Source organism: Rhodobacter sp. NTK016B (genome assembly GCF_017303295.1).
Classification (GTDB): Bacteria; Pseudomonadota; Alphaproteobacteria; order Rhodobacterales; family Rhodobacteraceae; genus Pararhodobacter.
In genome coordinates this window covers 54140-108483 of record NZ_JAFKOK010000008.1, presented here as the reverse complement: position 1 = coordinate 108483, position 54344 = coordinate 54140, and the positions used below count along the sequence as shown (strand labels likewise).

The 54344-nt window shown below is 66.1% G+C and carries 62 protein-coding genes (2 of these 62 running past the window's edge); 43 read left to right on the top strand and 19 right to left on the bottom strand.

Features of this window, described 5'->3' with window-relative positions:
• A protein-coding gene (locus JI664_RS11975; RefSeq protein WP_207013949.1) for a hypothetical protein crosses the window boundary here: on the bottom strand, nt 1–1369 show its 5' portion. It extends 2318 nt beyond the left edge of the window; only the first 1369 of its 3687 coding nucleotides appear in the window; it begins with the start codon at nt 1367–1369; its stop codon lies beyond the left edge, outside the window.
• 252 nt (nt 1370–1621) lie between these two features.
• On the opposite strand from JI664_RS11975, the gene JI664_RS11970 reads away from it, so the two are divergent.
• From JI664_RS11970 to JI664_RS11955, 4 genes are all read left to right on the top strand, one after another.
• Nucleotides 1622–2257, top strand: a complete 636-nt coding sequence (locus tag JI664_RS11970) for a queuosine precursor transporter (protein WP_207013948.1) — start codon at nt 1622–1624, stop codon at nt 2255–2257.
• A gap of 322 nt (nt 2258–2579) precedes the next feature.
• On the top strand, nt 2580–3002 hold the full coding sequence (gene arfB / locus JI664_RS11965) for an alternative ribosome rescue aminoacyl-tRNA hydrolase ArfB (protein ID WP_349768718.1): 423 nt from the start codon (nt 2580–2582) through the stop codon (nt 3000–3002).
• 99 nt (nt 3003–3101) lie between these two features.
• Nucleotides 3102–3572, top strand: a complete 471-nt coding sequence (locus tag JI664_RS11960) for an NUDIX hydrolase (RefSeq protein ID WP_207013947.1) — start codon at nt 3102–3104, stop codon at nt 3570–3572.
• A 59-nt stretch (nt 3573–3631) separates the two neighbouring features.
• The gene (locus tag JI664_RS11955; protein ID WP_207013946.1) at nt 3632–5125 is read left to right on the top strand and encodes an inorganic phosphate transporter; all 1494 of its coding nucleotides are present in this window, start codon (nt 3632–3634) and stop codon (nt 5123–5125) included.
• 88 nt (nt 5126–5213) lie between these two features.
• Here JI664_RS11955 and JI664_RS11950 read toward each other — a convergent pair whose 3' ends face one another.
• Together JI664_RS11950 and JI664_RS11945 are read right to left on the bottom strand one after the other, a co-directional pair.
• Complete coding sequence (locus JI664_RS11950; RefSeq protein WP_207014094.1) at nt 5214–6119, bottom strand: rhodanese-related sulfurtransferase; 906 nt, start codon at nt 6117–6119, stop codon at nt 5214–5216.
• 28 nt (nt 6120–6147) lie between these two features.
• Nucleotides 6148–6957, bottom strand: coding sequence for a rhomboid family intramembrane serine protease (locus JI664_RS11945; RefSeq protein WP_207013945.1), 810 nt, complete (start codon nt 6955–6957; stop codon nt 6148–6150).
• A gap of 310 nt (nt 6958–7267) precedes the next feature.
• Here JI664_RS11945 and ffh point away from each other — a divergent pair, with 310 nt between their 5' ends.
• The 9 genes from ffh (at nt 7268) to trmD (ending at nt 13408) form a co-directional block, all read left to right on the top strand.
• Nucleotides 7268–8779 carry a signal recognition particle protein gene (gene ffh / locus JI664_RS11940; protein ID WP_207013944.1) on the top strand — a complete coding sequence of 504 codons (1512 nt, stop codon included), beginning with the start codon at nt 7268–7270 and terminating at the stop codon, nt 8777–8779.
• 4 nt (nt 8780–8783) lie between these two features.
• Nucleotides 8784–9323 (top strand): GNAT family N-acetyltransferase, encoded by a 540-nt coding sequence (locus JI664_RS11935; RefSeq protein ID WP_207013943.1) that lies wholly within the window; start codon nt 8784–8786, stop codon nt 9321–9323.
• Nucleotides 9320–9856 (top strand): GNAT family N-acetyltransferase, encoded by a 537-nt coding sequence (locus JI664_RS11930; RefSeq protein ID WP_207013942.1) that lies wholly within the window; start codon nt 9320–9322, stop codon nt 9854–9856. Before JI664_RS11935 ends, JI664_RS11930 begins: the two co-directional genes overlap by 4 nt.
• Complete coding sequence (locus JI664_RS11925; RefSeq protein ID WP_207013941.1) at nt 9853–10428, top strand: GNAT family N-acetyltransferase; 576 nt, start codon at nt 9853–9855, stop codon at nt 10426–10428. Before JI664_RS11930 ends, JI664_RS11925 begins: the two co-directional genes overlap by 4 nt.
• A complete protein-coding gene (locus tag JI664_RS11920) occupies nt 10425–11060 on the top strand; it encodes a GNAT family N-acetyltransferase (RefSeq protein WP_207013940.1) in 636 nt (211 codons plus the stop codon). The genes JI664_RS11925 and JI664_RS11920 overlap by 4 nt, the downstream gene beginning before the upstream one ends.
• 44 nt (nt 11061–11104) lie before the next feature.
• Nucleotides 11105–11401: a chorismate mutase gene (locus tag JI664_RS11915; RefSeq protein WP_207014093.1), complete on the top strand. Its 297-nt coding sequence runs from the start codon at nt 11105–11107 to the stop codon at nt 11399–11401.
• A gap of 70 nt (nt 11402–11471) precedes the next feature.
• Nucleotides 11472–11834 carry a 30S ribosomal protein S16 gene (gene rpsP, locus JI664_RS11910; protein WP_207013939.1) on the top strand — a complete coding sequence of 121 codons (363 nt, stop codon included), beginning with the start codon at nt 11472–11474 and terminating at the stop codon, nt 11832–11834.
• Nucleotides 11835–12054: 220 nt separating this feature from the next.
• A complete protein-coding gene (gene rimM / locus JI664_RS11905; protein ID WP_207013938.1) occupies nt 12055–12558 on the top strand; it encodes a ribosome maturation factor RimM in 504 nt (167 codons plus the stop codon).
• Between the two features lie 28 nt (nt 12559–12586).
• Nucleotides 12587–13408, top strand: coding sequence for a tRNA (guanosine(37)-N1)-methyltransferase TrmD (gene trmD, locus JI664_RS11900; protein ID WP_207013937.1), 822 nt, complete (start codon nt 12587–12589; stop codon nt 13406–13408).
• A gap of 6 nt (nt 13409–13414) precedes the next feature.
• Here trmD and JI664_RS11895 read toward each other — a convergent pair whose 3' ends face one another.
• On the bottom strand, nt 13415–13951 hold the full coding sequence (locus tag JI664_RS11895; protein ID WP_207013936.1) for a hypothetical protein: 537 nt from the start codon (nt 13949–13951) through the stop codon (nt 13415–13417).
• A gap of 203 nt (nt 13952–14154) precedes the next feature.
• On the opposite strand from JI664_RS11895, the gene JI664_RS11890 reads away from it, so the two are divergent.
• From JI664_RS11890 to JI664_RS11870, 5 genes are all read left to right on the top strand, one after another.
• Nucleotides 14155–14895, top strand: coding sequence for an SDR family NAD(P)-dependent oxidoreductase (locus JI664_RS11890; RefSeq protein WP_207013935.1), 741 nt, complete (start codon nt 14155–14157; stop codon nt 14893–14895).
• Nucleotides 14896–15216: 321 nt separating this feature from the next.
• Nucleotides 15217–15594, top strand: coding sequence for a 50S ribosomal protein L19 (rplS, locus tag JI664_RS11885; protein ID WP_109534569.1), 378 nt, complete (start codon nt 15217–15219; stop codon nt 15592–15594).
• A gap of 11 nt (nt 15595–15605) precedes the next feature.
• A complete protein-coding gene (gene rpmE / locus JI664_RS11880; protein ID WP_207013934.1) occupies nt 15606–15827 on the top strand; it encodes a 50S ribosomal protein L31 in 222 nt (73 codons plus the stop codon).
• Nucleotides 15828–15906: 79 nt separating this feature from the next.
• Complete coding sequence (locus JI664_RS11875) at nt 15907–17091, top strand: hypothetical protein (RefSeq protein ID WP_207013933.1); 1185 nt, start codon at nt 15907–15909, stop codon at nt 17089–17091.
• Between the two features lie 147 nt (nt 17092–17238).
• Nucleotides 17239–18048, top strand: coding sequence for a division plane positioning ATPase MipZ (locus JI664_RS11870; RefSeq protein ID WP_207014092.1), 810 nt, complete (start codon nt 17239–17241; stop codon nt 18046–18048).
• Here the strand turns inward: JI664_RS11870 and JI664_RS11865 are convergent.
• Entirely contained in the window at nt 18038–18208 is a 171-nt protein-coding gene (locus JI664_RS11865; RefSeq protein WP_207013932.1) for a hypothetical protein, read from the bottom strand. The genes JI664_RS11870 and JI664_RS11865 overlap by 11 nt on opposite strands.
• Before the next feature lie 202 nt (nt 18209–18410).
• Between JI664_RS11865 and JI664_RS11860 the strand changes: the two genes are divergently transcribed.
• Nucleotides 18411–19757, top strand: coding sequence for an FAD-binding domain-containing protein (locus tag JI664_RS11860; protein WP_207013931.1), 1347 nt, complete (start codon nt 18411–18413; stop codon nt 19755–19757).
• 8 nt (nt 19758–19765) lie between these two features.
• Nucleotides 19766–19918 (top strand): DUF2256 domain-containing protein, encoded by a 153-nt coding sequence (locus JI664_RS11855; protein ID WP_207013930.1) that lies wholly within the window; start codon nt 19766–19768, stop codon nt 19916–19918.
• 13 nt (nt 19919–19931) lie between these two features.
• On the opposite strand, the gene JI664_RS11850 is transcribed toward JI664_RS11855, so the two are convergent.
• Genes JI664_RS11850 through JI664_RS11840 form a run of 3 tightly spaced genes read right to left on the bottom strand, consistent with a single transcriptional unit; the run spans nt 19932 to nt 21629 of the window.
• On the bottom strand, nt 19932–20804 hold the full coding sequence (locus JI664_RS11850; RefSeq protein ID WP_211201677.1) for an SRPBCC domain-containing protein: 873 nt from the start codon (nt 20802–20804) through the stop codon (nt 19932–19934).
• Entirely contained in the window at nt 20801–21274 is a 474-nt protein-coding gene (locus JI664_RS11845) for an SRPBCC family protein (protein ID WP_207014090.1), read from the bottom strand. Before JI664_RS11845 ends, JI664_RS11850 begins: the two co-directional genes overlap by 4 nt.
• A 13-nt stretch (nt 21275–21287) precedes the next feature.
• Nucleotides 21288–21629 carry an ArsR/SmtB family transcription factor gene (locus JI664_RS11840; RefSeq protein WP_207013929.1) on the bottom strand — a complete coding sequence of 114 codons (342 nt, stop codon included), beginning with the start codon at nt 21627–21629 and terminating at the stop codon, nt 21288–21290.
• Between the two features lie 245 nt (nt 21630–21874).
• On the opposite strand from JI664_RS11840, the gene JI664_RS11835 reads away from it, so the two are divergent.
• The 6 genes from JI664_RS11835 (at nt 21875) to JI664_RS11810 (ending at nt 29130) form a co-directional block, all read left to right on the top strand.
• A complete protein-coding gene (locus JI664_RS11835) occupies nt 21875–24034 on the top strand; it encodes a malate synthase G (RefSeq protein WP_207013928.1) in 2160 nt (719 codons plus the stop codon).
• The gene (locus JI664_RS11830; protein ID WP_207013927.1) at nt 24031–24483 is read left to right on the top strand and encodes a methyltransferase family protein; all 453 of its coding nucleotides are present in this window, start codon (nt 24031–24033) and stop codon (nt 24481–24483) included. The genes JI664_RS11835 and JI664_RS11830 overlap by 4 nt, the downstream gene beginning before the upstream one ends.
• Nucleotides 24484–24687: 204 nt before the next feature.
• Entirely contained in the window at nt 24688–25734 is a 1047-nt protein-coding gene (locus tag JI664_RS11825) for an alpha/beta hydrolase family protein (RefSeq protein WP_207013926.1), read from the top strand.
• 22 nt (nt 25735–25756) lie between these two features.
• Nucleotides 25757–26182, top strand: coding sequence for a GlcG/HbpS family heme-binding protein (locus tag JI664_RS11820; RefSeq protein ID WP_207013925.1), 426 nt, complete (start codon nt 25757–25759; stop codon nt 26180–26182).
• A 70-nt stretch (nt 26183–26252) separates the two neighbouring features.
• Complete coding sequence (locus JI664_RS11815) at nt 26253–28295, top strand: bifunctional DedA family/phosphatase PAP2 family protein (protein WP_207013924.1); 2043 nt, start codon at nt 26253–26255, stop codon at nt 28293–28295.
• 73 nt (nt 28296–28368) lie between these two features.
• On the top strand, nt 28369–29130 hold the full coding sequence (locus tag JI664_RS11810) for a gamma-glutamyl-gamma-aminobutyrate hydrolase family protein (protein ID WP_207013923.1): 762 nt from the start codon (nt 28369–28371) through the stop codon (nt 29128–29130).
• A 58-nt stretch (nt 29131–29188) separates the two neighbouring features.
• Here the strand turns inward: JI664_RS11810 and hemN are convergent, their stop codons facing one another.
• Entirely contained in the window at nt 29189–30544 is a 1356-nt protein-coding gene (gene hemN, locus JI664_RS11805) for an oxygen-independent coproporphyrinogen III oxidase (RefSeq protein ID WP_207013922.1), read from the bottom strand.
• A 51-nt stretch (nt 30545–30595) separates the two neighbouring features.
• Between hemN and fnrL the strand changes: the two genes are divergently transcribed.
• The 3 genes from fnrL (at nt 30596) to JI664_RS11790 (ending at nt 32302) form a co-directional block, all read left to right on the top strand.
• The gene (gene fnrL, locus JI664_RS11800; protein ID WP_207013921.1) at nt 30596–31351 is read left to right on the top strand and encodes a transcriptional regulator FnrL; all 756 of its coding nucleotides are present in this window, start codon (nt 30596–30598) and stop codon (nt 31349–31351) included.
• 135 nt (nt 31352–31486) lie between these two features.
• Complete coding sequence (locus tag JI664_RS11795) at nt 31487–32044, top strand: hypothetical protein (RefSeq protein WP_207013920.1); 558 nt, start codon at nt 31487–31489, stop codon at nt 32042–32044.
• A 120-nt stretch (nt 32045–32164) separates the two neighbouring features.
• Nucleotides 32165–32302 (top strand): hypothetical protein, encoded by a 138-nt coding sequence (locus JI664_RS11790; protein ID WP_207013919.1) that lies wholly within the window; start codon nt 32165–32167, stop codon nt 32300–32302.
• A 3-nt stretch (nt 32303–32305) separates the two neighbouring features.
• On the opposite strand, the gene JI664_RS11785 is transcribed toward JI664_RS11790, so the two are convergent.
• The 3 genes from JI664_RS11785 to JI664_RS11775 form a co-directional block, all read right to left on the bottom strand.
• Entirely contained in the window at nt 32306–32641 is a 336-nt protein-coding gene (locus tag JI664_RS11785; RefSeq protein WP_207013918.1) for a TfoX/Sxy family protein, read from the bottom strand.
• A gap of 50 nt (nt 32642–32691) precedes the next feature.
• Nucleotides 32692–34656: a bifunctional 2',3'-cyclic-nucleotide 2'-phosphodiesterase/3'-nucleotidase gene (locus tag JI664_RS11780; RefSeq protein WP_207013917.1), complete on the bottom strand. Its 1965-nt coding sequence runs from the start codon at nt 34654–34656 to the stop codon at nt 32692–32694.
• Nucleotides 34657–34858: 202 nt separating this feature from the next.
• On the bottom strand, nt 34859–35398 hold the full coding sequence (locus tag JI664_RS11775; protein WP_207013916.1) for a DUF2087 domain-containing protein: 540 nt from the start codon (nt 35396–35398) through the stop codon (nt 34859–34861).
• Between the two features lie 296 nt (nt 35399–35694).
• On the opposite strand from JI664_RS11775, the gene JI664_RS11770 reads away from it, so the two are divergent.
• Complete coding sequence (locus tag JI664_RS11770; RefSeq protein ID WP_207013915.1) at nt 35695–36306, top strand: hypothetical protein; 612 nt, start codon at nt 35695–35697, stop codon at nt 36304–36306.
• A 57-nt stretch (nt 36307–36363) separates the two neighbouring features.
• On the opposite strand, the gene JI664_RS11765 is transcribed toward JI664_RS11770, so the two are convergent.
• Nucleotides 36364–37203 (bottom strand): universal stress protein, encoded by an 840-nt coding sequence (locus JI664_RS11765; protein WP_207013914.1) that lies wholly within the window; start codon nt 37201–37203, stop codon nt 36364–36366.
• Nucleotides 37204–37431: 228 nt separating this feature from the next.
• Here JI664_RS11765 and ccoN point away from each other — a divergent pair, with 228 nt between their 5' ends.
• The 11 genes from ccoN (at nt 37432) to JI664_RS11710 (ending at nt 46989) form a co-directional block, all read left to right on the top strand.
• Nucleotides 37432–39030 (top strand): cytochrome-c oxidase, cbb3-type subunit I, encoded by a 1599-nt coding sequence (gene ccoN, locus JI664_RS11760; protein ID WP_207013913.1) that lies wholly within the window; start codon nt 37432–37434, stop codon nt 39028–39030.
• 15 nt (nt 39031–39045) lie between these two features.
• Entirely contained in the window at nt 39046–39771 is a 726-nt protein-coding gene (ccoO, locus tag JI664_RS11755) for a cytochrome-c oxidase, cbb3-type subunit II (protein ID WP_207013912.1), read from the top strand.
• Between the two features lie 11 nt (nt 39772–39782).
• Entirely contained in the window at nt 39783–39995 is a 213-nt protein-coding gene (locus JI664_RS11750; protein ID WP_207013911.1) for a cbb3-type cytochrome oxidase subunit 3, read from the top strand.
• Nucleotides 39995–40867 carry a cytochrome-c oxidase, cbb3-type subunit III gene (gene ccoP, locus JI664_RS11745; RefSeq protein ID WP_207013910.1) on the top strand — a complete coding sequence of 291 codons (873 nt, stop codon included), beginning with the start codon at nt 39995–39997 and terminating at the stop codon, nt 40865–40867. The genes JI664_RS11750 and ccoP overlap by 1 nt, the downstream gene beginning before the upstream one ends.
• Nucleotides 40868–41116: 249 nt before the next feature.
• Nucleotides 41117–42544 carry a cytochrome c oxidase accessory protein CcoG gene (ccoG, locus tag JI664_RS11740; RefSeq protein ID WP_349768717.1) on the top strand — a complete coding sequence of 476 codons (1428 nt, stop codon included), beginning with the start codon at nt 41117–41119 and terminating at the stop codon, nt 42542–42544.
• Complete coding sequence (locus tag JI664_RS11735; RefSeq protein ID WP_207013908.1) at nt 42541–43011, top strand: FixH family protein; 471 nt, start codon at nt 42541–42543, stop codon at nt 43009–43011. The genes ccoG and JI664_RS11735 overlap by 4 nt, the downstream gene beginning before the upstream one ends.
• Before the next feature lie 42 nt (nt 43012–43053).
• Nucleotides 43054–45285: a heavy metal translocating P-type ATPase gene (locus tag JI664_RS11730; protein WP_207013907.1), complete on the top strand. Its 2232-nt coding sequence runs from the start codon at nt 43054–43056 to the stop codon at nt 45283–45285.
• A gap of 9 nt (nt 45286–45294) precedes the next feature.
• Nucleotides 45295–45453, top strand: coding sequence for a cbb3-type cytochrome oxidase assembly protein CcoS (gene ccoS, locus JI664_RS11725; protein WP_207013906.1), 159 nt, complete (start codon nt 45295–45297; stop codon nt 45451–45453).
• A gap of 99 nt (nt 45454–45552) precedes the next feature.
• Nucleotides 45553–46152, top strand: coding sequence for a superoxide dismutase (locus tag JI664_RS11720; protein ID WP_207013905.1), 600 nt, complete (start codon nt 45553–45555; stop codon nt 46150–46152).
• Nucleotides 46153–46309: 157 nt separating this feature from the next.
• Nucleotides 46310–46534: a hypothetical protein gene (locus JI664_RS11715; protein WP_207013904.1), complete on the top strand. Its 225-nt coding sequence runs from the start codon at nt 46310–46312 to the stop codon at nt 46532–46534.
• Nucleotides 46534–46989, top strand: a complete 456-nt coding sequence (locus JI664_RS11710) for a host attachment family protein (RefSeq protein WP_207013903.1) — start codon at nt 46534–46536, stop codon at nt 46987–46989. Before JI664_RS11715 ends, JI664_RS11710 begins: the two co-directional genes overlap by 1 nt.
• Nucleotides 46990–47138: 149 nt before the next feature.
• Here the strand turns inward: JI664_RS11710 and JI664_RS11705 are convergent, their stop codons facing one another.
• The 6 genes from JI664_RS11705 to JI664_RS11680 all read right to left on the bottom strand — a co-directional run bounded on the left by JI664_RS11705 (nt 47139) and on the right by JI664_RS11680 (nt 52587).
• Nucleotides 47139–48179: an endonuclease/exonuclease/phosphatase family protein gene (locus JI664_RS11705; protein ID WP_349768716.1), complete on the bottom strand. Its 1041-nt coding sequence runs from the start codon at nt 48177–48179 to the stop codon at nt 47139–47141.
• A 77-nt stretch (nt 48180–48256) separates the two neighbouring features.
• A complete protein-coding gene (locus JI664_RS11700; RefSeq protein WP_207013902.1) occupies nt 48257–49108 on the bottom strand; it encodes a hypothetical protein in 852 nt (283 codons plus the stop codon).
• 243 nt (nt 49109–49351) lie between these two features.
• Complete coding sequence (leuD, locus tag JI664_RS11695; protein ID WP_207013901.1) at nt 49352–49957, bottom strand: 3-isopropylmalate dehydratase small subunit; 606 nt, start codon at nt 49955–49957, stop codon at nt 49352–49354.
• Nucleotides 49958–50032: 75 nt separating this feature from the next.
• Nucleotides 50033–50545 (bottom strand): HdeD family acid-resistance protein, encoded by a 513-nt coding sequence (locus JI664_RS11690; RefSeq protein ID WP_207013900.1) that lies wholly within the window; start codon nt 50543–50545, stop codon nt 50033–50035.
• Nucleotides 50545–51966 (bottom strand): 3-isopropylmalate dehydratase large subunit, encoded by a 1422-nt coding sequence (gene leuC / locus JI664_RS11685; RefSeq protein ID WP_207013899.1) that lies wholly within the window; start codon nt 51964–51966, stop codon nt 50545–50547. Before leuC ends, JI664_RS11690 begins: the two co-directional genes overlap by 1 nt.
• Before the next feature lie 240 nt (nt 51967–52206).
• Nucleotides 52207–52587, bottom strand: a complete 381-nt coding sequence (locus JI664_RS11680; protein ID WP_207013898.1) for a VOC family protein — start codon at nt 52585–52587, stop codon at nt 52207–52209.
• Between the two features lie 160 nt (nt 52588–52747).
• Between JI664_RS11680 and JI664_RS11675 the strand changes: the two genes are divergently transcribed.
• A complete protein-coding gene (locus tag JI664_RS11675; protein ID WP_207013897.1) occupies nt 52748–54142 on the top strand; it encodes a mechanosensitive ion channel family protein in 1395 nt (464 codons plus the stop codon).
• Between the two features lie 143 nt (nt 54143–54285).
• Nucleotides 54286–54344 carry the start of a ribosome silencing factor gene (rsfS, locus tag JI664_RS11670; RefSeq protein ID WP_286174069.1) on the top strand. Its footprint extends 313 nt past the window's final position, so only the first 59 of its 372 coding nucleotides appear in the window; it begins with the start codon at nt 54286–54288; its stop codon lies beyond the right edge, outside the window.

The following is a 54344-nucleotide window of genomic DNA, read 5'->3' as shown; positions in this document are numbered from 1 at the left end:
CGGCCTCGGGCGTGGCGGCGTCGCCTGCCCCGGCGGGCGCCAGCGATGCCAGCGCGTCGGCGGTAAAGGTCTGCGCCATCGCGGGATCGGTATTCGTGGTCTGGATGTCGATGAACAACAGGTTGCCATCCGCATCCGGTTCCGGATCGATCAGCGTCAGAACCGTGCGCGATTCCGAGGCGCCGACGATCACCATCATCTCGTGCCCGTCCAGCATCACCCGGCGCGGGCTTTCGACGGCGGTGATGTTGTCCTGCTCGGCCATCGCTTCCACGAAACCGTCATCGCCGGGCGCGACGGGGAAAAGCGATTGCGGCAACAGGCCGACGGCGATCTGCCCCTCGCTGCGCGGCGGGTCCAGCGCGATGCGGAAACCGGCGGTGAGGCCTTCGAGTTCCGGGGGCGTTGGCAGGACTTCGGCACCCTCGGGGACCGCAAAGCCGAGCCCGGCGATCTCCTGGGGCGCCCAGCCTTCGGGGATGCGGCCAGACGGCTCGGCCATCCCGGCAAAAGCCGCCAGCATCGCGTCGAGAGCGGGGTTTTCCGGCGCGGCCTCGGTCGTTTCGGGGGCGTCGCTTGCCGTTTGCGCGGGGGTATTGGCCGGGGCACTGGTGGCAGGCGCGCTGGCCGAATCGGTGGCCTCTTCGGCGAGCGTCACACCGTCGGATTGCGGCTCGGCCATCGTCACATCCGGCGCGGCAGGCTCGGCCATGGCGATCACGTCCGGCTCGGATTCGGGCGCCAGCGCGCCGTCTTCCTGCGTGTCAGGGGTGTCGGTCGCTTCCTCGCTGCCCTCCAGCGCGCGGATGAACTCGGCCTGCAGCGCGCCCGAGGCCTCGCCGCCCAGCCCGACACCGACCACGCCGATAATCAGCGCGCGGCCGTCGATATCCTGCTCCATCGATACGAGGAACATGACCTGATGCTCGACAAGCTCGCCCGAGGGCCGCTCAAGCATCCCCGTGCCACGAAACACCGCGAAATCATGCCCCTGCGCGCGGATCGTCTCGTCCTGAGGGGTCACTTCCACAAGGTGGTGCGCGTTCAGGATCATCGTCAGCGCTTCGGGGCCGGTGTCCTGAACGAATTCCCATTGCTCTTCATCAAATTGCTGAATGTCGATCAGGATCCCGCTTTCGCGGTCTTCGTCGAGATCGGAATAGGCGACCATTTCCGGCAGATCGCGGATCTGCGTCAGGCCCGGCGGCAGCCCGAAGCTGAAACCGAACTGCGTGACCTGCTGCCAGTCCTCGCTCTGGATCTGCACCGTGGGGCTGTCCTGCGCGGGGGCCATGACCGGCAGACCCACCGACAGAGAAACGGACAGCGCGACAAGCGCGGTCGAGCCGCGCAGCGAAAACAACGTCATCAAATGATCCTCGTGCCATAGGCTAAACACGGTAACGATAGCATTGATCGGCTCTGCGCAAAGACCTGAGTCCCGCCCGCCGTTCACATCGGCATCATGTCGCGCGCGCCTGCAAACGACCCGCGTCGCGCGCGCAAACCGCTTGCCAGACAGGGCCTGAGGGCGTAGAGGGGCGCGTCGCCCGTGCCGAGGTTTCGCCTCGGGGACAGGGTGGCCAAGTCCCCGACCACCTTGTCAAAACGGTTTCAGAAAATGACCCGAACCTATCTTCCCGGCATTCTTGCCATGGCCGCCATTGTCGTGGCCTCGAATATTCTCGTGCAATTCCTGCTGGGCAACTGGCTTACCTGGGGTGCACTGACCTATCCCTTCGCCTTCCTCATCACCGACGTGATGAACCGCGTCTACGGCCCGCAGGCCGCGCGCCGCGTCGTCTGGGCGGGCTTTGCCGTGGGCGTCATCTGCTCGCTGATCGGCACGCAAATCATGATCCAGGGCGACGGCTACGAATTCCCGGCGGTGACGCTGCGCATTGCGCTTGGATCGGGGCTGGCTTTCCTTGTCGCGCAGATGGTCGATATCGGCGTCTTCTCGGCCGTGCGCGGTGGCGCGTGGTGGAAAGCGCCGCTGATTTCGACGCTTGTCGGCAGCTCGCTCGATACCGCGCTGTTCTTTTCGATCGGCTTCTCGGCGGCGTTCGGCTGGATCGACCCGGCGGCGGATGTTAGCTGGGCGCAGGAAAGTTTGCCAGCGCTCGGTGTCGGTCCGGTGACACCTTTGTGGGTTTCTCTGGCGATTGCCGATTGGATGGTCAAATTGTCACTGGCGATGATCGCTCTGTTGCCGTTCCGACTCATCACACGCAAATTGACCCAAAATCCGGTCTGAAAGTTTTTGACAAACACCAGATCTGTGCCACCATCGCCTTACGGTTAAACCCTAGCGAAAGGAGGTGGTCCAGTGTCGAGAGTGATGTTGGAGAGAGGTGTCGGGACAGTCGGGAGGGACGAGAGCTGACAGCAGCCTGTCAGTGGTAAGCCCACGATTGGGCCTGGTTCTAACCGGCTCCATCTCCTTAATGCTCGTGAGGGCCGCTCGAATAGCCGGGCGGCCCTTTCGATTGTCCGCAAACTGGCATCCGCTGCGTCGGGCGCTACATGACTTCCGGCGGGGCATTGCCCGCCTTTCTTTTTTCGAAACAGGTCCGCCGGTGCGTATTTCCGACGACATATCGCTTCAGGAATGGGAGTTGACCGAGCAGTTCACCCGCAGTTCCGGCCCCGGTGGGCAGAACGTGAACAAGGTCTCGTCCGCCGTCGAGCTTCGGTTCGAGGCCGAGCGCTCGCCGTCACTGCCGCAGCCGGTCAAGAACCGCCTGAAACGCCTTGCCGGGCGCCGCTGGACGGGGGACGGCGCCATCGTGCTACGGGTAGAAGACACCCGCAGTCAGGCGCGCAACCGGGAAATCGCCCGCGAAAGGCTGGCCGAGCTGATCCGGCAGGCTCTGGTCGCGCCGCGTCGCAGGATTGCCACGAAACCCACCTATGGTAGCCGACAGCGTCGCATGGACGCGAAAACGCGCCGCGGGTCGATAAAATCTATGCGTGGCCGCGTTGACGACCCGGAAATCTGAGCGCAGATTGTGGATAACTTCGACAGCGACCCCAAATCCCAATTTGATAACAAGCGCCCGCCCGCGAAGGCGGGCCGTCACGAGTCCGGGCAGTCCGACATGAAACAAAGCGCCGTCTCTTCGTTCCTGAATTATGTCGGGCCCGTTTTCAAACGGCCCGAATTCCTGCAGGCGGCGGCTTTGTGCACGCGCGACGGCGCGAAGGGGCCCGAAGTGCTGATGATCACCAGCCTGACAACCAAGCGCTGGATCGTGCCCAAGGGCTGGCCGATGGAAGGCCGTTCGCTGGCCGAGGCCGCGCAGCAGGAAGCGTGGGAAGAGGCAGGCGTCGAGGGCCACATCGACGACGAGCCGCTGGGCAGCTACACCTACCGCAAGACGGTGCGCGGCGGCATTCCCGTCACCTGCCGCTGCTATGTCTATCGCCTGCGCGTGGATGCGCTGACCAAGACCTTCCCCGAGAAAGGCCGCCGCGAGCGCATCTGGATGTCGCCCGCCGCCGCCGCCTCGGCCGTGGACGAGCCGGAATTGAAGGCGCTTTTGCGCGGTCTGGGCAAGAATGACGGTTGAGAAACGCCGGGCGCTTCTTTAGGGCCTTCGTGACACTTTTGTGACAGCCGGAGCCCGCGATGCCTTCGCCCGCCGACCTGAAAGCCGACCCGACCGCCAAGGGGATCAAAACCCTCGACAAGGACCTCGGCCGCATCGGCCTGTTGGAACAGGCGACGCTGTTCACCTCGCGACCGCTGGTCGCGCCGGGCATCGCCATGCTCTTCATCGTCCTTGCCGGACTTGCCGCCGCCACCATCATGGGCGCGGGCACCGGGACATGGGTGGTGGTGATCGCCGCCGCGATCGGGGCCTATATGGCGCTCAATATCGGCGCCAACGATGTGGCGAACAATATGGGCCCGGCGGTCGGCGCCAAGGCGGTGACACTGGGCGGTGCGCTGCTGATCGCGGCGATCTGCGAAACGGCGGGCGCGCTTCTGGCGGGCGGCGACGTGGTCTCGACCGTCTCGCGCGGCATCGTGGCGCCGGAATCGGTGGCGGAACCCGCGATTTTCGTCTGGGCGATGATGGCGGCCTTGCTGGCCGGAGCGCTGTGGATCCACCTCGCCACTGCCATGGGCGCGCCGGTGTCGACCACGCATTCCATCGTCGGCGGGGTCATGGGCGCGGGCATCGCGGCGGCGGGTTTCTCGGCGGTGAACTGGAGCGTGATGGGCGCCATCGCCGCAAGCTGGGTGATCTCGCCCGTCATGGGAGGGGTCATCGCGGCGGCGTTTCTGGCGATCCTCAACAACCGCATCATCTACCGCGAAGACAAGATCGCGGCGGCTCGCACCTGGGTGCCGGTGCTGATCGGCGTGATGGGCGGCGTCTTCGCCACCTATATGGCGATGAAGGGCCTGAAGAAGCTGGTGCATCTGGGGCTGGGCGAATCGGTGCTGATCGGTGTCGCCGTGGCGATCCCGCTGGCGCTTGTGATGCGCCCGCTCATCGCGCGCCAGTCGCGCGGGCTGGAAAACCGCACCAAGTCGCTCAAGACTCTGTTCGCGATTCCGCTGGTCCTGTCGGCGGCGCTTCTGTCCTTCGCGCATGGCGCCAATGACGTGGCGAACGCGGTCGGCCCGCTCGCGGCCATCGTACACGCGGTGCAGGACGGCGCCTCGGGCGACCGGGTTCAGATCCCCTATTGGGTGATGATCACCGGCGCGGTGGGCCTGTCGGTCGGGCTGATGCTGTTCGGCCCGCGGCTGATCAATATCGTCGGCTCGGAAATCACCCGCCTCAACGCGATGCGCGCGTGGTGTGTGGCGCTGGCAGCGGCGGTGGTGGTGATCTTCGCCTCGTGGCTGGGCCTGCCGGTCAGCTCGACGCATATCGCTATCGGCGGCATTTTCGGCGTGGGTTTCTACCGCGAATGGTACCACGAGAAGATCCTCAAGGTGAATCGCGACCTCTCGACCCTGCCGGTCGAGGAACGCACCCGCCGCAAGGTCGTGCGCCGCTCGCATATGATGACGATCCTCGCGGCATGGGTGATCACCGTGCCCGCGACAGCGTTGTTGTCGGGCGGGCTGCTCTGGGCCGCGACCCTGCTCGCCGGTCTGCGCTGACGCGGACGACGGAACGGTGCGTGGAATCACGCACCCTACGGCGCGGCGATTGTAGGGTGCGTGATTCCACGCACCATCCCAGACGCTTTCAGTCCCGGCCCAGATGCCGTTCGCCGCGCTTTTCAGCCAGCGCCACCTGTTTCTGCCGCTCGCGGAAGCGTTGGCGCCGTGCCTCGGTGAACTCGGCCACGCAATGGGGACATTGCACGCCTTCTTCGTAATCGGGATGCGCAAGCTCGGCGGGGGCGAGCGGACGGCGGCAGGCATGGCACATCACATGGCCCGTCGGCGCCAGCCCGTGCCCCACCGCGACCCGCTGGTCGAAGACGAAACAGCCGCCGTGCCAGAGGCTCTGATCCTGCGGCACCTCTTCGAGATACTTCAAGATCCCGCCCTTGAGGTGAAACACCTCGTCCACGCCCTGCTGCAGCAGGTAATTGGTGGATTTCTCGCACCGGATGCCGCCGGTGCAAAACATCGCGATCCGCTTATTGTGAAAACGGTGTTTGTTTTCCTCCCACCAGGCGGGGAAGTCGCCGAAGCTGGCGGTGCCGGGATCGACCGCGCCCTCGAAGCTGCCGATCGCCACCTCGTAATCGTTGCGGGTATCGATCACCGCGACATCGGGTTGCGCGATCAGATCGTTCCAGTCGCTGGCCTCGACATAATGCCCGACGCGGGCGCGCGGATCGACATCGGGCTGGCCCATCGTCACGATCTCGCGCTTCAGCCGGACCTTCATGCGGCCAAAGGGCATCTCTTCGGCGTAGCTTTCCTTCCATTCGAGATCGGCGCAGCCCGGCAGCGCGCGGATATGCGCGAGCACTGCGTCGATCCCTGCACGCGTCCCGGCGATGGTGCCGTTGATGCCCTCGGGCGCGAGCAGAAGCGAGCCTTTCACCCCCTCGGCGCAAGCGCGTTTGGCCAGCGGGCCTTTCAGCGCGGCGGGATCGTCGAAACGGGTGAAATGATAGAGCGCGGCAATGGTCAGCATGGCCGGGCCATAGCGCCAATCGGGCCGCTCAGGCAAGGAAGCTTTCGGCCAGCCAGGCCAGCGTAATGAAGAACAGCGCCGATTTCAGCCAGAACGACAGCCGCGAGGTGCCGGGACGCGCGCGCCCGAAATCCGGGAGCCAGCGCCCGGCGCCGAAGAACCCGGCTTCGGGATGGGGAACGGGCGGCTGGAAGAGCGGCACGTCGCGCTTGCGCATCACGGTGATCAGCGCGGCCCCCGCCACGAAGCCGCCGATATGCGCCCAGAACGCCACCCGCACCTCGCCCGGCATCTGCGACAGGGCCGAGATCAGGTCGAGCGCCACGGTCAGCCCGACGAACAGTCCCGCCGGGACCAGAACCGGTACCCTGAGCGCGATCAGCACCAGCACCTTGGCGCGCGGATGCAGCAGCAGATAGGCCCCCATCAGCCCCGCGATCGCGCCCGACGCGCCGATCACCGGCACCTGCGGCTGGTCGGTAAAGAGCGCCTCGGTCCCCGCACCCGCCATGCCGCAGAGGACAAAGAAGAACGGAAAACGCAGATGGCCGAGCGCGTCCTCGATATTGTCGCCGAACACCCACATCACCACCAGATTGCCGATCAGGTGCAGCCATGTCGCGTGCAGGAACATGTAGCTGACCATCTGGCCCAGCACCTCGGCCGTGCCGCCGGGCGCTTTCATCGTCCCCGCGATGGGCAGCGTCGCCGGGGTGAAGGCGAAATCGTACCACGGCACGCGCGCCACGAAGATCGCGAAACACAGCGCCATCAGCGCCCAGTTGACGAAGGCGAAGCGGATATGGCGGATCGGGTTGTGATCGGCGAGGGGCAGCATCGGGCATCGGTCCTGTTTGGATAGGGCGACAGGGGGCTGTCTGCCCCCTCTGGGCCTGCAGCCCATTCACCCCCGAGGATATTTCAGGACCAAAGATGACGGGTTTTGTCCAGCAATCCCTGCGCCCGGGGCCGGAATACTTGACTCGGGTGCGGGGCGGGCGTATCTGCTGCGGCAATTCCCCGGATGCCCATAGCGTCCGGTCCCTTCGCTTTTGCGGGGATCGCCATCCGTCAGCGCGTTGCGCCCACGGGTGCGAAAGCCCGTGGCCCGTCGCGTCTGTCCGCTGAGAGTTCCGAAAGGATCTGCCATGTTCGAGAACCTGTCCGAGCGCCTTGGTGGCGTGTTCGACCGTCTGACCAAGGCGGGCGCGCTGTCGGCCGAGGATGTCACCGCCGCCCTGCGCGAGGTGCGCGTGGCGCTCTTGGAGGCCGATGTCTCGCTGCCGGTGGCGCGCGATTTCGTCAAGCGGGTTCAGGGCAAGGCTACGGGGGCGTCGGTCACCAAATCGGTGACGCCGGGCCAGCAGGTGGTGAAGATCGTCCATGACGAGCTGATCGCCACGCTGCGCGGCGAGGACGATCCGGGCAAGCTGAAGATCGACAACCCGCCCGCGCCGATCCTGATGGTCGGTCTGCAGGGCTCGGGCAAGACCACCACCACCGCCAAGCTGGCGCGCCGCCTGAAAGAGCGCGAGCACAAGCGCGTGCTGATGGCGTCGCTCGATACCAACCGCCCGGCGGCGATGGAGCAGCTGGCCATTCTGGGCGGCCAGATCGGCGTCGACACGCTGCCGATCGTCAAGGGCGAGAGCGCCGTGCAGATCGCCAAGCGCGCGAAATCGCAGGCGACGATGGGCGGCTATGACGTCTATCTGCTCGATACCGCCGGTCGTCTGCATATCGACGAAGTCCTGATGGACGAGGTGCAGGCGGTCCGCGACGCTGTCAGCCCGCGCGAGACGCTGCTGGTCGTCGATGGCCTGACCGGTCAGGACGCGGTCAACGTCGCCACCGAATTCGAGGGCAAGGTCGGCATCACCGGCGTCGTCCTGACGCGGATGGATGGCGACGGGCGCGGCGGTGCGGCGCTGTCGATGCGTGCCGTGACCGGCAAGCCCATCCGCTTCGTCGGTCTGGGCGAGAAGACCGACGCGCTGGAGACCTTCGAGGCCGAGCGCGTCGCGGGCCGGATCCTTGGCATGGGCGACATCGTCGCGCTGGTCGAGAAGGCGCAGCAGACGCTGGAAGCCGAGCAGGCCGAGCGCATGATGAAGCGCTTCCAGAAGGGTCAGTTCAACATGAACGACCTGAAGAGCCAGCTTGAGCAGATGCTCAAGATGGGCGGGATGCAATCGGTCATGGGCATGATGCCGGGCATGGCGAAGATGTCGAAACAGGCCGAGGCAGCCGGGTTCGACGACACGATGCTCAAGCGTCAGATCGCGCTGATCCAGTCGATGACCAAGAAGGAACGCGCCAATCCCGCGCTGCTGCAGGCGAGCCGCAAGAAGCGGATCGCGGCGGGCGCCGGGCTGGAAGTGTCCGAGCTGAACAAGCTTCTGAAAATGCAGCGGCAGATGGCCGATGTGATGAAGAAGATGGGCAAGGGCGGGATGCTGAAACAGGCGATGAAGTCGATGTTCGGCAAGGATACCGACATGGCCGAGATGCAAAAGCAGATGGCCGATCCCGAGACGATGAAAGCCGCCGCCAGCGCGATGCAGGGCGGCGCGATGCCGCGTGGCATGGGCGGCCTGCCCGGCGTGGGTGGTATGGGCGGCCTGCCGGGTGGCCTGTCGGGTCTAGGCAAGAAGCGCTGAGCCGATGAACGAAGCCGCCGCCCCCTTCGCGACCCCTGCCGTGCCGGTCCTCGTGACCGAACGGCTGGTGCTGTCCGCGCCGGTGCTGGCGGATTTCGAACACGCGGCGGCTTATCATGCTTCGGACCGTTCGGTCTGGGATGGCGGGCCGCATCACCGTCACCACGCCTGGCGCATCTGGGCGGCGGATGTGGCGCTGTGGATGCTCAAGGGCTATGGCCCGTTCCGCGTGGCCGACCGCGAAACCGGCGATTGGGTGGGCGAGGTCGGTATCTATCACGGCGACGAATTCCCCGAACCCGAACTGGGCTGGATGGTCGCGCCGCAGGCCGAAGGCCGCGGCATCGCGCGGGAAGCCGCGGTTGCGGTGATGGACTGGGCGCGCAAGCATTTCGGCTGGGACGATATCGTCAACATCATCGACCCGAAGAACCAGCGCTCGCTCGCGCTGGCGTTGCGGCTGGGCGGGCGCGTCGATGCGCGCCGTCCGGGCATTGATGTGGGCGACGTGGTGATCGTGCATGACCTCAGGGGGCGCGGATGAGCGTGAACCTGAGCGAAACCCCCGTCCTGACGACCGAGCGGCTGGTGCTGCGCGCGCCGAAGTCGGATGACTGGCCCGCTTTCCGGGCCTTCATGCGCGAAGAGCGCTCGCATTTCGTGCGCCCCGGCGATCTGACCGAGGAAAACGCGTGGCGCGCCTTTGGCCATGTGATCGGCCATTGGGTGCTGCGCGGCTACGGGCAGTTCATCCTGACGGCCAAGGGCGATGACAGCGCGCTGGGCGCGGTCGGGCCGTGGAACCCGGCGGGCTGGCCCGAGCCGGAAATCGGCTGGACGATCTGGTCGCCCGGGGCCGAGGGCAAGGGCTTTGCCTTCGAGGCCGCCACGGCGGTGCAGGCGCATGTTCGCACGGGTTTGGGCTGGGCCCAGCCGGTGAGCTATATCGACACCGCCAATGCCCGCTCGCAGGCGCTGGCGCGGCGGCTGGGCTGCGCGGTCGATGCCTCGGCCCCCGTGCCGGGCGATGAGGCTGCGCTGCAAGCGTGGCGTCATCCGGCGGAGGAGGCGGCATGACCCCGGCCCTTGATCTCGCGCAGAGCTTCGACAGCCTGATCCCCCGGATCGAGACGCCGCGCCTTATGCTGCGCGCGCCCCGTTTGTCGGATTTCGACCCTTTCGCGACCTATATGCAGAGCGACCGCTCGCGCTATACCGGCGGGCCGGTCGATCGCAATCAGGCGTGGCGCGGTTTCGGCCATATCGCCGGGCATTGGGTCTTCCGGGGCTACGGCGTCTTCGTCATCGAACATCGCGAAACCGGGCAGGCTATCGGCACGTCGGGGCCGTGGTTCCCCGAAGGCTGGCCCGAACCGGAAATCGCCTGGACCCTCTGGACCTCCGGTTTCGAGGGGCAGGGCCTTGCGGCCGAAGCGGCGCTTGCGGCGCGGGGCTGGGCCTATGAGGCGCTGGGCTGGACGACGGCGATCAGCCTGATTCTGGAAGGAAACACCCGGTCCGAGACGCTGGCACAGCGGCTGGGCTGTGTCCGCGAGGGCGGTTTTTCCCATGCGCAATTCGGTGCGACCGGCATCTGGCGCCACCTCGCGCCCGATGCGCAGGGCGCCGGGATGGAGGCCTACGCATGATCATCGCCCCCAACATGTTCGCGCATGAGATGCCGGGATCGGGTGCCGTGCCGGATGCCGTGACGGGTGCAGAGCGAGACCGCGCCGACCGGATCAGCGCCGGGCAGCCGATGCTGCGCACCGAGCGGCTGTTGCTGCGTGCGCCGCGGCTCGAGGATTTCGCGCTGTATTCCGCGCTTTTGTCGGGGGCCCGCGGCGCGGTCTTCGGCGGTCCGCTGACCCGCGCCGAGGCGCGCGATGGGTGGATGCGGATGGTCGGTCAGCGGCTGATGCGCGGCCATGGCGTGTGGACGCTGGAAACCCGCGCCTCGGATATCGACCGCGACCTGCCGGTTGGCCAGATCGCAGGCTTCGCGCTGATCAAGGCCGAACGCGCCGGTTCGGCGCCGGATCCGGGCTGGGTGCTGGCTGCGGATTTCGAAGGCCGGGGGCTGGCCCGTGAAGCGACGCGGGCGCTTTCGGACTACGCCCGCGACAGCGTGAATTTCACCGCGCTCGTCAACGCAGTCGATCCCGCCCATGCGCGCGCGCGCGGGCTTGCGCCGCAGCTTGGCGCGCGGTTCGATGCTCTGCACGACGACAGTGAGATCTGGCGCCACCTGCCGCCGCGCGGCACGCGAGGTGCCCGATGACCCCGCGTGATACCAAGACCGCCAATGCCAGCCCGGAGGCCCCGATGACCGACGACACCGACCGCGCCGCCGCGCTGCTGCGCGAACACCGGGAGAGCATCGACCGTCTCGATGCGATTCTGGTCTACACGCTCGCCGAACGCTTTACCCACACGCAGGCGGTGGGGCGGCTGAAGGCCGAGCACAGTCTGCCGCCCTCGGATCCGTCGCGCGAATCGCGGCAGATCGAGCGGTTGGAATGGTTGGCCAAAGAGGCCGATCTCGACCCGGAATTCGCCAAGAAATTCCTCGGTTTCATCATCTCGGAAGTGATCCGTCACCACGAGAAGCTGCAAAACTGACACCGGAACTTGGCCCCGGACGCGCGTTGCGATCTTGGGGCCTCAACAGCCATCGATAGGAGAAACAACCATGGCTACCAAAATCCGTCTCGCCCGTGGCGGCTCGAAAAAGCGCCCGTTCTACGCCATCGTCGTGGCCGACAGCCGGATGCCGCGCGACGGCCGCTTCCTGGAGAAAGTCGGCACGTATAACCCGCTGCTGCCCAAAGACAGCGAAGACCGCGTGAAAATGGATGTCGAGCGCGTCAAAGTGTGGCTCGACAAGGGCGCTGTCCCGACCGACCGCGTGGTGCGTTTCCTCGAAGCGGCCGGCGTGCGCGAGAAAGCCACCCGCAACAACCCGCAGAAAGCCCAGCCCGGCAAGAAAGCCCAGGAGCGCGCCAAGGCCCGCGCCGACAAGGCCGCCGCTGCCGAGGCTCCGGCCGAAGAGTGATCCCTGTATTCCGGCGGGCGGCCGGGTGAGGGGTTTCGCCCTCGTCCGGAAGCCCTCCGGGCTTCAGCCCTCGCGCGACCGGGCGCGCCGCTTGCGCGGCGCGCCTTGCCCGTGGCAGGGGGTGGGCGTGAGACGAAGGATCGCGTCTTGAGGGCGCGGTCTTTGAGTATTTAAGGCAAAGTGAAAACAGGTTGCGGCGCGCTGCATCGGGGAGTCTGGGATGTCGGATCGGGTCTGTGTCGGGGCGATTGCCGGGGCCTTCGGGGTCAAGGGCGAGGTGCGGCTGAAGAGCTTCTGCGCCGAGCCGGAAGCGATTGGCGGCTATGGTCCGCTTTTCACCGAGGATGGCAGCCGGTCCTTCACCGTAAAGCTGGGCCGCCCGGTGCCCAACGGGCTGTCAGCGCGGCTGAGCGGCGTCGCTACGCGCGAGGCTGCCGAGGCGTTGCGTGGCACGCGGCTTTATGTCGAGCGCGAGAGGCTTCCTTCGCTGCCCGATGACGAATTCTACCACGCCGATCTGATCGGCCTGACGGTGCTCGATACCGGTGGCACGAAGCTGGGCCGGGTGAGCGCGGTGCTGAACCACGGCGCGGGCGATTTGCTGGAGATCCAGCGACCGGGCAAGGGCAACGCGCTGTTGCCCTTCACGCTGGCGGTGGTGCCGACCGTCGATCTGGCTTCGGGCCGGATCATCGCGGACCCGCCCGAGGGGCTTCTGGAATGAGCCGCCCCGCGCCGACCGGGGGCAGGCCGTGAGCGGCGACCGCGAAACGCCGGGACCCTCGCGCTCGCATGGCCGGGTCGCCGTCAGGCTCTCGGTGCAGCCCGAGGACTTGCTCAGCGGGCGGCCGCGGCTCAAGGGGGCGTGGACCGCGAAGATCATTACGCTGTTTCCCGCGGCCTTTCCCGGTGTGCTGGAGCAATCGCTGACCGGCAAGGCGCTGGAGCGCGGGCAATGGCGGCTTGAGACGGTTGATCTGCGGCCCTTTGGCGAGGGGAAGCATCGCAATGTCGATGACACACCCGCCGGCGGCGGTGCCGGGATGGTGCTGCGCGCCGATGTGGTGGCGAAGGCGCTTGACGAAGCAGGGCGCGGTACGCCCGGGCGCGCACGCTGGCCGCTTGTCTACCTGTCGCCGCGCGGACGGCCCTTCGATCAGGCGACGGCGCGGCGTTGGGCGCGTTGCGACGGCGTCACTTTGATTTGCGGCCGGTTCGAGGGTGTCGACGAGCGGGTGCTGGAGCATTACGGCGTTGAAGAGGTCAGCCTTGGCGATTTCGTCCTGACCGGCGGCGAGATCGCGGCGCAGGCGATGATCGACGCGACCGTGCGGCTCTTGCCGGGCGTTCTGGGCAACGCGGCCTCGACCGAGGAAGAAAGCCATTCGAACGGTCTGCTCGAGCATCCGCAATACACCCGCCCGGCGGTCTGGGAAGGGCGCGAGATCCCGCCGGTGCTGCAATCGGGCAATCATGGCGAGATCGCCCGCTGGCGTCGCGAGGAGGCCGAGCGCCTCACGCGCGAGCGGCGGCCGGATCTGTGGGCGCGCTACCGGGCAGACGGCGAAGACTGACCCGGATCAGCGCCAGGCGATGCCGTCCTGCGCGTAGCATTCCTCAAGCGTCTCAAGCGCTGCGGTCGATCCGTTCAGGATCCATTGCCGCTCGTCATCGCCGTCGATGGCGGTGGTGATGTAATTCCCCGCCATAAGCTGTTCGCGCATATCCGCGCTCAGCGCGGTCGAGGCCCAGCCGCCGCGATGGATCTGGTATTCGCCGGGCGTTTCTGTGGCGTCGATGATCAACCGCCCCGCCACCGCGCTGCCGAAAACCGGGCTTGGCCCCTGCGAGGTGGGGACGTAGATGGCCCAGCCCTCGGGCAGGTCGAGGCGCCTTTCGATCAGCAGCGGCCCCGCCGATTGCAGCGGGATCGTCGCCCGGCAGCCGGTAAAAGCCATGGCGTTGTGCAGCGACTCGATCAGCCAGTTGCGGGCATTGGCGTAGAATTCGCTCGAAATCGCCGGATCGGTGGGATCGGCAAGGGCGGGCGCGATTGGCGATGCGAGGGCAGCACACAGGGCGGTGGCCGTCGCGAGGGCTTGGATCGGGCGTTTCAAGGGGCACTCCGGACAGGATCGACGCGCAGATGGTGGTGGGAAATCCCCCGGGGTCAAGAGCGCTTGGGGCGCCGAGGGGGCGTTGCGGTTCTTTGGCGGAGCGTCTGCCTTCGGAATTGCCCACCGGCAGGATCCCGCCCGCCGCTATGGCCCTTTGCGGCTGAGGCATTACCTGTCCGCGCGGGAATGGACAGGAGACGGATGTGCCGACACTCATCATCATCGGCGCCGGGGCAGGGGTCTCGGCCGCGATCGCGCGCCGCTTCGGGCGGGAAGGCTACAGCGTCGGGCTGATCGCGCGCTCGCCTTCGTCGCTCGACCGGTTATGCGAGGGGCTGGAGGACGAGGGGATCACCGCCAGCGCCGAACCCGCCGATGCGGGCGATCTGCCGGGGTTGAGCGAAGCGCTGGCGCGGCTGGCCGGGCGGCTCGGTGGCTGCGACGTGCTGGTCTGGAACGCCTCGGTCCAGCGGCCGGGCGGTCCTTTGGACACGCCGGTGGAAACCGTGCAGCGCGAGTTGTCGGTGAACCTGCTCGGCGCGCTGCAAAGCGTGCAACAGGTGGCGCCGGCGATGGTCGAGGCCGGGCAGGGCGCGATCCTGTTCACCGGCGGCGGGCTGGCGCTCGAGCCGTTCCCGGAATGGACGTCGCTGGCCTTGGGCAAGGCGGCTTTGCGCAGTCTTGGCCTGTCGCTGTACAAAGAGCTTGCGCCGAAGGGCGTGCATGTATCGGTCGTGGCGATCTGCGGCAAGGTTGCGCCGGGCACCGCTTTCGATCCCGATACCATCGCGCAGGACTATTACCGGCTGGCCACCGCCCCCAAAGGGGTGAAGGACCGCGAGGTCATCATCCAGCCGCAGGGCAGCGACGTTTACTATAACGATCCGGGGCGCAAACACGCGATGACCACGCTGCCGCCCGCGCATGTCCGGCTGAGCCGCTGAGCGCGCGGCGGGCGCCAGATCATCCCTTGTTTGCAAGGGCCGAAGCCGGGGTGCGGGCCACCTGAAGCGGGCTTGACCGGGGGACGGCTTGCCCCTATACCGCGCCCGTCCGGGGGCGGAATCGCTCGCCGGGCCGTTTTCGTTTGGGCCCCACCATCGCCGGTGGAATGCGGTCCGGCGAGGGGATCACAGAACGACGACCGAAATCTCTGGCGGACGGCCCCCGATTGACGGGATGGCGGGATCCGGTGGCAGACCAGAGCTCTGGGGCGGCACAGACCTTCACGGAACAACCGTGAGCCATCATAGGAGAAGATCAGCATGAACCTGATCGCCGAAATCGAAGCCGAGCAGATCGCTGCTCTCGGCAAGACCATCCCTGATTTCAAGCCGGGCGACACCGTGCGCGTCGGCTACAAGGTGACCGAAGGTACGCGCTCGCGCGTGCAGATGTTCGAAGGCGTCTGCATCGCTCGCTCGGGCGGCCTGAACATCGGTGCCTCGTTCACCGTCCGCAAGATCTCGTTCGGCGAAGGCGTCGAGCGTATGTTCCCGCTCTACTCGACCAACATCGATTCGATCGAGGTCGTTCGCCGCGGTAAGGTCCGTCGCGCCAAGCTCTATTACCTGCGTGAGCGTCGCGGCAAATCGGCCCGTATCGCCGAAAAGACCAACTACCGTCCGCTGGCCGACAAGTAAGGAGCGCGAGCATGAAATCCTCGATCCATCCCGATTATCACATCATCAACGTCAAGCTCGTCGACGGCACCGTGGTGCAGATGAAATCGACCTGGGGCGCCGAAGGCGACTCGATCGCGCTCGACATCGACCCGTCGGTGCACCCCGCCTGGACCGGCGGCACCTCGCGCCTGATGGATACCGGCGGCCGCGTGTCGAAGTTCAAGAACAAATACGCCGGTCTCGGTTTCTGAGCCGTCGCCTATCGCAGAATGCCGGAAACGCCGCTACACCCGTAGCGGCGTTTTCATTTGATGGCGCCAGAGTGCCCGCATGATTCTCAATACTGCCATTCTCATCACCATCGCGATCGCGCTCGGCCTGCTGTGGCTGCCGGGTCTGCGCAAGGCCCAGACATGGCGCGCGATGGTGACGCCGCTGGCCTCGATCATCGGTTCGGGCTTTCTGGTGCTGGGGCCGCTTCTGAACCATGCCTACGGGCTTTGGGGACCGCTGGTCATGGGCGCGCTGTGCCTTGTCGCGTGGGGCTTCGGCACCGCGATCCGCGACAACATCCGCGCCATCGACCGAGACGGACAGGCCGGTCCGGCCTGGGTCGAGAATACCGCCTCGGCGCTTCTGGGCTTCGCCTATATGGTCTCGGTCGCTTATTACCTGAACCTGCTGGGCAGCTTCGCGGTCTCGCTTCTGCCTTTCCAGTCGCAGGTTCTGGCCCGGTCGATCACCACCGCCGTCTATGCCGTGATCGTCTTCGTCGGCTGGACCCGGGGCTTCGCCTTGCTCGAGCGGATGGAATATGCCTCGGTCGCGCTGAAACTGGCGATCATCGCGGGGCTCGTGCTGGCGCTGGGCGTGTATCTGGGACAGGCCGTGTCACAGGACGCGCTGATCGTGACCCAACCGTTTGAGACCGGATGGCCCGCGCTGACACTTGCTTTCGGGATGATTGTCACCGTGCAGGGATTCGAGACGTCGCGCTATCTGGGCGGGGAATACGACGCGCCAACCCGCATCCGGTCGATGCGCAACGCGCAGCTTCTGGCGACGGCGATCTACCTCGTCTATATCGCGCTCGTCACCTATACGTTCAGCCCCGCCACGCAGGCGCTCAGCGAAACCGCCATCGTCGATATGATGGGGGTGATTTCTCCGGTCCTGCCCGTGGTGCTGGTGGCCGCCGCTCTGGCCGCGCAATTCTCGGCGGCGGTGGCCGATACCGGCGGGTCGGGCGGGCTGTTGCAGGAACTCAGCCACAGGCGCATCAGCCAGAAACAGGCCTATGCGCTGACGGTGGCGGTGGGGCTGGCGCTGACATGGGCGGCGGATGTGTTCGAGATCATCGCCTATGCCTCGCGCGCGTTTGCCGCCTATTACGCGGTGCAATCCGCCCTTGCCGCATGGCGCTGCCGCCGCGACGCCCCGGCGCGCGCGGGGCTCTATGCGCTGCTGGCGCTGCTGGGCCTCGCCATCGTGTTTTTCGGCCGTGCGATCGAATAGGGGCGGTGCCCCGACACGCATACAACACCCCGGAAAGAAACGCCCGCAGGCCCTTTTCCCCCGCCGCCTGCCGCTCTAAACAGGCGCTCCGATCCCGACCGGCCAAGGCCTCGGGCGACGGCACCCAAACAGAGCAGGATGATCACCGTGGCGCATGTCATCGTCACCGGAAACGAAAAGGGCGGCTCGGGGAAATCCACCACCGCCATGCATATCGCCACGGCGCTGGCCCGGATGGGCTTTCGCGTCGGCGCGCTGGATCTCGATGTCCGGCAACGCACCTTCGGCCGTTATATCGAGAACCGCAGCGAATATTGCGCGCGGCAGGGCATCACCCTGCCCAGCCCGACCTACCGGCTATTGCCCGAGATCGACCCGGCCACCGTGCCGGCGGGCGAAAGCGTGACCGATTATCAGCTGTCGGCTGCGTTGAACGAGCTTGAGGAAAACAGCGATTTCATCCTGATCGACTGTCCCGGCAGCCATACCCGGCTAAGCCAGGTGGCGCATTCGCTGGCCGATACGCTGGTCACGCCGATGAATGACAGCTTCATCGATTTCGACCTCCTCGCGCGGATCGATTCGGCGACGAACGAGGTACTTGGTCCGTCGATCTATTCTGAAATGGTCTGGAAAGCCCGGCAATTGCGGACGCAGGCGGGGCTGAAGCCGATGGACTGGCTGGTGCTGCGCAACCGTCTGGGCGCTCAGCAGATGCACAACAAGCGCCGGGTGGGCGAGGCGCTTACCGCACTGTCAAAGCGGATCGGTTTCCGCGTGGCGCCGGGTTTTTCCGAGCGCGTGATTTTCCGCGAGCTGTTCCCGCGGGGCCTGACGCTGCTGGATCTTCGCGATACCGGCGTCGAGCAGATGAACATCTCGAACATCGCCGCGCGTCAGGAGCTGAGGGATCTGCTGACGACGCTGCGATTGCCCGGCGTCACGGTCAATGTCTGAAGAAACGCTTTTCGGGCAGCGTGCTGGGAAGCTGGCGGTGCAGCTCGGCGAGGCGTTCGTTCACGCGCGTTTCTTCTTCGGCGAAGAGGTTCAGAGGGAACTTCACAGCGTGGCCGAACAGGTCGAGAGCGACTTTTTGCAAGGCGGACATCAGGTTCATCCTTCCGGTTTCTTGTTAACTCAATGAGGCCGTCGGTTTGTGGCGCGATTGTGGCTGGATCGTGGGCTTTTGCGGAAAATGACGCAAAATGCTTGTCGTAATGCGAGAATTCGTTGCATTTTGCAAAGATTGAACCGCTCTGCGGGATGGGGTAGAGAATAAAGGGTGAACATTCACCCTGCGTTTTCGAGCCGAGTCGCCCATGCTGTCTCTTGTCTGGTTCCGCCGCGATCTGCGGGTGCACGACCATCCCGCGCTGAGCCGTGCCGCGGCCGAGGGGCCGGTCCTGCCGGTCTATATCGTCGATCCTGTCCTGCTGGCCCCCGATGAGACGTCCGAGCGCCATATCGCGTTTCTGGGCGAAAGCCTGCGCGCGCTGAACGAGGATCTTGCATCGCTGGGCCAGCCTCTGGTGCTGCGGGTGGGCGACAGTCTCGATGTGCTGGCGCGGCTGGTGGCCAAGCATCGCGTGACGCGCATCGTCACCCATCCGGAAACCGGGTCTCTGGCGGCGCGCGCGCTGGTGGCGCGGGCCGGGGACTGGGCGCGGGGGCGCGGGCTCGACTGGCTGATCGTCCCCGAATCGGGTGCAGAGCCCTGCGCCGCGCCCGCCCTTGCCCCGGTGACCGAAGGGACCGGCGTTCTGCCGGGCGCCCGCGCGCTGGGTTTCGCCGCAAGCCCCTGCGCGTTTCGTCAGCCGGGCGGGCGCGACGCCGGGCTGCAGATGCTCGAGACCTATCTCTCCGTGCGCGGGCAGGGCCTGCCGCCCACCCGCGCCACCGCGCCCGAGGCCGAGCGGTCGGGCGCGCGGCTGTCGCCTTATCTGTCCTTCGGTGTCCTGTCGTCGGGTGAGATCCGCGCCAGCATCGCCCGCTTTCGGGACGCGCCCGACACAACGCCCGAACGCCTTGCCGCCGCGCGCCTGCTGACCGCGCAGCTCAAGCGTCGCGACACGGCCCGCGCCGCCCCCTTGGCCGAGCCCGAGGGCGCGCCGGCCAGAGGGTCGTGGGCCAGTGGCGAGACGGGCTTGCCCTTTGTCGACGCGGCGATGCGCGCGCTTATCGCCAGCGGCTGGCTCGATCACCGTTCGCGCGCGCTGCTGGCGGCCACCGGAATGCAGCTGCACGGGCTGGGTGCGGCGGCGGTGGGACGGCATCTGGCGCAGATGTCGACGGATCACGACCCGGCGATCCTGTGGCGCGAGATGGCGCGCGCGGGACAGGGGCCGATCCTTGATCCGGTGGCGACGGGGCGCAAGCTCGACCCGACCGGCGCGTTCATCCGCCGCTGGCTGCCCGAGCTCAGGCGCGTGCCCGACAGCCATCTGCACACGCCATGGTTCTGGCCCGATGCCCGCCGCGCGCTTGCCGGGCGCTATCCCGAGCCGGTGCTCGACCCGGCCTGCGCCGCCCGCGAGGCGCGCGCGCTGAGGGCGCGGATGGCACCGGGGCGGGGGCGGACGGGCAGTCGCGTCCTTGCCTGCGACGATCCGCTGATCGAAGGCGGCTTTCGCGCGGCGCGGGGGCCGCAGATGATGCTGGATCTGTGAGGACGACGATGCGCCGCAAGGGCGATCTGCCGGTCAAGACCTGCGCGCAATGCGGCCGTCCGATGGTCTGGCGGAAGAAATGGGAAAAGACCTGGGATCAGGTGAAATACTGCTCGGATCGGTGCCGCAGGGCCGCGCGGGCGCGTTCCGACACGCGCTAAGCCCTGAAAGGCGCTAAGCCCCAACATGCCGGGCCAACTTGCCCAGCGTCTGCTGTCCCAGCTCGACCGCGCCCATCGCCTTCGCGCCCGCGCATTCCTCGCGCGAGGCAAAGATCATGCCCAGAACGACCCGCGTGCCGTCCCCTGCGGGGGAAAAGGTCACCGAGGCATCGGCATGTTTCGGCCCGCCTTCGCCCCCGTGCAGCGCGTAATCGATGCGCTTGTTTGGCGCGTAATGGCGGTATTTGTGGTGATTGGGAAAGACGGTGCCATCGGGGGCGATCATGTCAAAGACCCATTCCCCGCCGTCGCGCAGGTCGATGCGGCTTGTGCGGCAAGAGAACCCGTCGGGCCCCCACCATTGCGGCAGCGCCTGCGGGTCGGTCCATGCCTGCCACAGAACCTCGGCCGGTGCCGCGATCACCCGGTCCACAAGCATCGTCCGCTCGGCCACATCGACCATCGCGTCGAGCGCGGCGTAGAAATCCTTGCGATAGCCCGGCTCGCGATCTTCGCTCAGCGAGGTCACCTGCACCGTCATTTTCAGCACGGTGCCTTCGCCCTGTGCACTCATTTCGGCGGTGACCAGAGCCGCCGACAGCATCTCGCCGCCGGCGCGCAGGATCTCGGTGTAGGTGCTGCAGCGCGGCGGGGCCATGGCCAGCCAGTCTATTTCGCTGCGCATGTCGGGCTGGCCGCTTACCCGGCAGATCGACACTTCGCCGGCGCCGATCCGGGCTTCGGATCGCAGCATCTCGACACTCAGATCCGGCGTGCTCTGAGCCCAGATCGCGCGCGCGGCGGGATCGGTCCATGCGTGCCAGACGGGCAGGGGCGGGGTGGCGATCCGGCGCTCGAAAACCAGCGTGGCAAAGCGCGGGATCATCGCGCCCCCAGCCCCTGCGCATAGGCTTCAAGCTGCGTGGCAACCGTGCCCCAGCCGTCGAAAAAGCCCATATCCTCGTGGCTTTTCGCCGCTTCGGGAGAGCGGTGGCGCGCGATGGCGGTATAGGTCGTCGTGCCCTCGCCCGCGTCTTCGAAGGTTACGATCGCCGTCATGAACGGGTCGGGTGCGGGCTTCCAGCCTTCGGAATAGCTGTCGGTAAAGACCAGCCTGCGACCGTCGATCACCTCCAGATAAACCCCGTGATTGGGCATTTCGCTGCCCTCGACCTCGAACGTGGTGTTGAACCGGCCCCCGGGCCGCAGATCGATCTCGCAGGCGGTGATCTTGTGCGGTTTGGGGATGAACCAATGCGGCAGATGCTCGGGGCGGGTCCAGCATTCCCAGATCAGCGCGCGCGGGGCGTTGAGCGTCCGGGTAAGCACAAGATCGGTTGCGGGGTCGGTCACGATAACGGTTAATGGCTCAGTCACGCGATCTCTCCTCCATCAGGCGTGTCACGTAGTCTTCCAACCGGTCCAGCCGCCCCTCCCACAGCGCGCGCTGCTCATCGAGCCAGCCGCGCACTGGGGTCAGGGCGTCGGGAACGATCGCGCAGGTGCGTACCCGGCCGTCCTTGCGGGTTTCGATCAGGCCCGCCGCTTCCAGCTTGCGCAGATGTCCCAGCAGCGAGGGCAGCGCCATGTCGAAGGGTTGCGCCAGATCGCTCACGCTTTGCGGGCCCCGCGCCAGCGACGACAGCATCGCGCGCCGTGTCGGGTCGGCGAGAGCCTGAAACAACGTGTCGAGGCGGGGCTCGGTGCTCATGCCGGGCGTGTCCTTGGGGGCATGGGGCGGCTCCGTGAATGCTTAGGCATATTCCTAACTGTTCCGCCCGAGTCGCACAAGAAAAGTTAGCAACATGACTAACTTTTAAATCTTGAAAGTCCTTAGCTTGATTACCCCGTTTCCGGTGAAGAATGCGTGTTGCCTATCGGAAACTTTTGTCCATAGTCGGCGCAACAGCCGGAAAACAGCGGTCCGAACGCCGCGCAGAAACGGGAGAACGGGGCATGACGCAACGCATGGACAAGTCGGGGCTGAAGGTCGACGCGCGGATGGTCGCCTTCATCGAAGAACAGGCGCTTCCGGGCACCGGGATCGCGGCGGATACGTTCTGGGACGGGCTGGCCGGGCTGATCAACGAGTTCGGTCCGAAGAACCGCGATCTGCTGCAAAAGCGCGAGGCGATGCAAGCGCAGATCGACGCGTGGCATGTCGCCCGCAAGGGCCAGCCGCATGACGCCGATGCGTATCGCGCCTTCCTGACCGAGATCGGTTATCTGGTCCCCGAAGGCCCCGATTTCACCATCGAGACCACCCATACCGACCCCGAGATCGCCGCCCAGCCCGGCCCGCAGCTGGTCGTGCCGGTGATGAACGCGCGCTATGCGCTCAACGCCGCCAATGCGCGCTGGGGGTCGCTGTTCGACGCGCTCTACGGCACCGACGCGATGGGCGATCTGCCCAAGGGCAAGGGCTATGACCCGGAGCGCGGTGCGCGCGTGGTGGCCTGGGCCAAGGCGCATCTGGACAAGGCTGTGCCGCTGAACGGCGCGTCGTGGTCCGTGGTGACGGCGCTGCGCGTCGAAGACGGCGCGCTGACTGCGACGACGCCAGCGGGCGAGGTTGGCCTTGCGGACCCGTCGCAATTCCTCGGCTGGGCCGAGGGCGACGGCTGGACGCATTACCTGCTGGAAAAGAACGCGCTCAAGCTGGAACTGCTGATCAATCCCACCACCGACGTTGGCAAGACCGATCCGTTCGGGCTGAGCGATGTGGCGATCGAAGCCGCGATCAGCGCGATCATGGATTGCGAGGATTCGGTCGCCGCCGTCGATGCCGAGGACAAGGTTCTGGCCTGGGGCAACTGGCTGGGTCTGATGAAGGGCGACCTGACCGAGACCGTCACCAAGGGCGACAAGAGCTTCACGCGCAGGCTCTATGACGATTTTACCTATCAGACCGCCTCGGGCGCGCCGCTGACGGTGAAGACCCGCGCGCTGATGCTGGTGCGCAATGTCGGCCACCTGATGACCAACCCTGCCGTGCTGGATGCCGAAGGGCGCGAGGCAGGCGAGGGGCTGCTCGATGCAATGGTCACCACGCTATGCGCGATGCACGATCTGCAGAAGACCGACGGTGCGCGCAACTCGCTGCATGGCTCGGTCTATGTGGTGAAGCCCAAGATGCACGGCCCCGAGGAAGTCACCTTCGCCTGCGCGATCTTCGACCGCGTCGAGACGGTTCTGGGCCTGCCCGCGAATACGGTCAAGCTGGGCATCATGGACGAGGAACGCCGCACCTCGGTCAACCTGAAGGAATGCATTCGCGCCGCGAAGCATCGCGTGGCCTTCATCAATACCGGGTTCCTCGACCGCACGGGCGACGAAATCCATACTTCGATGGAAGCCGGGCCGATGGTGCGCAAGGGCGACATGAAAACGCAGCCCTGGATCACCGCCTACGAGGACCGCAATGTCGATATCGGTCTGGCCTGCGGGCTGAAGGGCCGCGCGCAGATCGGCAAGGGGATGTGGGCGATGCCCGACCGCATGGCCGACATGCTGGGCGCCAAGATCGGCCATCCCAAATCGGGCGCGACCTGTGCCTGGGTGCCGTCGCCCACCGCCGCCACCTTGCACGCCACGCATTACCACCTTGTCGATGTGATGGCGCGTCAGGATCAGATCGCCGCCGGCGGCGCGCGCGGTACGCTGGCCGATCTGCTGACGATCCCGGTCGCGCAGGGGCAGAACTGGTCGGATGACGAGATTGCCGCCGAGATCGAGAACAACGCGCAGGGTATCCTTGGCTATGTCGTGCGCTGGGTCGATCAGGGGGTGGGCTGCTCGAAAGTGCCCGATATTCACGATGTCGGCCTGATGGAGGACCGCGCGACCTGCCGGATCAGCTCGCAGGCGCTGGCCAACTGGCTGCATCACGGGGTCATCGACAACGCCCAGACCATGGCCGCGATGCGCAAGATGGCGGCCGTGGTCGACCGCCAGAACGCGGATGACCCGACCTATACGCCGATGGGGCCGGGTTTCGACGGCATCGCCTTTCAGGCCGCCTGCGATCTGGTGTTCAAGGGGCGCGAGCAGCCTTCGGGCTATACCGAGCCGGTGCTCCATGCCCGCAGGCTGGAACTGAAAGCTGCCCGCGCGTGAGCATCCGGCGTGATTTCCCCGACCTGCCGCCCGTCTGGGCGGCGGGGACGTTCGCGCTTCAGATAATTCTGTCATGGGCCGCGCCGCTGGTCCGCTTCGGCGGCTGGGCGTGGCCGCTGGGATGGCTGCTGCTGGGGGGCGGGCTGGCGCTGGCGGGATGGTCGGCGTTCTGGTTCTGGCGCAAGAAGACCTCGATCGAGCCGCACGAGACGCCCAGCACGTTGATTGTCGAAGGTCCGTACCGGCTGAACCGCAACCCGATCTATACCGCGATGGCGATCTGCCTTCTGGGCACCGGGCTGTTGGTGAACGCGCTCAGCGCGCTTGTGCTGGTCGTGCTGTTCCCGCCGCTCATCACCCGGCGCTTCATCCGGCATGAAGAGCAATCCCTGCACGACGCCTTCGGCCCCGAGGCCGAGCGCTACATGGCCCGCACGCGCCGCTGGTAACGCCGGCCCGGGCCGTTCACGTCCCCGAGATTGCCCCCGGCCCGGCCCATCGGACCGGGGCTTTCGGCTTGCTCAACCCTCAGCGCCAACGCATGATGCGCGCGGCCCCGGAGCGGGCCGCAAGCGGGGTAAAAGCCCGCGCGTCAATTGCTTGAGGGTGACCGATACATGAGACCCGGCGGTTTCGCTGCTTTTGTTATGGCCTTGGCCCTCGCCCCTCTCGCGCTGCCGCAGATGGCATCGGCCGAACACCGGACGATCGCTGCGCAGCTTGGTACGGCAGCATCCGGTGCGGCGTCCGATGCGTCTGGCGCGGCGCCCGGGGTCTTCGCGCTCGACATCCGGGGCGCCGAGGCGCGCGCTTTGTCGCTGACGCTGTGGTATCCCGCCGAGCCGGGGCCCGAGAGCGATTTCGCCGGGAACGCGGTGTTTCGTGGCACCCGCGCCATTCCCGGTGCCGCGCCGCATCTGGCCGCGCCCGACAGCCGTTTTCCCGTCGTGTTGATCTCGCATGGCGGGTTGCGGTCGGCGGCCGATAGCGGCGCGTGGCTGGCAGCCGGGCTGGCGCGTGCCGGGTATCTTGCGGTCGAGGTAAACGCCCCGCGTACTGCCGATGCCCGCGCCGCGCTCGACGAGATCTGGCGCCGTCCGCAGGATATGAGCCGCGCGCTCGATCATCTGCTCAGGCACCCGGAATGGGCCGGGCGGATCGATCCCGACCAGATCTTTGCCGTCGGCTTCGCCTTGGGGGGCACCGCCGCGCTGACGCTGGCCGGGATGGGCCCGGATGCCGAGGGTTACCTGCAATCGTGCGAAAACGCCGGACAGGGCAATCCCGATTGCGGCTGGCTGGCGGCGCAGGGCGTGTCGCCTGAGCAGACCGACGCCGCCGCGCTGGATGCCGACCGCCACGACCCCCGGTTCCGCGCCGCCATCGCCATCGCGCCCGAATATCTGCCGGTGCTCGACGTCTCGAACGGTATCGACGCGCCCGCCCTTGTGGTCAGCCTTGGCCCCGACATCCCGTCCGGCGCTGCCCGGCTGCCCGATGGCGTGGCGCAGATGACCCTGCCGCAGGCCGGGCCCACCGACGGCTTTGCCCTGTGTACCGAGGCCGGTCCGCAGATATTGGCACGCGACGGCGGCAATCCCGCGCTTTGCGGCGCTTCGTCCGAGGCCCGCGCCGACGCCCATCGCGTGATACTGGCCGCGATCACCGCTTTCCTTCAGGATGCCGACGCGCATCCCTGACCCTTTCCGAAAAGGACCTGCCATGTCCCTGACCCTTGACCAAGCCCGCACCATCATCGCGACAGCCCGCACCAAGGGCCGCGAGGCGGGGATGAAGCCGCTCTCGGTCGTCGTTCTCGACGCGGGCGGCCATGTTCTGGCGTTCGAGCGCGAGGATGGCTCGCCGTCGGGCCGTTTCGCCATCGCCTTCGGCAAAGCGCATGGCGCGGTGATGATGGGTGTGCCCAGCCGCAGACTGGGCGAGATGGCGGTCGAGCGGCCGCATTTCATTGCCGCCGCGGGCGGGGCGTTCGATGGCAAGCTGGTGCCCGTGGCGGGTGGTGTCTTGCTGCGTGATGGTTCCGGTGCATTGGTCGGCGCCGTTGGGGTCAGCGGCGACACGTCGGATAACGACGCGCTGGCCGGTATCGCCGGGGCCGAGGCCGCCGGGCTGAGCGCCGAAGCCTGAGGCAAAGGCGCGACGGGAAAGCTAAGCTATAACCGCTTGACCGGCCTGACCCGCGCGCCATTTATCGCAGATGTTCCCGACCCCCGATCAGATCCTGCCCACCCTCGCCTCGCTGGGCGTTCTGACCTATTGGGTCATCGGCCTTGCCTCTCTGCTTGAAGGCTGGTTCGTCACCGGCGTGCTGGTGCCCGGCGCGCTGGTCGTCGATGCGGGCGGCATTCTGGCCCAGCAGGGCGTCGTCAATGTCTTCCATCTGGGCTGGTTCGTCGCGCTGGGCTCGATCCTGGGGTCCGAGCTCAGCTACTGGACGGGCAGACTGGCGCGGCGCGGGCTGAGGGGGCGTCTGGAAGGCTCGCGCGCTTTCCAGCGCGCCGAGCGGCTGTTCGAGCGCCGCGGCGGGCTGGCCATCGTTCTGGGGCGGTTCCTCGGGCCCGTGTCAGGGCTGGTGCCGATGGTCGCGGCTTTGGCCGACATGCCCCATCGGCGGTTCTTGGTCTGGTCGGTGCTGGCCTCGATCCCCTATACCATCTTCCACCTCGCGCTGGGCTATGTGCTGGGCGACGCCTTTACTCGTCTCGGCCCGCTGGCCACCCGAGTCGCGCTGGTGCTGGCCGCCGTCGCGCTGGTTGTGGGAGGCCTTGTCTGGCTGGCGCGGCGCATCCTGCGGTTCCTGCCCTTCGTGCTCGACGTGCTGGCCACGGCCTTGCGTGCGGTGCTGGACATGCCGCCGGTCAAAAGCTGGATCGCGCGCCATCCTCGCCTGTCTGGCTTCGTCGCCGGGCGCTTTGCGACCGACCAGTTCGCGGGCCTGCCCGCCACGGTGCTGGCGGTGGTGTTCGGGTATATCTTCGCGATCTGGGTGCGCTCGGTTCTCGACTGGATGACCGCCGCTCCGATCGTCGCCATCGACACCCGGATCGCCAACCTGATGCACGGGCTCTGGACGCCGGGCCTGCTGCGGATTGTCGCGCATATCACCGCGCTGGGCGACACCCGGCTGGTGGTGGTGTGTACCGCCGCGATGCTGGCCTTCCTGATCCTGCGCGGACGGCGCGGGCTGGCGCTGGCGCTGACCGTCGGCGTGGCCGGCAACGCGCTGAGCGTCACCGTGCTGAAACTGATCTTCCAGCGCGAACGCCCGCCGTTTCATTACTTCGTCGAATCCACCAACAGCTTCCCCTCGGGCCATGCCGCGATCTCGGTCGCGTTCTGGAGCACGCTGCTCTACGTCTTCTGGCGGCTCGGCTGGCTCCGGCTGTTCGCGGTGCTGGTACTGGCGCCGCTGATGGCGATCTTGGTGGGCGGCAGCCGCGTGTTCCTGGCCCAGCACTATGTCAGCGACGTGTTCAACGGCTGGCTGGTGGGGGCGCTCTGGCTGGTGGCGGCCATCGTCATCGCCGAATGGTGGCGCGAGACGCGCCCGCCAGCAGTGCCGATGAAATCCCCCGCGACGCTGATCGGCGGGCTGCTGCTGGCCGGGGCTGCGCTGTTCTCGGCGTGGATCGTCGTGTTCTATGACAAGGCCCAGACCATGCCGTGGACCGGCCCGGCCAGCGTGGTCATCGCCGCGCCTGCGGACCTGCCGGGCCAGCCCGGTTTCCCCGCGCAGACGGAATCGGTGATCGGCACGCCGCTGGAACCCGTGAACCTCGTGCTGCTGGCGCCCGACCGACAGGCTCTGACCGCCGCGCTCGATGCAGCCGGATGGCAGCCCGCCGCCGCGCGCGATCTGACGGCGGTGCTGCGGGGGGCGCTGACCGCGTGGGAGCGGATCGACGACCCCACGCCGCTGCTGACGCCGCGTTTCTGGGCGGATCGGCCCAACGATCTGACCTATCAGCGGGGCGAGGACGATCAGCGCCTGACGCTGCGGCTGTGGTCAAGCCCCTTTGCGCTGCAGGACGGGCAGGCGGTCTTCGCCGCCCTTGCCGCTTTTCCCGACAGCGCGGGGCAGGGACCGGACGCCGCGCGCGCGGCGGCGGTCGAGGCGCTGGTGCAGGGCGGCGCGGAGGCAAATGGCCAGATCGACGCCGGCCCGGCGTTGCGCGGACGCTCTGCCACGGGCGCGGGATGGTCATCGGATGGGCAGACAGCGGTTGTGACCCTGCCATAAGGGCGTCTGCCTCTTTCCTTCCCGGTTTCGGCGAATTACGTTCGGCCTACCGAAGTGACTGCAGGAACACAGAATGCCGCGCACGCGCCCGGTGGTTGGCATCATCGGCAATGCCGCCCTCCTCAACGAAAGCTATCAGGTCCATGCCGGTGGGACGATGAATTCGGCCGCCGTGGCCGAAGTGTCGAACGCCATACCGCTGCTGATCCCCGCCGATCCGCGCTACGTCACGGTCAATGACCTGCTCGATGTGTGCGACGGATTCCTGTTCACGGGCGGCCGTCCCAACGTCCATCCCGAGGAATACGGCGAAGAAGAAACCCCCGCTCACGGCACCTTCGACCGGGGCCGCGACGCGATCACGCTGCCGCTGATCCGCGCCTGCGTCGAGCGCGGGCAGCCGATTTTCGGCGTCTGCCGCGGTTTTCAGGAGGTCAACGTGGCGATGGGCGGCTCGCTCTATCCCGAGATCCGCGATCTGCCGGGCCGGATGAATCACCGCATGCCCCCCGATGGCACGCTGGAAGAGAAGTTCGCTCTGCGCCACAAGGTCAGCTTCTCTGAGGGCGGGCCGTTCCACCGGCTTCTGGGGTCGACCGAGGTGATGACCAACACGCTGCATGGTCAGGGCATCAAATCGCCCGGCAACCGCGTGGTGATCGACGGCTATGCCCCCGACGGCACGCCCGAGGCGATCTATATCAAGGACGCGCCGGGCTTCACCCTGTCGGTGCAATGGCACCCCGAATACAACGCCGCCGAAGACCCGGTCTCGCGCCCGCTTTTCGCGGCATTCGGCGAAGCCGTGCGCAACTGGGCCAGCGTCACCGCCTGAGGCTGGATAGGGAAACGGGGACCGTGTGGCCCCCGTCTCGTCCCCCCTTGGGCGGCCTTCAGATCGCCGAGGAATGCCCGGTCTTCGCCATGGCGTAGGCGTCGAAGCGTGCGGCGATCATCCGGGCCAGCGGACGCCCGGGCATCGGGATCGACAGCCCGTTCGCATTATGCACCAAGAAGGCGCCGAAATGGTCGGCCACCGGCACGAACAACGCGTCCACCTGCGCGCGGGTCAGGCCGAAATCCGTGACCAACTCGTCGGTCCGCACCCGGAAATCGCACATCAGCGCTTCGATGATCCGCGCCCGAAGCCGGTCGTCGCCGGTAAAGGCATGGCCGCGCGCGGTGGCGAATTCTCCGGCCCGCACCGCCTTGGTCCAGCCCGAGGTCGCCGGGTTCATCTGCGTATAGCCCTGCGGAAAGCGCGAGATCGACGACGCGCCCAGCCCGATCAGCACCTCGGCGGTGTCGTCGGTATAGCCCTGAAAATTGCGCCGCAGCGTGCCCGCTTTCGCGGCCACGGCCAGCCCGTCTTCGGGGCGGGCGAAATGGTCGATGCCGATTTCGTCGTAGCCATCCCACGCGAAGAGTTCGCGCGCGGTGTCGAACAGCGCCAGCCGTTCTTCGGGGCGGGGCAGGGCGTCCGAGGGGATCATCTGCTGGCGCCGCGCCATCCACGGCACATGCGCATAGCCGTAAAGCGCCACCCGGTCGGGCGAAAGCGAAAGCAGTTTCTGCACCGAATCCGCCAGCCGCGCGCGGGTCTGGTTGGGCAGGCCGTACAGGATGTCGGCATTCAGGCTGTGCACGCCGCGCGCGCGGATCATCTCGACCGCGTCGCGGGTGATGTCATAGCTCTGATCGCGGCCGATGATCTGCTGGATCTCGGGATCGAAATCCTGAACCCCGATCGAGGCGCGGTTCATCCCGGCCTCGGCCAGCGCGTCCAGCCGTTCCGCGTCGATCTCATTGGGGTCGATCTCGACCGAGAATTCCGCCCCTTCGCCCATCGGCACCACGTCGAACACCGCGCGGGCCAGATCGCGCATCTGCGCGGCGGGCAGCAGGGTCGGCGTGCCGCCGCCCCAATGCAGCCGCGACAGCGTCACCCCTTCGGGCAGCGTCGCGCGCAAAAGCTGCAGCTCGGATTTCAGCGTTTCGACATAGGCGATGACGGGATCGTCGCTCGATGTGCCCTGCGTGCGGCAGGCGCAGAACCAGCACAACCGGCGGCAGAACGGCACATGCAGGTACAGCGAGATCCGGCTTCCCGGCGCGATGGCGCCAACCCATTGACGAAACAGGGAAGACCCGACAGCGTCCGAGAACTGGGGCGCAGTCGGATAGCTTGTATAACGCGGCACACGCGCGTCAAAGAGCCCCAGTCGGGCGAGTTGCGATTCCTCAGTCATTCGCCTAGTTTGTGCAAACCGCGCCTGAAAGCCTTGACCCAGATCAATCCGATGCAGAAAACCACAGCCGCCCCTGTCAAGTTCACGCATGTGCAATGCGGAAGCTGCCCGATCCGGCATCGCGCGGTCTGTGCCCGCTGCGATACGGATGAGCTCGAACGTCTCGAAGAGACGAAATATTATCGCAGCTTCGAAGCCGGGCAGACCATCGTCTGGTCGGGCGACCGGATGGATTTCGTAGGCTCGGTCGTCTCGGGCATCGCTACGCTGACCCAGACGATGGAAGATGGCCGCCGCCAGATGGTCGGCCTGCTGCTGCCATCCGATTTCGTTGGCCGTCCGGGCCGTGAAACGGCGGCGTATGACGTCGTGGCGACCACCGATCTGGTGATGTGCTGCTTCCGCAAGAAACCGTTCGAGACGATCATGCTCGACACCCCGCATGTCGGCCAGCGGCTGCTGGAGATGACGCTCGACGAACTCGACGCGGCGCGGGAATGGATGCTGTTGCTGGGCCGCAAGACCGCGCGCGAAAAGATCGCCAGCCTGATCGCCATCATCGCCCGCCGCGATGCCTCGCTCAAACTGCAAAGCAGCGAAGGCCGGGTCGTGGTCGATCTGCCCCTGACCCGCGAGGCGATGTCGGAATATCTGGGCCTGACGCTGGAAACCGTCAGCCGCCAGATCAGCGCGCTCAAGCGCGATGGCATTATCGAGATCGAGGGCAAGCGCCATATCACCATCCCCGATTTCGACCTGCTGATCGAAGAGGCGGGCGACGACAGCGATGGCGGTTTCCTGGTCTGACGGGCCGTTGCGCTCGGCCTGAAATCCCTTGTTTTGCAGGCGTTCTTCGCGAAGACGCCGCCGCTGTGCCGCAATCTGGTCACGGTTCGCCCGCAGGCTCCTGCCAAGACGCGTGATTGAGCAGGATTTGCCGCGATGTTTAACTGGGATTCGGATTACGACGATCTGGTCGAAGACCGGTCCGATCTTTTGCGCCGCGAAACTCCGTCGCCGACCAAAGCCGGTATCGCTCCGAACTCATCGCTTCTGGACCGCGCCGCGTCGATGGTTGCGAATTTTCGCGGTTTCGCGGGTAAATGGGCCATGGCTGGCGCCGTGGCGACGATGCTGGGCGCGCTGGGCACCACGGCGGTCTTCGTGCCGCGCGATGGTGGCCCTTCGGTTGCCGCCTTCGCCGACTGGTCGCTGGCCCTTGTCGGGCTGGGCGCCCAGATGCCCGAGGGATTGCTGGCCTATGAGCAGGCGCAGTTCGACAATTTCCGCCGGGGCATCGCAGGCTTTACCGATGCCGAACTGTTCGATTACCTGCGCGCCAATCAGCGCGATCTGGAAGCTGGCAGCCCGACTTCCGATTTCACCCGCGATGCGCTGTTCCTTGCCCACCGCGAGGTCGAGCGCCGCGGCCTGCCGATGCCGGTCGCCAGCCTCGGTGCAGGAACGCCTTCGGCCCTGTCCGATACCCGTTACCGTTAACGCGCTCTGTCAACACAGTTTTTCCTTGTTTCCCCCGCAGCGCCGCCACGCTTGCGGGGGAAACTTTGTGCAGGGCAGGGCCTAGCCCACCCACATGGTACGAGTAGAGGAGGTTTCACCATGAGCAAGACCCGTCGCCAGAAACGCGCCATCCGCCGCAACCGTGAACGCGTCGCCACCTATCTGTACGGGGCCGACCGTGAAGGCGCGATGGACGCCACCTTTTTCGCGAGCGCGGGCGGTGGTGCGCTGGGCTGAGCCTCAGGCCTTCGGCGGTAAGGTCGCCACGAAGGCCCGGGCCATCGAGACCAATTGCCGGCGCCGGTTGTCATCGGCCATCGCCGCATCGTCCAGCGACACGAATCCCTTCATGCGACGACGGCCCATCTCGACCTGCGAGGCGCCGTCGATCCGCAGAGCGGCGCTCATCGCGTCGGGGCCGACCCTGACCATGCCGCCGCCGCGACCGCTGGCCCCGGCCAGCATGTTGCCGTTCTGAAGAAAGAACAGGCCGCCGAACATAGGCTGCTCGGTCACGCCGGGCAGGTCCGCCAGATCAGCGCGCAGACGCGCGGCATGGGTTTCATCATAGGCCATCAGGTCACTTGGAACGGAAACGGGCCGCCCGAAGACGGCCCGCTGCCCGGTTACAGCATGATGCGGTAGAGCGCGAAGCCGCCTTCGCCCTCGCCCGCCGCTTCCATCGTCACGCCGCGCGCGCTGACTTCGTCGACATATTGCGCAGCCCCCGGCCCGGTTTCGAACAGCACGCTGGTGTTCTCCATCGGTGCGAAGTTCCAGTTGCCATCCGCCGCCGGTGCGATCGTGCCATTGGCGACGATGTACCGCACGATGATGTCGCGGTTGGTATCGGGCGCGCGGAACACGATGGTCGAGCCATCGGCGCCGGGGAAATGCCCGCCGCCACCGGCGCGGTAATTGTTGGTGGCAACGATGAACTCGGCCGCGTCATCGATGGGCGCGCCTTCGAACATCAGGTCGGTGATGCGGTGCGCATCCTCGTTCACGACCACGCCGTCATTGTCGTAGCGCGAGGGCTGGCTGAGGTCGATCCGGTAGGTCACACCGTCGATCACGTCGAAATTGTAGGACGGGAAGGACGGGTTCAGCAGCACCTGATCCTGCTCGCCGGGCGTGATCTGATTGAACATCCCCGCCGAACGTTCCAGCCATTCGCGCACCTGCGCGCCGGTGATCCGAACCGCCATCAGCGTGTTGGGATACAGGTAAAGGTCGGCCACGTTCTTGATCGCCACCGGACCCACCGGCACGTCGGTGTAGTATTCCGGACCGCCACGACCGCCCGCCTTGAACGGCGCTGCGGCGGACAGGACCGGCAGGCCTTCGTGCTCGGTGCCCTGCAGGATGTCGGTAACGTACCATTTCTGCGCTTCCGATACGACCTGAACCGAGGGGTCATCGGCCACCAGCGCGAAATAGGAATAGAGCGGCACTTCGGTCTGGCCGACCTCGGCGCGCACATAGTCCAGCGTCGAGGCATGGGCGGCAGCGGTGGCATCGACGATCGGTTCAAAATCGCCGACCAGCGCGGTGACAGACCGGTCTTCGTTGCGTTGCGAAATCGGACGGGTCGAGCTTTCGGCGCTGGCCACGGTCCAGCCGTCGCCCTCGCGCGTCAGCATCAGGTCGATGATACCCAGATGCGAGCCCCAGAACCCGGCCATGACGGCGGGTTTGCCCATCAGCGTGCCCGCCTCGGCGTCGATGCCCTCGCCTTCGTGGTTCGAGCCCGGGAAAACCAGATGCTGGTGGCCGGTGACCACCGCGTCGATGCCATCGACCCCGGCGAGGTAAAGCGAGGCGTTCTCCATCATCGGGTCGAAGCCCTCGGCGATGCCGGAATGTGACAGCGCGACGATGATATCAGCGCCTTCCTCTTTCATCCGGGGAACCCAGGCCTCGGCGGCCTCGACGATGCCGCGCACGTTATAGTTGCCTTCCAGATGCGAGCGGTCCCATTGCATGATCTGCGGCGGCAGGAAGCCGATGATGCCCACCTTGATCGGCGCCTCGTTGCCCGCGCCGTCGGTCAGAACGCGGTCGAGGATCACATAGGGCGGCAGGTGCAGGTCGTCGTCGGTCGGGCTGTCGCCGAGGCTGGCGGCGAAGTTGGCGCTGACGATAGGGAATTCGGCGCCCGCATTGACGCGGTCCATGAACTCGACACCATAGTTGAATTCGTGGTTGCCCAGCGTGCCCGCATCGTAGCCCAGAGCGTTCATCGCGGCGATGATCGGGTGGATATCCCCGTCGCTCATGCCGTGCTCATAGGCCATCCAGTCGCCCATCGGGTTACCTTGGAAATAGTCGCCGTTGTCGACCATCAGCGTGTTGGTCGCCTCGGCGCGGATTTCTTCGACGATCGAGGCGGTGCGCGACAGGCCCACCGTGTCCACCGGGCGGTCGGCGTAGTAATCATAGGCCTGCGCGTGGCAATGCAGGTCGGTGGTGGTCAGGATGCGCAGATGGGCCTGCCCTTCCTGTGCGCGGGCCGAGAACGGATGCAGCACCACAAGGCTGGTTGCAGCGGTTGTCGAGGCTAGGAAGGCGCGGCGCGTGAGACGTTTCATAGGTCTACTCCCTGATGTCGAGTCGCTCTGACGGCGATCCGACCATGGTGAACGTGGCGCGGGGCGCGGGCAACAAATTTGACCGGGGGTTCAATTTGTGACCGGCGAAAGCCCGCTGGCGATGCGCCCTCTTCGCGCCGGTGGGTGACGATGCCGTGACACTGCGCGAAAAAGGAGCATCCGCTGCGCGCCCCGCCTGTCCCTACCCCGCGAGTCGCGTGGCCAGCACCCGGATCAGCGCCCGTGCCTCGGGCGGCGGACACTGTTCGACGCGTCGATAAGCCCGCCCGTCGGGCGAGCGGTGCATCAGCCGCAATCCGATCATGTCGCGCCGCAAAAGCGCGCGGTCGCCGAAGGCGTGCCAGCCATCCAGCGCCGCGTTGATCTGCAACTCGTCCAGCGCCAGACCGGGCTTCAGCCGCGCCCAGAGCGCCCACAGGCACAGGATCTGCAGATTGCGCCGCGCGGGCCAGCGGGCCAGCATCCCGCCGGCGTCGAAGCAGCCCAGAGCACGCTCGACCCGCGCGGCGTCGAAACTCTCGTCCGGGGCGGGGGCGTCCAGCCGGGCGCGTGCGGCATGGGCCGCGCGCAGATGCTGATGATTGCGGAACCCGGCGGCGCGGGCCAGCATGTTTAACAGTTCCAGATGCGTCGGTTTCTCGGCGTCCGGCATCTGCCGGGACAGGGCGCGCGCGAAACGCGACACGTCGGGCGTGGTCAGGGGGATCAGGTCACGCGTCATGGTATCCTCGATCGCCGCTACGGGGTCGGGGCCGCTGACTTGCGACGCGCGGCATCGATGACAGGATGCGATTCGCGTATGACGGGCAGGTTTAGCACCCCTTTCGGGACAGCGACGCCTTGGGAACTGCCGACCGTCGCCAAGGATAGGCCAGCAGACGCCGCGCCGCAATATGGACGCTTTCCGAGCGGAAAGATGCCGGAAGAGGGAACGATTTGAGCCGTCAACGGGCCAAATTGCGAACACAACCACCGCTATCTTAAAGACAACTCGTCCTAATCCCGTGCAGTGGTGTCATGTTCGATTCCAAAGACGCTTTCCGTTCGTTCCGCGCTTCCGAATCCGGTGCCGTTTCCAGCGACTGGACGGTCATCGCCGCGATGGTCTGCAGCATCGGGCTGGCGGGGATATTTACCCTCCGGCAGGGGGTGGGGGATCTGGGCGACGGGATCGACCGCACGCTCAGCATGGCCCATATCGGCGCGGTCAGCCTGACCGGCGCCACGACGGCATACGCGGCCGGCAGCCCGGCGGATGGCGCCGCAACGGTCATGCCGCACGCCACGATGGCGGCAAGCGCGGCCACCGCCCTCGATGTGGGCGAGGGCGCGCATTGGGTCAGCCTTGATACCAGACAGGCCGCCGACCCGGCGGACACCGCGCTTGCGGCGGCTTCGGCGTCAAATTCCGGCGATCTGTCGTCGGTGTCTGCCGAGACGCTGCGCGCGCGCTATGACGGGGCGGTGCATCTTGCGCAACAGCAGCTTCAGGAAGGCAACGTGATCTCGGCCTGCGCGCAGTTCGGCACCGCGAAAACCAGCCATGACGCGCTGACCCAGCGCGGGCTGTTCGTATCGGATCTGGGCGCGGGGCTTAACTTTCTGCAGGCGAATTGCACGACGCTCTAATGTGGCGTTGCGGGCCCGCCCCCGTTCAGGGGCGGGGCCGTGCGCATGACCGGGCGCTCAATGCGCCAGGAAAATCGCGTGTTTCGCGTTCTCCAGCACGTTGCGGGTCGCGCCGCCGAGGATCGCCTCGCGCAGCCGCGAATGGCCATAGGCGCCCATCACCATCAGCGAGGCGTCGATATCCTCCATGTGGCGCATCAGCACGTCCGAGACGCGCGGCATGGTCTTGGCCAGAACCGAGACTTCGGCCCGCACGCCATGACGCGACAGCATCTGCGTGAGCAACCCGCCGGGATCCGACCGCTCGGGGCTGTGGACCGGCGGATCAACCACCACGACATCCACCGCCTCGGCCGCCTGCAATAGCGGCAGCGCGCGGCGCACGGCCGAGAGTGCCTCGTTCGACTGGTTCCACGCGATCATCACGCGCTGGCCGAACGTGTCGGGCAGGCCGCCCTCGGGCATTACCAGAACCGGAGCCTGACCTTCGAACAGGGCGGCTTCGATCACCGCTTCCTGCGAATGCAGCGTGCCGGTGCCATAGGGACGCGCCTGCACCACCAGATCGGAAAAGCGCGACCGCAGCCCTACCAGCGCGGGCAGCCCGCCGAATTGCACCACGGCGGTTTCGGTGCCCCAGCGCAGCGACTGGCCGTCCAGCATGCGCCGGGCCTTGGCTTGCAGGTCCTCGGCTTCGGTCTGTGCCCGCTCGAGCGTTTCCTGCAGCAAGAGCGGCGAGGCCCCCATGTAGAACCCGCCCGCAGGCGTCATATCGACCCCCAGCAGATAGGCGTTCAGATGCGCGTCGCGGGCGGCGGCGATCTGCATAACTCCCGGAAGCGTCGAGGTAAGTTCCTCTTCACTGGCGAGGAAGGTCACGATTGACTCGTAAGCCATTTGGAAATCTCCTTGCGCGTGCGTCATTCGCAGGCATCCTACCCTGCGATGATCCGACGCGCACCGATTGGTCGCATTGATCTCGGTCAATTCATAGCCATGAAGGGCAATTGACCTGAATCAAGGTCTGCCCGTTACGCAGGCGGGATAAGGACGATGGCGCGACAGGCCCCGACTCTGTTCGAGACGGGGGGAAACGCCAAGAATACAACGAAGGGACGCAAAAAAATGTGGGATTACGTCAAGCTGATCGTGCTTGCCGCCGTCGCGGTTCTTGCCGCGATCGCCGCTTCGCACGCGCGTGACATCGCCTACCTTGTCCACATGATGATCTTCATGGGAGCGGCAGTGATCGCTTTCCTGTGGCAGATCCGTCACATGGGCGAGGCGGTTCACAATCAAAACGAATACATGGACGGGGTCGTGCGTTACGGCGTCGTCGCCACCGCTTTCTGGGGCGTCGTGGGCTTTCTGGTCGGCGTCGTCATCGCCTTCCAGCTCGCCTTTCCCGACCTCAACCTCGCGGCGCTGCAGGGTTACGGCAATTTCGGCCGCCTGCGTCCGCTGCACACCTCGGCAGTGATCTTCGCCTTTGGCGGCAACGCACTTCTGGCGACCGCCTTTTACGTCGTGCAGCGCACCACCGCCGCGCGCCTGTTCGGTGGCGGTCTGGCGTGGTTCGTGTTCTGGGGCTATCAGGTCTTCATCCTGATGGCAGCGACCGGCTATGTGCTGGGATCGACCCAGGGCCAGGAATACGCCGAACCCGAATGGCTGACCGACCTGTGGCTGACCATCGTCTGGGTGGCCTTCCTGCTGGTCTATCTGGGCACGCTGATCAAACGCCGCGAGCCGCATATCTACGTCGCCAACTGGTTCTATCTGGCGTTCATCGTGACCATCGCGATGCTGCACCTGGTTAACAACCTGCAGATCCCGGTCTCGCTGTTCGGCTCGGACTCGGTTCCGGTCTGGTCGGGCGTTCAATCGGCCATGGTGCAATGGTGGTACGGCCACAACGCCGTGGGCTTCTTCCTGACCGCGGGCTTCCTGGGCATGATGTACTACTTCATCCCCAAACAAGCCGAACGTCCGGTCTATAGCTACAAGCTGTCGATCATCCACTTCTGGGCGTTGATCTTCCTGTATATCTGGGCCGGTCCGCACCACCTGCACTACACCGCGCTGCCCGACTGGGCGCAGACGCTGGGCATGACCTTCTCGATCATGCTGTGGATGCCGTCGTGGGGTGGCATGATCAACGGTCTGATGACGCTCTCGGGCGCGTGGGACAAGCTGCGCACCGACCCGGTGATCCGGATGATGGTTGTGGCCGTCGGCTTCTACGGCATGGCAACCTTCGAAGGCCCGATGATGTCGATCCGCGCCGTGAACTCGCTGTCGCACTACACGGACTGGACCATCGGTCACGTGCACTCGGGTGCGCTGGGCTGGAACGGCATGATCACCTTTGGCGCGCTTTACTACCTTGTGCCGAAACTGTGGAAGCGTGAGCGGCTCTATTCGCTGTCGCTGGTGAGCTGGCACTTCTGGCTCGCGACCATCGGCATCGTGCTCTACGCCGCTTCGATGTGGGTGACCGGCATCATGGAAGGTCTGATGTGGCGTCAGGTCGACGCGCAGGGCTTCCTTGTGAACTCGTTCGCCGACACCGTGGCTGCGAAATTCCCGATGTATGTGGTCCGGGGGCTCGGCGGAACGATGTTCCTCGTGGGCGCGCTCATCATGTGCTACAACCTGTGGATGACCGTGCGGAAGGTGGGCGAAGCGAAGCCTGCTGCCACCGCTGCGGTTGCCGCTGAATAAGCGGAGGGTGAAACGATGGGTATTCTCGATCACCACAAGAAAATCGAAACGCACGCCACCCTGTTGCTGGTCCTCAGCTTCCTGGTGGTGACGATCGGCGGTCTGGTGCAGATCGTGCCGCTCTTCTACCTCGAGAACACGATCGAGGAAGTCGAAGGCATGCGTCCGTACTCGCCGCTGGAACTGGCGGGGCGCGAAATCTACGTCCGCGAAGGGTGCTATGTCTGTCACAGCCAGATGGTCCGCCCGATGCGCGACGAGGTCGAGCGTTACGGCCATTACTCGCTGGCGGCGGAGTCGATGTACGACCACCCGTTCCAGTGGGGTTCGAAGCGCACGGGGCCCGACCTCGCGCGGCTCGGCGGTCGCTATTCGGATGAATGGCATGTCGCGCACCTGATCAACCCGCGTGACGTGGTGCCGGAATCGGTGATGCCGCCGTATGCGTACCTACTCGATCGTCCGATCACGGGTGAGTACATTCAGGACCTGATGAGCACGTATCGGATGGTCGGCGTTCCGTACACCGACGAGATGATCGAAGCCGCGCCCGAGGATTTCGTGGCTCAGGTGGATCCGTTCGGTGATACCGACGGCCTGCTGGAACGCTACCACTCGGCGCAGGTGCGCAACTTCGATGGCCAGGAAGAGCTGACCGAAATGGACGCGCTGATCTCGTATATGCAGATGATCGGCACGCTCGTGGACTTCAGCACCTTCGAAGCCGAAGCGAGCCGCTAAGGAGATAAGCCATGGAAACCTATACGCTTCTCCGCAGCTTCGCAGATAGCTGGTACCTGCTGTTCATGACCGCGTTCTTCGTGGGGATCGTCGCCTGGGCATGGCGCCCGGGCAGCCGCAAGGTCCAGGAAGACGTCGCGAACAGCATCTTCCGCAACGACGACAGACCGGCTGAGGACGAGGGGCAAGCCCCCTCCCACAGCCTGAGCCAGGGGGCACGCTAATGGCCGCACCTAACAGCAAGCACGATCGCCCCACCACGGGTCACTCCTGGGACGGGATCGAGGAATTCGACAACCCGCTGCCGCGCTGGTGGCTGTGGATCTTCTACGCGACGATCATCTGGTCGGTGGTGTACTGGATCCTGTTCCCGGCATGGCCGCTGATCAACGGCGCCACGGCGGGGGTTCTGGGCTATTCCTCGCGTCAGGATGTCGAAGCCGAGATGGTCGCCGTCGATGACGCCAATGCGGTCTGGTATCAGCGTCTGCTCGATACCAACCTCAACGACATCGCCGAGGATCCCGAGCTTCAGCGCTTCGCGGTGAATGCCGGGGCCGCGATCTTCCGCGCCCAGTGTTCGCAATGCCACGGCGCCGGTGCCGACGGGCTGCGTCCCGGCTCGGGCTTCCCCAACCTGCTTGATGACGAGTGGATGTGGGGCGGCACGACCGAGGACATCGTCCAGACCGTCACCTACGGTATCCGCAACGAGGATTTCCCCGATGCGCGGTATTCGGAAATGCCCTCGTTCGGGCGTGACGGGCTTCTGACCGACGAAGAGATCACGCAGGTCGTCAACCACGTCCTGAACATCTCGGGTCAGGCGCATGACGCGGCACTGGCCGAAGCGGGCGCCGAGGTCTTCGATCTCAACTGCTCGTCGTGCCACGGCGTCGATGGCGGCGGAGACCAGTTCCAGGGCGCGCCCGCGCTCAACAACGCGATCTGGCTCTATGGTGGCTCGGAAGCCGAGATCACCGCCTCGGTGCAGAATGCCCATTTCGGTGTCATGCCCGGCTTTGCCGACCGTCTGAGCGAAGCGCAGATCCGCGCCGTCGCAAGCTACGTCCACCAGCTGGGCGGCGGTCAGTAAGTCCTGCGATCCGGGCCCTTTCGGGGGCCCGGTGGCTGCACCGGGTTCGTTCCTGTTCGCGCGTTTCCCGGAGCCGGTGCAGCCGAAATCTGCGCAAAGGCGCACCCGGTCGTCCCGCCGGTGTGCGCCTTTGCCACATTTAATCCGAGGCCCGAATCCGGGTTTTTGATTCAGGTCAAGGCTGCCGTGCCGACCGTCATGCGATTGAGCCCTCAAGCCAGAACAGGCCAGATAGTCAGGAGCGATTCCGTGAGCACCGCCGAAGAGCCAGAAAAGCTGTATGCCGCGCGCGAGCCGGTATTTCCCCGCCGTGTGAAAGGCGAATTTCGCACGCTGAAATGGTGGCTCATGGGCCTCATGCTGGGGATCTACTATGTCACGCCGTGGATCCGCTGGGACCGTGGGCCGAACCTGCCCGATCAGGCCGTGCTGGTCGATCTGGCCAACCGCCGCTTCTTTTTCTTCATGGTCGAGATCTGGCCGCACGAATTCTATTTCGTCGCGGGTCTTCTGATCATGGCCGGGATCGGGCTGTTCCTGTTCACCTCGGCGCTTGGCCGGGTGTGGTGCGGCTATGCCTGCCCGCAGACCGTCTGGACCGATCTGTACATCCTTGTCGAGCGCTGGGTCGAAGGCGACCGCAACGCCCGGCTGCGCCTGCATCGTCAGAAATGGGGTGCCGAGAAATTCCGCAAATACATGACCAAATGGGCGCTGTGGCTGCTCATCGGTCTCGCCACCGGCGGCGCCTGGGTGTTCTATTTCACCGACGCGCCGACGCTGCTGGTCGATCTGCTCACCTTCAGTGCCCACCCGGTCGCCTATGGCACCATTGCCTTCCTGACCGCGACCACCTTCCTGTTCGGCGGCTTCTTCCGCGAACAGGTCTGCATCTATGGCTGCCCGTGGCCGCGCATTCAGGCGGCGATGATGGACGAGGACACGATCACCATCAGCTACCGCGAATGGCGCGGTGAGCCGCGCGGCAAGCATCGCAAGGGCGAACCCGAAGACGCGCATGGTGACTGCATCGACTGCATGGCCTGCGTCAATGTCTGCCCAATGGGGATCGATATCCGCGACGGCCAGCAGCTGGCCTGCATCACCTGCGGGCTGTGTATCGACGCCTGTAACGACGTGATGGACCGGATCGACCGCCCCCGGGGCCTGATCGGCTATCTGGCTTTGTCCGACGAGGTCCGCGAACGCGCTGGGAACGAGCCGAAATCGGTCTGGAAACACGTCTTCCGCCCCCGCACCATCGTCTACACGACGCTGTGGGCCGGGATCGGGCTGGGCCTGTTGGTCGCGCTGTTCCTGCGCACCGATATCGACATGTCCATCTCGCCGATCCGCAACCCGACCTATGTCACGCTGTCTGACGGCTCGATCCGCAACACCTATGACATCCGGCTTCGCAACATGTACGCGGAACCCCGCCAGTTCTACCTGACCGTCGCCGACAATCCGTCGATCACCTTGACGATGGAGGGCGTGCAGGGCCAACTGGTCACCGTCGGCCCGGATGAACAGCTTATCCAGCGCGTCTATCTCGTGGCGTCGCCCGGAACCGCCGCCGCCACGACCGCCGCGACGCCGGTGCGGATCTGGGTGTCGGTCACCGGCGAAACCGACCGGATCTACGGCGAAACCGTCTTCAACGGGAGGGCCCAATGACGGCTCAGTCCAAACCGCGCGAACTGACCGGCCGCAAGGTCCTTGCGATCACGGTCAGCGCGTTCGCGGTCATCATCGGTGTGAATGTGGTGATGGCCTATTACGCGGTCGGTACCTTTCCGGGGCTGGTGGTGCACAACTCGTATGTGGCCAGCCAAGGCTTCAACGACCGGCTCGCCGCGCAGCAGGCGCTGGGCTGGACGACCGAGGCCACGCTGATCGACGGGCACCTGTCCATCCGCGTCACCACCGAGGACGGGCGCCCGGCCCCGGTGGCGACGATCAGCGCGGTGCTGGGCCGTCCCACCACCACGCGGGAAGATGTCACGCCCGATCTGCGCTACGATGGCGGGGCCTTCGTCGCCGATGTCGACGCCGATCACGGCAACTGGGATCTGCGCATTTCGGCCGAAGCGGGCGACGGCACCGAATATTCGTATCTGGTCAATATCGTCCACCAACGCTGAGCCCCTTCACCACAAGGCCGCAAAGGCCGGGACCGAGACGCCATGAGTGACACCGTCACCAACCCCGAAACCGAGGACCGCTACGCGACCGGCTATGCGCCCTCGATCTCGGCCTGCCCGGCCTGCATCGCCACGCCCTCGGCGGTCGAGCGCGCGCAGGCCGCCGCGGCGGCGCAGGACGCGCGGATCATGCTGTCGGTGCCCGACGCGCATTGCGCGCTGTGCATCCAGACGGTCGAGAGCGATCTGGAAAAGATGCCCGGCGTCAAATCGGCGCGGCTGAACCTGACCCTGCGCCGCGTCTCGGTCGAAGCCGGGCCCGATGTCTCGGCCGCCGCCATTGCCGAGCGTCTGACGAAGATCGGCTACCCGGCCTATGAACTCGACCCCGGTCAGCTGTCGATGACCGAAACCGACAAGCAGGGCCGCGATCTGCTGATGCGGCTGGGCGTCGCGGGGTTCAGCATGATGAACATCATGCTGCTTTCGGTCGCCGTCTGGTCGGGCGCCACCGATGCGACGCGCGATCTGTTCCACATGATCAGCGCGCTTATCGCCGTGCCGACCGTCGCCTTTTCCGCCCAGCCGTTCTTCCGCAAGGCTTGGGCGGGCGTGCGCAACGGGCGGCTCGACATGGATTTCCCGATCTCGCTGGCCATCGTGCTGGCGACCGGCATGTCGCTGTACGAGACCTTCAACAGTGGCCATCACGCCTATTTCGACGCGGCGGTGATGCTGACCTTTTTCCTGCTGGCGGGGCGCTACCTCGACTTTCGCACCCGTGCCGTCGCCCGTTCGGCGGCGCAGGAACTCGCCGCGCTGGAAGTGCCGCGCGCGATCCGGCTCGTTGACGGGAGCGAAGAAACCGTTGCTGCCAAGGACCTGATGCCCGGCGATATGGTGCTGGTGCGGCCCGGCGGACGGATTCCGGTCGACGGGGTGGTCACGGCGGGGACGTCGGAACTCGACCGCTCGCTCTTGACGGGCGAGACGCTGCCGGTCTTTGCCGGGCCCGATCTGGTCGTCACGGCGGGTGCGGTCAATCTGACCGGGCCGCTGACCGTGCGCGTCACGGCGGCGGGCAAGGACAGCTCGCTGCACCGCATGGCCGATCTCGTCGCCGTGGCCGAGAATGCACGCAACAAATACACCACGCTCGCCGAACGCGCCGCGCGGATGTATTCACCTTCGGTTCACCTGCTGGCCTTCGGGGCGTTCGTTGTCTGGATGTGGATCACCGGCGGGGATGTCCGCCACGCGCTCAACATCGCCGCCGCGACGCTCATCATCACCTGCCCCTGCGCGCTGGGCCTTGCCGTGCCTGCCGTGGTGACCGCCGCATCCGGGCGGCTGTTCCGGCAGGGGCTGCTGATCAAGGACGGCGCGGCGCTTGAGCGGCTGGCCGAGATCGACACCGTGGTCTTCGACAAGACCGGCACGCTGACCATGGGCGCGCCCGAACCCGTCTCGCTTGACCATCTGAGCCGCGAAGAGCTGGAAATCGCCGCAGCACTGGGCGGGGCGTCGTCCCACCCGCTGGCACAGGCGCTGGCGCAGGCCGCGCGCGCGCAGGGCGTGATCCCCGCGATGCTGACCGAACTGGCCGAGATCCCCGGCCACGGCGTGCAGGCGGCATGGAACGGGCTGCGCGTGCGGCTGGGCCGCGCGAACTGGGCGGGGGCCGAGGCGCTCGACGTGACCGGCACCTATCTGTCGATTGAGGGGCGCGAGGCACGGGCGGTGGCCTTTGCCGACCGCCTGCGGGAGGGCGCACAGGAAGCGGTCGACGCGTTCCGCACACAAGGGAAGCGCGTGCGGCTGATCTCGGGCGACGTGCCCGGCGCTGTGCGCGACCTTGCCCTGCGGCTGGGTATCGACGACTGGGTGGCCGAGGCGCTGCCCGAAGACAAGGCCGCCGCGATCACCGCGATGCAGGAACAGGGCCACCGCGTGCTGATGGTGGGCGACGGGCTGAACGATACCGTGGCGCTCAGCGCCGCGCATGTGTCGATCTCGCCCGCCTCGGCGCTGGACGCGGCGCGCGTGGCCTCGGATATCGTGCTTCTGGGCACCTCGCTGGCGCCGCTGCCCGAAGCGCAGCGCGTGGCGAAAAGCGCCGTTCAGCGGATCCGCGAGAACTTCACCATCTCGTTCGGCTACAACGTCATCGCCGTGCCGATCGCGCTTGTCGGGCTTGCCTCGCCGCTCATTGCCGCGCTGGCGATGTCGGCTTCGTCGATTACCGTGGCGCTGAACGCGCTGCGGCTGAAATAAGGAAACCCCATGGATATCCTCGCGGTGCTGATCCCCGTATCGCTGTTTCTGGGCCTCGGCGGGCTTTTCGCCTTCTGGTGGACCCTGAAACGCGGCCAGTACGACGACCCTGAAGGTGACAGCCAGCGCATCCTGCGCGGCGATTACGACGATCATCCCAAGCCCTGATCTTCGCTCTAGGTCCCGGATTAGGGCCCGCGCGGCCTTGACCTTTGGCGTTCGCGAACCCTTATTAGCCCCAACGCAACGCTAACAAGAGGTACTGCGATGTCCTTCACCCTTCCCGATCTCCCCTATGCCCACGACGCGCTGGCCGCTCTCGGCATGTCGAAGGAGACGCTCGAGTACCACCACGACATCCACCACAAGGCCTATGTCGACAATGGCAACAAGCTGATTGCCGGCACCGAGTGGGAAGGCAAGTCGGTGGAAGAGATCATCAAGGGCACCTATCAGTCGGGCGCCGTGGCTCAGAACGGCATTTTCAACAATGCCTCGCAGCACTGGAACCACACCCAGTTCTGGGAAATGATGGGCCCGGGCGAAGCCGGAATGCCCGGTGAGCTGGAAAAAGCGATCACCGAAAGCTTCGGCTCGGTCGACAAGTTCAAGGAAGACTTCGCCGCCGCCGGCGCCGGTCAGTTCGGCTCGGGCTGGGCGTGGCTGGTCAAGGACAGCGACGGCTCGCTGAAAGTCACCAAGACCGAGAACGGCGTGAACCCGCTCTGCTTCGGTCAGACCGCGCTGCTGGGCTGCGACGTGTGGGAGCATTCGTATTACATCGACTTCCGCAACAAGCGTCCGGCCTATCTGTCGAACTTCCTCGACAAGCTGGTGAACTGGGAAAACGTGGCTTCGCGCCTGTAATCCCCTCCGGATATGCCGGTCCTTCGGGGCCGGTTGCGAAACCCCGTGCCGAAAGGCGCGGGGTTTTTGCGTCTCGCGGCGCCGTGATCGGTGCAACCACCGGGGGAACCCCACGGTCTTCCGCGCGTTTTCCTGTCAGCATGAAAGGAGGCTCACCATGGTTGAACGACTGCGCTCGCAAGACGGAACGCGCGACACTGATGCCATCCTCGACAGTGACGACGGCACCGGCCCCGGGGGTCAGCAAGGCAGCGCGGGGGGCAACCTTCAGCGCAAGATTGGCACCCGCGACGAAAAAAAACGCGTTGATGAAACCTCGGCCGGGGCGACCCGCCCACTGGGGGGCGATCAGGCCGATAGCGGCGACAAGGAGAAGATGTGATGACCGAACTCACGCAGGGCACCTGGGTGCTGGTCGCCGATGGTCAGAAGGCGCTGTTCCTGCGCAACGAGATGGATGCGCAGGACCCGATGCTGGAAGTGATCCGTATCGAAGAGCAGGATAACCCTGCGGATCGCGAGCAAGCCACCGACAAGCCCGGTCGCATGAACGATACCGGGGTACAGCAGCGCTCGGCTCTGGCCGAGACGGATTTCCACAAGCTGGCGAAAGAGCAATTCGCCGATGAGTTGGCCGAGATCCTGTACACGCAGGCGCACAAGGGCCGGTTTGAGCGGCTGGTGCTCGTGGCGCCGCCGGTGGTGCTGGGCGAGCTGCGCGCGAAGCTGCACAAAGAGGTCGCCTCGCGCGTGGTGGGTGAGCTCGACAAGACGCTGACCAACCATCCGATCGACAAGATCGAAAAGATCGTGAAAGGCGAACTCGAAGGGGCCTGATGGCTGCTACGGTTTTGCAAATGTGTTTTTCTGACCGCCCCGGACCGCGTGTCCGGGGCGGTTCTATATGATCAGGGGCGCGTCGCAGGGGGCATCGAGCCCCCAGCGACGCGGCGCGACGGCGCGCGCGGGCGCGCCCTTGGCAGGGATCAGGGCGCTTCGGGCGGCCATTCGAGATCGGCCCAGACCAGCGCATGGATGCTGCCCGGCCGCCGGATCAGCCCGCCATCAAGGACCCTCAGTCCGGCCGAGGGCAGCAGGTAGTCGACCCGCAACGCGCCCGGCCCTTCGGGCTCGGGCCAGTGCGCGGTGGCGGTGAGCGCGGGGCCGCCCGGCTCAAGGGGTGCGCGCGGCGCGGGGTCTTGCAGCGCGGAATGGGACAGCAAGGCGCGGATCACGGCGTGATCGCCCGCGCCGGCTTCGGGATCGAGATTGGCATTGCCCATGAGAACGAAAGGTCCCGGTGGCGGCGCGGTGGCCAAGCGCCAGAGCCAGAACGCCGTCTCATCGGCATTGCGCGCGCGGTTGCGGCCATGCGGGCCGCCGAAGACGGGCGGCCCGGCATGCCACGCCCAGAGCGTCAGCGGCGTGCCGGGCGTGTCGAGTGTCAGCGCCCAATGGCCGGTCGTGGAGAGGCGCTGGACATCGTAGATCGCGGGCGCGGGGAAAAGCTGGCCGTCGACGCGGGGGATGCGGGCATCGGGCAGGTCGCGCCACAGGAACGCGGAATGGTCCGTGCCGTGGACGATGGCGTAGCGCGACAGCAGCGCCATGCCGCCCGCGCCCCGGAACCGGCCCCAGCCCTGCGCATCGTCGCCCTCGCCAAGCCTGCCGTCGCCGTCGAGGTCCAGTCCGGTGGCAAGCCCGGTATTCGGGGGAGGCGCAAAGCGATGGGGCAGGGACCAGCCTGCCTGCGCGAGGGTCTCGGCAAGCGCGTTCAGGGCGCGCAGGTCGCGGTCATGGTCGATATCGAGCAGCAGCAGGATATCGGGGCGCAGCTCGGCAAGGGCGGTGGTGACGGTGACGACATCTTCAGCCCCGCGCGCGATATCGCGCAGCAACAGGCCCGGCCCGCTGCGGCTGAGACCGGTGTGATACACGGCGAGGCGCAGCGTTTGCGCGGCAAGGGGGCAGGCAACCAAGGAGAGCAGCAGCACGGCGGCTGACAGGCGGGCGGCTGAGAGGCGCACCAAACTTGCCAGAATGAAACGCGCCGTCAGGATGCGATCGTCACGTCGCGCAAGGTGGCGGCGTTCCCTTGCCGCCCTCAGGCGGCGGCGAAAGCGTTGCCTTCGCTGTCGGCATAGCGGCGACGGCTGGCGCGGATCATCCGCGCCACGCGGGCCATCGCGACACCGCGCATCACCAGACTGGCCGGGATATAGGCCCACAACACGATCCCCCAGACATACCCCATGGGAGACAGCAGCGTGACCGGCCTGATCAGGATCTCGGACGCGAGAACGGCCCCCGGCAGCAAGAATGGCAGCACGAGTCCTAACGCAATGTTAATGCGGGCATGGCGCTGCAACCGCAGGACGACGTCGTTGCCGGCGGTGGGGTCGAATGTGGGCAGGTTGATCCAGACGTTGAACGGCCCGGTTCCCATCGGCCAGGCATTGAGCCGGATCGCGGTAACGAAGCCCAGAACGGTGGTGGCGGCCAGAACCAGCGCCAGCGCCGCGCCGTCGCGCACCAAAATCACGTGTTCGGGCGGCACGCTGTCGGGAAGGGCTGCGACCAGGAGGCCCACGGGGCTGAGCCCGAAATCGAGGATCTGGCCACAGAGCCGCGCCGCACTGGCGGTGAGCGCGCCCAGCACGCCGGGTTCGACCCCGTTGCGTTGCAGCAGCGACAGCAGAATCGCCATCACCGCCACCAGCGCGAAGCGGGTACGGTTGAACGGCGCGGCGAATCGGAATTCAATCAGGCCCGGATATTCCGAGGCATACTCGGCGAAAACGATACCGCCCGCGAAGATCGCCAGCAGGATCAGGCTCTGGGCCGTTTCAGGGGCGGTCGAGGGGATGGCCATGGCCGGGAAGACCGCGAGCATACCGACCAGCAGGGCACGCGTCAGCGCCCCCGGCATGTTCGATTTGCGTTTGCCGTCACCCATGCTCGATCCCCTTGCCGGCCGGTGATTGCCGGTGGAGCTTTTGCGGCGCCCGACGCGGGCCACCGCCTGCCTCAATTTTGCCACAATTGTGCCCATTTTCCCCGGACCCCGCAAGACTCAGCATGAGCGTGATCCATCAAGGCGAAAATTCCGAGGCGGAAATGTCGCAGGTTTGCAGCAACTTGAGGGCAAAAAAAAGGCGCCCTGCGGCGGGCGCCTTAACAACTTGAGATTGCAGGGCAATTACAGCCAGGGGAACTGCGTTTTGGCACGCGACTCGTAGGCGTCGATTGCAGACACTTTTTCCAAACTCAGGCCAATGTCGTCCAGGCCGTTCATTAGGCAGTGTTTCTTGAACGGATCGACCTCGAAAGAGAACTCGGTGCCGTCCGAGGCGGTGACGACCTGCTTGTCCAGATCGACGGTCAGTCGGGCATTGGCGCCCTTGGTCGCGTCGTCCATCAGGTAGGTGACGGCCTCGGCGGGCAGCACGACCGGCAGGATGCCGTTCTTGAAGCAGTTATTGTAGAAGATATCGGCAAAGCTGGCCGAGATAACGCATTTGATGCCGAAATCCTTGAGCGCCCACGGGGCGTGTTCGCGCGACGAGCCGCAGCCGAAATTCTCGCCGGCGACGATGATCTCGGCCTCGCGATACGCAGGCTGGTTCAGGACGAAATCGGGGACTTCGTTGCCCTCGCGGTCGTAGCGCATCTCGTCGAACAGGTTCACGCCCAGACCCGACCGCTTGATGGTCTTCAGGAATTGCTTGGGGATGATCATGTCGGTGTCGATATTGACCAGCGGCATGGGCGCCGCGATGCCGGTCAGCTTGGTGAATTTTTCCATCGTTGGTCTCCAGAAGACGGGCAGGGCCGCCTCAGATTTCGAAGCGCGGGCCTTCGCGGCCCGCAGGAAGACGGGTCAGCGGCGGCGGCTGGTCAGGCCCAGCGCGACAAGGCCGACGCCGTCGGCCAGAAGCTGGATGCCCAGAAGCAGGCCCAGAAAGGCGGTGGCGGCAGCGGCGATATTGCCGACGACCAGAAAGCCGATAAGTACCGAGGCCGCGCCCGACAGAAGCAGGACCCAGAACAGCGGCGTCTCACGCAGCCGCCACGCCATGCTCAGCCGGACCGCGCCGGTGATGAGGAACACGATCCCCACCAGCAGCGTCAGCGACACGACACCGGCCAGCGGATCGGCGATCAGCACCACGCCCGCCAGCAGGCCCAGAAGCCCGACGATCCCGGTCCAGACCCTGTGCGGGTGATTGGCGTCAAAGGCCGCGACCCAGAGCTGAAGCGCGCCTGCCAAAAGAAAGAACGCCCCCACCAGCGTGGTCACCGCGATCGAGGCGGCGAAAGGGTTGGCAAGAGCAAGGCCCCCGCCAACCATCATGACGATCCCCAGCAGGATCAGCAGCGTGCCCGGTTTCATCACGCCATCTCGCCCATCATCTCGCGCACATCGGTCAGATGCCCGGTGACGGCGGCCGCGGCGGCCATGGCCGGGCTCATCAGATGGGTGCGGCCCTTGAAGCCCTGACGCCCCTCGAAGTTGCGGTTCGAGGTCGAGGCGCAGCGCTCGCCCGGTGCCAGCTGGTCGGGGTTCATCGCCAGACACATCGAGCAGCCCGCCATGCGCCATTCGGCGCCCGCGGCGATGAAGATGTCGGCCAGACCCTCTTCCTCAGCCTGCGCACGGACCAGACCCGAGCCCGGCACTACCATGCAGCGCACGCCCTCGGCGATCTTGCGATCTTTCAGCACCGCGGCGGCGGCGCGCAGATCCTCGATCCGGCCATTGGTGCACGAGCCGATGAACACCGCGTCGATCTTCACATCGGTCAGCTTCATGCCCGGCGTCAGGCCCATATAGTCGAGCGAGCGCTGTGCCGCGCCGACCTTGCCGCCGGTGAAATCGCTGGCGGCGGGGACATTGGCCGAGATCGGCAGCACGTCCTCGGGCGAGGTGCCCCAGGTGACGACGGGTTCGATCTCTTCGCCCTTCAGCGTGACGACCTTGTCGAAATGCGCGCCTTCATCGGTGAAGAGCGTCTTCCAGTAGGACAGAGCGGCCTCGTAAGCGGCGCCTTTCGGCGCGTGCGGGCGGCCCTTCACATACTCGAAGGTCTTCTCGTCCGGCGCGATCAGACCGGCGCGCGCGCCGCCCTCGATCGCCATGTTGCAGACGGTCATGCGGCCTTCCATCGACAGATCGCGGATCGCTTCGCCGCAATATTCGATGACATAGCCGGTGCCGCCCGCCGTGCCGGTCGCGCCGATCACCGCCAGCGTGATGTCCTTGGCCGTGACGCCCGGCTTCAGCTTGCCGGTGATCTCGACCTTCATGTTCTTGGACTTTTTCTGGATCAGCGTCTGTGTGGCCAGAACGTGCTCGACCTCCGAGGTGCCGATGCCATGCGCCAACGAGCCGAAGGCGCCATGCGTCGCGGTGTGGCTGTCACCGCAGACCACTGTCATGCCCGGCAGGGTCCAGCCCTGTTCGGGGCCGACGATATGGACAATGCCCTGACGCACGTCGCTCACCGGGTAATAGTGAATGCCGAAATCCTTGGCGTTCTTGTCCAGCGCGGCGACCTGGATGCGGCTGTCTTCGGGCATCTGGTCGGGGTTTTCCCGGCCCAGCGTCGTGGGGACGTTGTGGTCCGGCACGGCGATGGTCTTTTCGGGCGCGCGCACAGCGCGTTTGGCCATGCGCAGGCCTTCGAAGGCCTGCGGGCTGGTCACTTCGTGGACCAGATGGCGGTCGATATACAGCAGGCAGGTGCCGTCGTCGGCTTCATCGACGACATGGGCATCCCAGATCTTGTCATACAGCGTTTTAGGAGCGGTCATGGCTCATCTCTCGGATTTGGCTGGAAACAGGGGGTGCGCAGACGCACCCGGGGCAGGTGACGAAGACGTCAGCCGCGGAGTCGCGCGAGGACCGACCGGTTTTCCCGGCTGAAACGCTGCGGCAGGCGCGCGTGATCGGTCATATCGAAGAAGCGAGTCATGGCCGCCTACATAAGCGCGAATGCCCGCTCAGGCAACAGAATTGGAACGGAACGGGGCTTGGAGGGCGCTTGCGGCAGCTCAGATGCCGTCAGGCTGGATCAGGTCCCAGCGGTTGCCCCACGGATCGCGGAACACGGCGACCATACCATAGGGTTCATGGCGTGGTGCTTCTTCGAACCGGCCGCCCGCCGATTCGATCCGCGCGGCGTCGGCGGTGAAATCGGCGCTGGTCAGGAAAAAGCCCACGCGGCCCCCGGCCTGCCGCCCGATCGCTGCGCGCTGATCGCCCACGGCCCGCGCGATCAGCAGGTCAGACCCGCCGCCGGGCGGGCGCATGATGACCCAGCGTTTGGCGTTGCCGTGATCTTCGTCCTGCACCAGCGTGAAGCCGAGGGCACGGAAGAAGGCGATGGCGGGGTCGTAGTCATCGACCAGAAAGGCGGTTTGGCTCAGACGCATGGCGCCAGCCTAGCACGCCCGTGCCGCCGACCCAACGCTGTAGGATGCGTGCTTGGCACGCACCGTTGCGGGCAGGGGGCATGGGCCGGACAGATCTGGCAATCGCGGCCAAGTCCTTCGAAAGCGTGGACTTTGCCGCGCCGACGCCTAAACTCGTCGCATGGACGGTGAACTCGCATCGTGGCTATCAAGCCTGCAAAGCAGCGCCGGCGAGTTCGTCGATGCGCTCGCCGCCTTCGGTCGCACCATGCTGCTGCCTTCGCGCCTGCAGCAGATCGGGCTGGCGCTGGTTCTTGCCGCCGTCGCCTGGATCGCCGCGCGTCCGCTGGCCGCGCGGATGGAAGACTGGATGCGCGGGCTCGAAGGGCGGCCGAAATGGCAGTTGCGGGTTTTCGTCATCCTTCGCCGCCGCCTGCCGCTCATCCTGTTCGTGGCGATGATCTGGCTTTCGGCCGGGTTGTTCGCGGCGATTTATACCTTTCCATCGCGCCGCTACGTGCTGGTGCTGGTGGCCACTATCGCCAGCGCGTGGCTGGCGATCCGGCTTGCCGCGCAGCTGATCCGCAACCGGCTTTTGCGCAATCTGGTGGTCTGGGGCCTGTCGCTATGGGCCACGCTTTATTACCTCGGCCTGCTCGACGAGACCTCGGACGCGCTCGATGCCATCGCCGTCACTTTCGGCGATTTCCGGCTCTCGGCGCTGGCGGTGATCAAGGCGCTGGCGCTGACGGCGGCACTGTTCATGGCCGCGCGCACGCTCACCATCACCAGCTCGCGTCGAATCCGCACCGTCAAGGACATCTCGCCCTCGGTACAAGAGCTGCTGGTCAAGCTTCTGCGCATCGGCCTTTACGGCGCGGCGTTCTTCATCGGGCTCAAGGCGGTAGGATTCGACCTGACCGGGCTTGCCGTCCTGTCGGGCGCGATCGGCGTCGGGCTTGGCTTCGGGTTGCAGAAAGTGGTGTCGAACCTCGTGTCGGGCGTGATCATCCTGCTCGACAAATCGGTCAAGCCGGGCGACGTGATCAGCCTTGGCGAGACGTTCGGCTGGATCGAGGAGCTGGGCGCGCGCTATGTCTCGGTCGTCACCCGCGACGGCAAGGAATACCTGATCCCGAACGAAGATCTGATCACCGGGCAGGTGGTCAACTGGTCGCATTCCAACAATTTCGTCCGGCTCGATATCTTCTTCGGCACGGCTTATCGCGACGACCCGCATCTGGTGCGCAAGGTCGCGGTCGAGGCGGCGAAATCCGTTGACCGCGTGTTCATCCAGCGCCCGCCGGTCTGCCATATCACCGGCTTCGGCGACAGCTCGGTCGATTATATCCTGCGGTTCTGGATCACCGATCCGACCGGCGGGCTGACGAATATCCGCGGCAATGTCTATCTGGCGCTGTGGGACGCGTTCAAGGCGCATGGAATCTCGATTCCCTTTCCCCAGCGCGAGGTGCGCGTGCTCAATGACAGCCTTGCCATCGAGACGCCGAACGATCACCCGTCGGAAACGCCGACCGGCGCCGCGCCGCAACCGGTGCCGAAGCCCGGACAATAATCCGGACAATCCTCGGCAAAGGGGCGCCAATAGCCGTGCGAGGGCTGCGAACGCTCCATTGAGATTTCCTGCGCGAAGGATTACATTGGACGAAGTAGACCATGCAGGAGGACAGATCTCTGTCTTACATCGACCCGGCCGCCATGGCGGCCCCCGCTTCCGAACCTCAGGCGCCCGATTTCTCGGCCGACGACGTTCTGGC

What these genes read in the sequence shown, in the direction of transcription:
- JI664_RS11785 (WP_207013918.1), bottom strand. Translation starts at nt 32,641, where the DNA reads ATGGCCTATGATGAAACCCATGCCGCGCGTCTGCGCGCTGATCTGGCG.
- JI664_RS11935 (WP_207013943.1), top strand. Translation starts at nt 8,784, where the DNA reads ATGAACGAAGCCGCCGCCCCCTTCGCGACCCCTGCCGTGCCGGTCCTC.
- JI664_RS11775 (WP_207013916.1), bottom strand. Translation starts at nt 35,398, where the DNA reads ATGACGCGTGACCTGATCCCCCTGACCACGCCCGACGTGTCGCGTTTC.
- ccoS (WP_207013906.1), top strand. Translation starts at nt 45,295, where the DNA reads ATGGATATCCTCGCGGTGCTGATCCCCGTATCGCTGTTTCTGGGCCTC.
- rpmE (WP_207013934.1), top strand. Translation starts at nt 15,606, where the DNA reads ATGAAATCCTCGATCCATCCCGATTATCACATCATCAACGTCAAGCTC.
- JI664_RS11930 (WP_207013942.1), top strand. Translation starts at nt 9,320, where the DNA reads ATGAGCGTGAACCTGAGCGAAACCCCCGTCCTGACGACCGAGCGGCTG.
- JI664_RS11950 (WP_207014094.1), bottom strand. Translation starts at nt 6,119, where the DNA reads ATGCTGACCATTGCCGCGCTCTATCATTTCACCCGTTTCGACGATCCC.
- JI664_RS11680 (WP_207013898.1), bottom strand. Translation starts at nt 52,587, where the DNA reads ATGCGTCTGAGCCAAACCGCCTTTCTGGTCGATGACTACGACCCCGCC.
- JI664_RS11710 (WP_207013903.1), top strand. Translation starts at nt 46,534, where the DNA reads ATGACCGAACTCACGCAGGGCACCTGGGTGCTGGTCGCCGATGGTCAG.
- leuC (WP_207013899.1), bottom strand. Translation starts at nt 51,966, where the DNA reads ATGACCGCTCCTAAAACGCTGTATGACAAGATCTGGGATGCCCATGTC.
- JI664_RS11865 (WP_207013932.1), bottom strand. Translation starts at nt 18,208, where the DNA reads ATGAACCTGATGTCCGCCTTGCAAAAAGTCGCTCTCGACCTGTTCGGC.
- JI664_RS11835 (WP_207013928.1), top strand. Translation starts at nt 21,875, where the DNA reads ATGACGCAACGCATGGACAAGTCGGGGCTGAAGGTCGACGCGCGGATG.
- JI664_RS11920 (WP_207013940.1), top strand. Translation starts at nt 10,425, where the DNA reads ATGATCATCGCCCCCAACATGTTCGCGCATGAGATGCCGGGATCGGGT.
- rimM (WP_207013938.1), top strand. Translation starts at nt 12,055, where the DNA reads ATGTCGGATCGGGTCTGTGTCGGGGCGATTGCCGGGGCCTTCGGGGTC.
- ffh (WP_207013944.1), top strand. Translation starts at nt 7,268, where the DNA reads ATGTTCGAGAACCTGTCCGAGCGCCTTGGTGGCGTGTTCGACCGTCTG.
- JI664_RS11815 (WP_207013924.1), top strand. Translation starts at nt 26,253, where the DNA reads ATGTTCCCGACCCCCGATCAGATCCTGCCCACCCTCGCCTCGCTGGGC.
- JI664_RS11955 (WP_207013946.1), top strand. Translation starts at nt 3,632, where the DNA reads ATGCCTTCGCCCGCCGACCTGAAAGCCGACCCGACCGCCAAGGGGATC.
- JI664_RS11770 (WP_207013915.1), top strand. Translation starts at nt 35,695, where the DNA reads ATGTTCGATTCCAAAGACGCTTTCCGTTCGTTCCGCGCTTCCGAATCC.
- JI664_RS11730 (WP_207013907.1), top strand. Translation starts at nt 43,054, where the DNA reads ATGAGTGACACCGTCACCAACCCCGAAACCGAGGACCGCTACGCGACC.
- JI664_RS11750 (WP_207013911.1), top strand. Translation starts at nt 39,783, where the DNA reads ATGGAAACCTATACGCTTCTCCGCAGCTTCGCAGATAGCTGGTACCTG.
- JI664_RS11720 (WP_207013905.1), top strand. Translation starts at nt 45,553, where the DNA reads ATGTCCTTCACCCTTCCCGATCTCCCCTATGCCCACGACGCGCTGGCC.
- JI664_RS11810 (WP_207013923.1), top strand. Translation starts at nt 28,369, where the DNA reads ATGCCGCGCACGCGCCCGGTGGTTGGCATCATCGGCAATGCCGCCCTC.
- JI664_RS11840 (WP_207013929.1), bottom strand. Translation starts at nt 21,629, where the DNA reads ATGAGCACCGAGCCCCGCCTCGACACGTTGTTTCAGGCTCTCGCCGAC.
- JI664_RS11690 (WP_207013900.1), bottom strand. Translation starts at nt 50,545, where the DNA reads ATGAAACCGGGCACGCTGCTGATCCTGCTGGGGATCGTCATGATGGTT.
- JI664_RS11700 (WP_207013902.1), bottom strand. Translation starts at nt 49,108, where the DNA reads ATGGGTGACGGCAAACGCAAATCGAACATGCCGGGGGCGCTGACGCGT.
- JI664_RS11925 (WP_207013941.1), top strand. Translation starts at nt 9,853, where the DNA reads ATGACCCCGGCCCTTGATCTCGCGCAGAGCTTCGACAGCCTGATCCCC.
- rplS (WP_109534569.1), top strand. Translation starts at nt 15,217, where the DNA reads ATGAACCTGATCGCCGAAATCGAAGCCGAGCAGATCGCTGCTCTCGGC.
- JI664_RS11915 (WP_207014093.1), top strand. Translation starts at nt 11,105, where the DNA reads ATGACCGACGACACCGACCGCGCCGCCGCGCTGCTGCGCGAACACCGG.
- ccoO (WP_207013912.1), top strand. Translation starts at nt 39,046, where the DNA reads ATGGGTATTCTCGATCACCACAAGAAAATCGAAACGCACGCCACCCTG.
- JI664_RS11820 (WP_207013925.1), top strand. Translation starts at nt 25,757, where the DNA reads ATGTCCCTGACCCTTGACCAAGCCCGCACCATCATCGCGACAGCCCGC.
- JI664_RS11795 (WP_207013920.1), top strand. Translation starts at nt 31,487, where the DNA reads ATGTTTAACTGGGATTCGGATTACGACGATCTGGTCGAAGACCGGTCC.
- JI664_RS11780 (WP_207013917.1), bottom strand. Translation starts at nt 34,656, where the DNA reads ATGAAACGTCTCACGCGCCGCGCCTTCCTAGCCTCGACAACCGCTGCA.
- JI664_RS11855 (WP_207013930.1), top strand. Translation starts at nt 19,766, where the DNA reads ATGCGCCGCAAGGGCGATCTGCCGGTCAAGACCTGCGCGCAATGCGGC.
- ccoN (WP_207013913.1), top strand. Translation starts at nt 37,432, where the DNA reads ATGTGGGATTACGTCAAGCTGATCGTGCTTGCCGCCGTCGCGGTTCTT.
- JI664_RS11970 (WP_207013948.1), top strand. Translation starts at nt 1,622, where the DNA reads ATGACCCGAACCTATCTTCCCGGCATTCTTGCCATGGCCGCCATTGTC.
- JI664_RS11945 (WP_207013945.1), bottom strand. Translation starts at nt 6,957, where the DNA reads ATGCTGCCCCTCGCCGATCACAACCCGATCCGCCATATCCGCTTCGCC.
- JI664_RS11675 (WP_207013897.1), top strand. Translation starts at nt 52,748, where the DNA reads ATGGACGGTGAACTCGCATCGTGGCTATCAAGCCTGCAAAGCAGCGCC.
- JI664_RS11715 (WP_207013904.1), top strand. Translation starts at nt 46,310, where the DNA reads ATGGTTGAACGACTGCGCTCGCAAGACGGAACGCGCGACACTGATGCC.
- JI664_RS11960 (WP_207013947.1), top strand. Translation starts at nt 3,102, where the DNA reads ATGAAACAAAGCGCCGTCTCTTCGTTCCTGAATTATGTCGGGCCCGTT.
- JI664_RS11875 (WP_207013933.1), top strand. Translation starts at nt 15,907, where the DNA reads ATGATTCTCAATACTGCCATTCTCATCACCATCGCGATCGCGCTCGGC.
- ccoP (WP_207013910.1), top strand. Translation starts at nt 39,995, where the DNA reads ATGGCCGCACCTAACAGCAAGCACGATCGCCCCACCACGGGTCACTCC.
- fnrL (WP_207013921.1), top strand. Translation starts at nt 30,596, where the DNA reads ATGCAGAAAACCACAGCCGCCCCTGTCAAGTTCACGCATGTGCAATGC.
- JI664_RS11850 (WP_211201677.1), bottom strand. Translation starts at nt 20,804, where the DNA reads ATGATCCCGCGCTTTGCCACGCTGGTTTTCGAGCGCCGGATCGCCACC.
- JI664_RS11860 (WP_207013931.1), top strand. Translation starts at nt 18,411, where the DNA reads ATGCTGTCTCTTGTCTGGTTCCGCCGCGATCTGCGGGTGCACGACCAT.
- hemN (WP_207013922.1), bottom strand. Translation starts at nt 30,544, where the DNA reads ATGACTGAGGAATCGCAACTCGCCCGACTGGGGCTCTTTGACGCGCGT.
- JI664_RS11765 (WP_207013914.1), bottom strand. Translation starts at nt 37,203, where the DNA reads ATGGCTTACGAGTCAATCGTGACCTTCCTCGCCAGTGAAGAGGAACTT.
- JI664_RS11735 (WP_207013908.1), top strand. Translation starts at nt 42,541, where the DNA reads ATGACGGCTCAGTCCAAACCGCGCGAACTGACCGGCCGCAAGGTCCTT.
- leuD (WP_207013901.1), bottom strand. Translation starts at nt 49,957, where the DNA reads ATGGAAAAATTCACCAAGCTGACCGGCATCGCGGCGCCCATGCCGCTG.
- rpsP (WP_207013939.1), top strand. Translation starts at nt 11,472, where the DNA reads ATGGCTACCAAAATCCGTCTCGCCCGTGGCGGCTCGAAAAAGCGCCCG.
- JI664_RS11790 (WP_207013919.1), top strand. Translation starts at nt 32,165, where the DNA reads ATGAGCAAGACCCGTCGCCAGAAACGCGCCATCCGCCGCAACCGTGAA.